42 protein-coding genes and 1 tRNA gene (1 of these 43 cut by a window edge) are annotated in these 41,916 nt (G+C 45.2%); 31 read left to right on the forward strand and 12 right to left on the reverse strand.

All coding sequences use genetic code 11. The features are described 5' to 3' along the window. Positions 1 to 628: the 5' portion of a thiamine-phosphate kinase gene (gene thiL / locus ACBZ72_01785; protein ID XES77619.1), read on the reverse strand. Its footprint begins 383 nt before the window's first position; 628 of the gene's 1,011 nt are visible here — the first part of the coding sequence; it begins with the start codon at positions 626 to 628; its stop codon lies beyond the left edge, outside the window. Positions 629 to 735: 107 nt separating this feature from the next. Between thiL and ACBZ72_01790 the strand changes: the two genes are divergently transcribed. Continuing rightward, positions 736 to 812, forward strand: a tRNA-Thr gene (locus tag ACBZ72_01790). Positions 813 to 1,315: 503 nt separating this feature from the next. Here the strand turns inward: ACBZ72_01790 and ACBZ72_01795 are convergent. After that, positions 1,316 to 1,642: a Rieske (2Fe-2S) protein gene (locus ACBZ72_01795; GenBank protein ID XES77620.1), complete on the reverse strand. Its 327-nt coding sequence runs from the start codon at positions 1,640 to 1,642 to the stop codon at positions 1,316 to 1,318. A gap of 142 nt (positions 1,643 to 1,784) precedes the next feature. Between ACBZ72_01795 and ACBZ72_01800 the strand changes: the two genes are divergently transcribed. Both ACBZ72_01800 and ACBZ72_01805 read left to right on the forward strand, forming a co-directional pair. Beyond that, a complete protein-coding gene (locus tag ACBZ72_01800; protein ID XES77621.1) occupies positions 1,785 to 2,756 on the forward strand; it encodes a TIGR03560 family F420-dependent LLM class oxidoreductase in 972 nt (323 codons plus the stop codon). A 64-nt stretch (positions 2,757 to 2,820) separates the two neighbouring features. Beyond that, positions 2,821 to 3,669, forward strand: coding sequence for a lysostaphin resistance A-like protein (locus ACBZ72_01805; GenBank protein ID XES77622.1), 849 nt, complete (start codon positions 2,821 to 2,823; stop codon positions 3,667 to 3,669). A 14-nt stretch (positions 3,670 to 3,683) separates the two neighbouring features. Here the strand turns inward: ACBZ72_01805 and ACBZ72_01810 are convergent, their stop codons facing one another. Beyond that, the gene (locus ACBZ72_01810; protein ID XES77623.1) at positions 3,684 to 4,499 is read right to left on the reverse strand and encodes a class I SAM-dependent methyltransferase; all 816 of its coding nucleotides are present in this window, start codon (positions 4,497 to 4,499) and stop codon (positions 3,684 to 3,686) included. A 212-nt stretch (positions 4,500 to 4,711) separates the two neighbouring features. On the opposite strand from ACBZ72_01810, the gene ACBZ72_01815 reads away from it, so the two are divergent. From ACBZ72_01815 to ACBZ72_01925, 23 genes are all read left to right on the forward strand, one after another. Continuing rightward, the gene (locus ACBZ72_01815; GenBank protein ID XES77624.1) at positions 4,712 to 7,315 is read left to right on the forward strand and encodes a PQQ-binding-like beta-propeller repeat protein; all 2,604 of its coding nucleotides are present in this window, start codon (positions 4,712 to 4,714) and stop codon (positions 7,313 to 7,315) included. Positions 7,316 to 8,022: 707 nt separating this feature from the next. Further along, on the forward strand, positions 8,023 to 8,490 hold the full coding sequence (locus tag ACBZ72_01820) for a hypothetical protein (GenBank protein ID XES77625.1): 468 nt from the start codon (positions 8,023 to 8,025) through the stop codon (positions 8,488 to 8,490). Beyond that, positions 8,487 to 9,470 carry a galactokinase gene (locus ACBZ72_01825; GenBank protein XES77626.1) on the forward strand — a complete coding sequence of 328 codons (984 nt, stop codon included), beginning with the start codon at positions 8,487 to 8,489 and terminating at the stop codon, positions 9,468 to 9,470. The genes ACBZ72_01820 and ACBZ72_01825 overlap by 4 nt, the downstream gene beginning before the upstream one ends. 8 nt (positions 9,471 to 9,478) lie before the next feature. Continuing rightward, complete coding sequence (locus ACBZ72_01830) at positions 9,479 to 10,081, forward strand: SIS domain-containing protein (GenBank protein ID XES77627.1); 603 nt, start codon at positions 9,479 to 9,481, stop codon at positions 10,079 to 10,081. Position 10,082: 1 nt separating this feature from the next. Beyond that, positions 10,083 to 10,226, forward strand: coding sequence for a hypothetical protein (locus ACBZ72_01835; GenBank protein XES77628.1), 144 nt, complete (start codon positions 10,083 to 10,085; stop codon positions 10,224 to 10,226). Continuing rightward, positions 10,223 to 10,846, forward strand: a complete 624-nt coding sequence (locus ACBZ72_01840) for a D-glycero-alpha-D-manno-heptose-1,7-bisphosphate 7-phosphatase (GenBank protein ID XES77629.1) — start codon at positions 10,223 to 10,225, stop codon at positions 10,844 to 10,846. The genes ACBZ72_01835 and ACBZ72_01840 overlap by 4 nt, the downstream gene beginning before the upstream one ends. Continuing rightward, entirely contained in the window at positions 10,816 to 11,502 is a 687-nt protein-coding gene (locus ACBZ72_01845; protein XES77630.1) for a transaldolase family protein, read from the forward strand. The genes ACBZ72_01840 and ACBZ72_01845 overlap by 31 nt, the downstream gene beginning before the upstream one ends. 6 nt (positions 11,503 to 11,508) lie before the next feature. Further along, positions 11,509 to 12,288 carry a nucleotidyltransferase family protein gene (locus ACBZ72_01850; protein XES77631.1) on the forward strand — a complete coding sequence of 260 codons (780 nt, stop codon included), beginning with the start codon at positions 11,509 to 11,511 and terminating at the stop codon, positions 12,286 to 12,288. Beyond that, positions 12,285 to 13,229: an NAD-dependent epimerase/dehydratase family protein gene (locus ACBZ72_01855; GenBank protein XES77632.1), complete on the forward strand. Its 945-nt coding sequence runs from the start codon at positions 12,285 to 12,287 to the stop codon at positions 13,227 to 13,229. Before ACBZ72_01850 ends, ACBZ72_01855 begins: the two co-directional genes overlap by 4 nt. Before the next feature lie 12 nt (positions 13,230 to 13,241). Next, positions 13,242 to 14,117, forward strand: a complete 876-nt coding sequence (locus tag ACBZ72_01860; GenBank protein XES77633.1) for an SDR family NAD(P)-dependent oxidoreductase — start codon at positions 13,242 to 13,244, stop codon at positions 14,115 to 14,117. A gap of 21 nt (positions 14,118 to 14,138) precedes the next feature. Beyond that, the gene (locus tag ACBZ72_01865) at positions 14,139 to 15,143 is read left to right on the forward strand and encodes a Gfo/Idh/MocA family protein (GenBank protein ID XES77634.1); all 1,005 of its coding nucleotides are present in this window, start codon (positions 14,139 to 14,141) and stop codon (positions 15,141 to 15,143) included. Further along, positions 15,136 to 16,185, forward strand: coding sequence for a Gfo/Idh/MocA family protein (locus ACBZ72_01870; protein XES77635.1), 1,050 nt, complete (start codon positions 15,136 to 15,138; stop codon positions 16,183 to 16,185). Before ACBZ72_01865 ends, ACBZ72_01870 begins: the two co-directional genes overlap by 8 nt. Positions 16,186 to 16,194: 9 nt before the next feature. Then, on the forward strand, positions 16,195 to 16,746 hold the full coding sequence (locus ACBZ72_01875; protein ID XES77636.1) for an acyltransferase: 552 nt from the start codon (positions 16,195 to 16,197) through the stop codon (positions 16,744 to 16,746). 2 nt (positions 16,747 to 16,748) lie between these two features. Beyond that, entirely contained in the window at positions 16,749 to 17,846 is a 1,098-nt protein-coding gene (locus ACBZ72_01880; protein XES77637.1) for a DegT/DnrJ/EryC1/StrS family aminotransferase, read from the forward strand. Then, positions 17,827 to 18,588, forward strand: a complete 762-nt coding sequence (locus ACBZ72_01885) for a glycosyltransferase family 2 protein (protein XES77638.1) — start codon at positions 17,827 to 17,829, stop codon at positions 18,586 to 18,588. The genes ACBZ72_01880 and ACBZ72_01885 overlap by 20 nt, the downstream gene beginning before the upstream one ends. 36 nt (positions 18,589 to 18,624) lie before the next feature. Next, positions 18,625 to 19,608: a glycosyltransferase family 2 protein gene (locus tag ACBZ72_01890; GenBank protein ID XES77639.1), complete on the forward strand. Its 984-nt coding sequence runs from the start codon at positions 18,625 to 18,627 to the stop codon at positions 19,606 to 19,608. Then, entirely contained in the window at positions 19,605 to 20,693 is a 1,089-nt protein-coding gene (locus ACBZ72_01895) for a Gfo/Idh/MocA family protein (protein ID XES77640.1), read from the forward strand. The genes ACBZ72_01890 and ACBZ72_01895 overlap by 4 nt, the downstream gene beginning before the upstream one ends. Next, positions 20,693 to 21,856, forward strand: coding sequence for a glycosyltransferase family 4 protein (locus tag ACBZ72_01900; protein XES77641.1), 1,164 nt, complete (start codon positions 20,693 to 20,695; stop codon positions 21,854 to 21,856). Before ACBZ72_01895 ends, ACBZ72_01900 begins: the two co-directional genes overlap by 1 nt. 128 nt (positions 21,857 to 21,984) lie before the next feature. Then, complete coding sequence (locus tag ACBZ72_01905) at positions 21,985 to 22,611, forward strand: class I SAM-dependent methyltransferase (GenBank protein XES77642.1); 627 nt, start codon at positions 21,985 to 21,987, stop codon at positions 22,609 to 22,611. Positions 22,612 to 22,621: 10 nt separating this feature from the next. Further along, positions 22,622 to 24,418, forward strand: a complete 1,797-nt coding sequence (locus ACBZ72_01910; protein ID XES77643.1) for a hypothetical protein — start codon at positions 22,622 to 22,624, stop codon at positions 24,416 to 24,418. Positions 24,419 to 24,531: 113 nt separating this feature from the next. Further along, entirely contained in the window at positions 24,532 to 25,785 is a 1,254-nt protein-coding gene (locus ACBZ72_01915) for a polysaccharide pyruvyl transferase family protein (protein ID XES77644.1), read from the forward strand. A gap of 49 nt (positions 25,786 to 25,834) precedes the next feature. Next, positions 25,835 to 27,418 carry an oligosaccharide flippase family protein gene (locus ACBZ72_01920; GenBank protein ID XES77645.1) on the forward strand — a complete coding sequence of 528 codons (1,584 nt, stop codon included), beginning with the start codon at positions 25,835 to 25,837 and terminating at the stop codon, positions 27,416 to 27,418. Positions 27,419 to 27,704: 286 nt separating this feature from the next. Beyond that, entirely contained in the window at positions 27,705 to 27,947 is a 243-nt protein-coding gene (locus ACBZ72_01925) for a class I SAM-dependent methyltransferase (protein XES77646.1), read from the forward strand. A 267-nt stretch (positions 27,948 to 28,214) separates the two neighbouring features. Here ACBZ72_01925 and ACBZ72_01930 read toward each other — a convergent pair whose 3' ends face one another. From ACBZ72_01930 to ACBZ72_01965, 8 genes are read right to left on the reverse strand one after another with little or no spacing between them, the layout of a single operon-like run. After that, a complete protein-coding gene (locus ACBZ72_01930) occupies positions 28,215 to 29,756 on the reverse strand; it encodes a DUF58 domain-containing protein (protein XES77647.1) in 1,542 nt (513 codons plus the stop codon). A 12-nt stretch (positions 29,757 to 29,768) separates the two neighbouring features. Further along, positions 29,769 to 30,713, reverse strand: coding sequence for an AAA family ATPase (locus ACBZ72_01935; protein ID XES77648.1), 945 nt, complete (start codon positions 30,711 to 30,713; stop codon positions 29,769 to 29,771). Continuing rightward, positions 30,697 to 31,602: a DUF4350 domain-containing protein gene (locus tag ACBZ72_01940; GenBank protein ID XES77649.1), complete on the reverse strand. Its 906-nt coding sequence runs from the start codon at positions 31,600 to 31,602 to the stop codon at positions 30,697 to 30,699. The genes ACBZ72_01935 and ACBZ72_01940 overlap by 17 nt, the downstream gene beginning before the upstream one ends. Continuing rightward, the gene (locus tag ACBZ72_01945) at positions 31,599 to 33,560 is read right to left on the reverse strand and encodes a hypothetical protein (GenBank protein ID XES77650.1); all 1,962 of its coding nucleotides are present in this window, start codon (positions 33,558 to 33,560) and stop codon (positions 31,599 to 31,601) included. The genes ACBZ72_01940 and ACBZ72_01945 overlap by 4 nt, the downstream gene beginning before the upstream one ends. Beyond that, positions 33,557 to 33,862, reverse strand: coding sequence for a hypothetical protein (locus tag ACBZ72_01950; protein XES77651.1), 306 nt, complete (start codon positions 33,860 to 33,862; stop codon positions 33,557 to 33,559). The genes ACBZ72_01945 and ACBZ72_01950 overlap by 4 nt, the downstream gene beginning before the upstream one ends. Further along, a complete protein-coding gene (locus tag ACBZ72_01955; protein XES77652.1) occupies positions 33,820 to 34,584 on the reverse strand; it encodes a hypothetical protein in 765 nt (254 codons plus the stop codon). Before ACBZ72_01955 ends, ACBZ72_01950 begins: the two co-directional genes overlap by 43 nt. Further along, positions 34,571 to 35,191, reverse strand: coding sequence for a metal-dependent hydrolase (locus ACBZ72_01960; protein ID XES77653.1), 621 nt, complete (start codon positions 35,189 to 35,191; stop codon positions 34,571 to 34,573). Before ACBZ72_01960 ends, ACBZ72_01955 begins: the two co-directional genes overlap by 14 nt. Then, the gene (locus ACBZ72_01965; protein XES77654.1) at positions 35,182 to 35,790 is read right to left on the reverse strand and encodes a DUF1616 domain-containing protein; all 609 of its coding nucleotides are present in this window, start codon (positions 35,788 to 35,790) and stop codon (positions 35,182 to 35,184) included. The genes ACBZ72_01960 and ACBZ72_01965 overlap by 10 nt, the downstream gene beginning before the upstream one ends. 89 nt (positions 35,791 to 35,879) lie before the next feature. Here ACBZ72_01965 and ACBZ72_01970 point away from each other — a divergent pair, with 89 nt between their 5' ends. The 5 genes from ACBZ72_01970 to ACBZ72_01990 are packed head-to-tail and all read left to right on the forward strand — an operon-like array spanning position 35,880 to position 41,488. Further along, positions 35,880 to 36,851, forward strand: coding sequence for a DUF1616 domain-containing protein (locus tag ACBZ72_01970; protein XES77655.1), 972 nt, complete (start codon positions 35,880 to 35,882; stop codon positions 36,849 to 36,851). A 36-nt stretch (positions 36,852 to 36,887) separates the two neighbouring features. Further along, positions 36,888 to 38,021 (forward strand): ABC transporter permease, encoded by a 1,134-nt coding sequence (locus tag ACBZ72_01975; GenBank protein XES77656.1) that lies wholly within the window; start codon positions 36,888 to 36,890, stop codon positions 38,019 to 38,021. Next, positions 38,018 to 39,199 carry an FtsX-like permease family protein gene (locus ACBZ72_01980; GenBank protein ID XES77657.1) on the forward strand — a complete coding sequence of 394 codons (1,182 nt, stop codon included), beginning with the start codon at positions 38,018 to 38,020 and terminating at the stop codon, positions 39,197 to 39,199. The genes ACBZ72_01975 and ACBZ72_01980 overlap by 4 nt, the downstream gene beginning before the upstream one ends. Beyond that, positions 39,196 to 40,836: a hypothetical protein gene (locus ACBZ72_01985; GenBank protein ID XES77658.1), complete on the forward strand. Its 1,641-nt coding sequence runs from the start codon at positions 39,196 to 39,198 to the stop codon at positions 40,834 to 40,836. Before ACBZ72_01980 ends, ACBZ72_01985 begins: the two co-directional genes overlap by 4 nt. Next, a complete protein-coding gene (locus ACBZ72_01990) occupies positions 40,829 to 41,488 on the forward strand; it encodes an ABC transporter ATP-binding protein (protein ID XES77659.1) in 660 nt (219 codons plus the stop codon). The genes ACBZ72_01985 and ACBZ72_01990 overlap by 8 nt, the downstream gene beginning before the upstream one ends. 54 nt (positions 41,489 to 41,542) lie before the next feature. On the opposite strand, the gene ACBZ72_01995 is transcribed toward ACBZ72_01990, so the two are convergent. Continuing rightward, positions 41,543 to 41,916, reverse strand: a 374-nt coding sequence (locus ACBZ72_01995) for a hypothetical protein (GenBank protein ID XES77660.1), incomplete at its 5' end; no start/stop codon positions are given.

A 41,916-nucleotide genomic window follows, 5' to 3' on the forward strand; every position in this document is an offset into this window, starting at 1 on the left:
CCCGCAGGCGTGCATGAGGCAAACAAACTGCGTCAACAAGCGCTTTCCGTGACTCTTCGGGAACCTTAACGCTTTTGCCTAAAAGCAGTTGTAGCCCAGCGGCGGAGCGCCCAAACTGCCCCGTCACCGCCAAAATGTCGCCTGCTTTTGCGCCGCGCCGCAGCATCAAGCCTTCCCGCTTGGAGGTGCCATAAACATGTACGCTAACGATAAGGTCACTGGTTTGGTTTGTGTCGCCGCCTACCACGTAAGCGCCGTATTCTCGTGCGCCTGCATTGAGCCCTTTTGCCAGCGCCTCCAAATCCGTTTGCCCCAAACCCGCAGGCAACCCCAACGAAACCATAACCGCCATAGGCTCGGCGCCTTTGGAGGCGAAGTCGCTTATGTTCATGACTACGGCTTTGCGGGTTGCTTGCCATAAACTCATGCCGCATGGGATATCTGTCTTGCCCACCAGCATGTCTGCCTTCAAAACCGCAACCTCACCTTTACCTAACGGTAAAGCAGAAACATCATCACCAAACGGAATCGCCACGTCAGGCATCGGCTCAAAGTGCTTTTGCATCAACTCAATTATGGCGTGCTCACCTAACAACGCAGCAGTTTTGGGGGATTCGTGTTTCTTCATGTTGTTCTCATCTTTGATTGGAAGCACAGGTTTTTAAGGTGATTTGTACGGTGCCGCGGTTACATTTAAAAAGTTCGTCACCATCACAATAAACGGCTGGCACAGATGCCTCGATAGCTCAGCCCAGCAGAGCGGCTGCCTCGTAAGCAGCAGGCCGCGGGAGCAAAGCCCGCTCGGGGCTCCATTTTACCCTTATTTTCATGTGTTTTTTCGTTGTACGTGTAGGCGGATAGGTTTATTGGGCATCGCGGTTGGCTGTTTTTTATGCTTTAATGGGAGAGGTTGCTTAGTTGCGTTTGTTTGGTGGGTTCGGGCTTTCTCGCAATACTCAGCTGCGTTGCCCATACAAGGGTTGCGAGCAAACCTTCGAGAAACCCACTGTGTTAACTGACCGCTCCAAGGTGCCCCGCGAATCCTACTATGCCTGCCCATTTCTGCATGAGCAAAATTGAAATCGTACCGAAGGCACCCGCGTCGTCGAAGTAAAACCCGTAGATTACCCTGCCAAAGTTTACGATTCACCAGCTAAATGCGCCCACTTTTCAGGGTTGCTTGGCTCTGTTGGCTTGAGTGGTCCTTTGCCGGACGAATGCTTAGTTTTTCCCAAAATTTTACAGTGCGAAGCCCGTAAACGGTAACTTTAGGTTTGGGCTGCGCTCCAAAGAATGTTACTTTCTTCTTTTCCCGTTAGAGTTGGACTAGTATGTCTTGGTTTTCGACTTTGACTTGGTAGGTTTGTTTGTCTTGGATTTTTGGGTGAAACGGTCCCACTTTTGGCGGCGAAACGACCTTGCCTGTGGTTACGTCGAATTGGGCTCCATGGTTTGGGCAAGTAACAACGTTACCTTCCAGAGTGCCCCTTGAGAGGTCGCCGTTTTTATGTGTGCATCGCGCTCCGAGCGCATAAAAGTTGCCCGCTACGTTTGCAACCAAAACCTCTTGCCCTTGAAGGGTGAACTTTTTCATTTCACCAACAGGAATTTCGGATGTTTTAGCGACAATAATTTGCTCCAATACCTTCACCAACTAATTCTCAACAAGTAGTATTTTATTTTGGTTTCTTAAAAACAGGTTGGTAATGGTGGTTTTGATAGTTTTCTGAACCTTGAGCTTGACCTTTGGGAAGAGCTATTATACTTGTGTGATAATTTGAGCCGTGAGCGTGAACGTTGCTTTGGGTTCGGCTACCTTTGGTGTGTTTCTTCCTGCATACGCTTTTCAAAACCAAAACTTGAAGCCGTCCCAAACGCTGTTTAGCCGAATACTGGATGTTGTTTTGGAGTGTGAACGGTTAGGCTACGATTCAGTTTGGCTTGACGACCACCTCATGTACCGCAACAACCCCCTGCTTGAATGCTGGACCACCCTCTCAGCGATAGCCGCCGCCACTAACCACCTCAGGCTGGGCACAATGGTTACCTGCAACGGCTTTCGCAACCCCGCTCTGCTAGCAAAGATGGCAGCAACCGTAGACGTAATCTCGGGCGGAAGGCTTGACTTCGGTGTCGGCGCAGGTGTCCAGCAGCAAGAACACGAAGCCTACGGGTTCGCCTTCCCTACGACACCTCAACGTGTGGAACGGCTCGCTGAAACGCTGGAAATAGTTAAAGCCTTGTGGACTAAACCCGAAGTTACATTCGTGGGCAAGCATTTTCAGGTTGCGAACGCTGTGTGTGAACCCAAACCCTTGCAAATGCCCCATCCCCGCATCATTGTAGGTGGAGGTGGAGAAAAATATACGCTCAAAGTCACTGCCAAGTATGCTGACCGCTTAGACTTCGGCTACCAGCCCCTTGACCTGTACAAACATAAACTGCACGTTTTGGAAGCTTACTGCCAAGCCTTAGGCAGAAGCTTTGTTTCCTTAGAGAAATCATGCTGGCCCACTGGTCAGATAATCCTTTGCTCAAACCAAACTGAGCTTGACCACAAACTCCAAAAACTAATGCCTGACGGTGTAAGTCGTAAGGCTTTTGAGAAATTCAGCTACGTTGGTACACCAGGTGGGGTTGGAGCTATGTTGCAGCCATACTTGGATTTGGGCGTAACGCATTTCATGTTGTTTTTCGGGGACTTGCCTGATTTGGGCAGTCTACGGCTTTTCGCGGAATCCGTTTCCGAAACTTAGCTTGTTTCCTCCGTATGGTCTATCCTTTTAAGCTTGAACAAGAACTACTTTCAGCGTGCCTGTGATGTTCTCGGCTGAAAAACCCCTTAACAAAGCTCTCTATATCTTTGGAGTAGCTGTGATTTTCGTGGCGGTTTATCTTCAATATTTTGTTCCATTGGGGCAAATCTCGGGTTACTTGGTAGTGTATGGCATACCCATTTTGGTTGTCAGTTTAATTTTTGGCAAACCGCTCCTGTCTAAAGCCGCCAAAAACAATCGGTTTGCCTTAAAAAACGGCTTGGGACTTTTTGGTGCCTTAACTTTGCTGGGATTTGTTTTCTCGGTTATTGCTATGACAATTATTATGCAGTTTAACCCCAATGCTCTTGACTTGCTTAGCAAACCTAACCCTGTGCTTGAAGTTACCCCCACTGAAGCTTGGGTTCTGATTGCAGTTTCCCTGCTCGTGGTGGGTCCAGCTGAGGAATACCTGTTTCGCGGCTTCATGTACGGCGGGCTTCTTAGCATCTTTAAGGGCAAACACTGGCTCCCTCTCGCAATCTTATCAAGCGTCATGTTTGCGGGTGTTCATGGTTATTACGCAGTCACCTACGAAGTTGCCAGTGTCATCCCCTTCATAACCCTCACCGCTTTCGGCGTTGCCATGGCGATAACTTATTACTGGTCAGGCGGAAACCTCTTGGCGCCTGCAATCATACACGGTTTATACGATGCTACAGGCTTCTTGGGCGCAGCAACAAGCACGGAAGTAGGCTTAGCCGCCCGTTTCGCACTAATAGCAGTGGGTGCCATATTTGCAATTAACTACCTTGTACTCAAGAAAATCCGCATTGACCCCAACAAGTTCAAAGATGTTCCCGCCGAGTCCCCGCAACCAGTTGAGCCACAGAACCTGCCTGCCAACCCCTAAAGTCGGAGCACATCCTATTTTTTGGCTATCCAGTAACTCATCTCTGGTCTGCAAACATGTTTATACACGGAAAAGACGGGGTTGTAAATCCATGAGCCCGTGAGGTAGTAGTCGGTTCTTTTGGCTGAGCTGAATTTTTCTTTTTTGAAGATTCCGGCGATTTTTTGGTGGTCCATCGAATGCTCTTTTTTGTGCCAGTAATCCGACAGTGTGTAGTCTAAGGTGGGTACTTTGAAGCCGACCATCTGGAAGTAGATGCTGTTAAGTATGGGATTGGAGTGGAAGTATACTGCTTTGATCAGTTCCGCCAGCATGGTGGGCTCCATCTTCCAGTAGTACGGGGATGCTTCATGGTCCAAGTATATGACGCCGCCCTGTTTCAAAAAGCCACAAAGCTGCCTTAGCGCCGCCTCGTAGTCAGGCAGATGATGCAGAACCGAGTAACACGTTACTAAATCAAATTTTCCTGCCTCAAAACTCACATCCTCAATAGGAGCGTTAACCACCGCCAACTTCGCTGCATCCAAGTAAGTTCGATGCTTCTTTTTGAGAAGCTCACACATCTCCGCAGAAATATCCACAGCCGTTACCTCGTAACCCATGGTGAGCAGTTTTTCCGTCAAATTGCCTGTTCCCGCTCCAAAATCCAGTGCCCTTTTACCGTTGTTGACTACGAGGCTGCCTGCTTTTTGGAGGGTTCCTGTTATCCTTTTTTGTTCGTGTTTGCTGTAGACTTCGGGGTGAAAGAGCTCGTAGTAGGAGACTTCAACTTTATGTACGGCTCTGTTGGCTTCATGTATTTGCTGGCGCAGCGTTTGCGTGTCCGTCACGTTTCTTTTACCTTCACGTTGCAGTTAGGTTCTCATCGTCTGGCAGACACATATAGGTTTTGTGTCCAACAAGCAATCCTCTTACGTTCAAAACAAGTAGCTTTTTTGGGTTTGGCTAACATTTTAACTTAACGTTAGTTCTATGGTATTAGGGGAAAGCTTCATTAACACTACCATACATCGTTCTGCACGCAAATTACGGAGAGAAAAGGATGAAACCTTTAACGAAAAGAACAGCGTTAGTTATACCTACGCTTCTGGCTTTGACACTCGTTTTCCCTATCGTTGCTTTTCCCATCGTCAACGCACATACACCTGCATGGCAAATCCCAACCTACGCCTACCTCACAGTGGCCCCTAACCCAATTGGGGTAGGTCAAACAACTGCAGTCATTTACTGGCTCGACGTACCTCCACCAACCGCAGGTGGCAGTGGAGGAGACCGATGGCGCGACATAACAATCGACGTAGTCAAACCAGACGGAACAACCACAACTCTAGGTCCATTCGTTTCTGACCCTGTTGGAAGCGGAGGAACCATATTCAACCCCGACCAAACTGGAGAATACACATTCACTGTGAACTTCCCCGGACAAACGCTTTCTCTGTATGGTCCCACAGGTGAAATTGGCACAGCAAGCGACTATGTTAACGACACCTACCTTGCAAGCAGCGCAACTGCAAAACTCACAGTGCAGCAAACTGAAGTTCCTGGACCCGCAAGTTATCCATTGCCGACTGGCTACTGGACACGCCCAATTGAAGGTCAAAACACCGCTTGGGCAGCCCTTGCCTCAAACTGGCTTGGCAGCCCACAAATCATGTTGCGTGTTCAACCCAACGGAGCAGCCCCCGAAACTAGCCACATAATGTGGAATGAACCCTTGATGTTCGGAGGCATCGTCGGCGGTAGCTACGAGGTGTCCGCTGAAAACAGTTACTACCCCGGACCACAATACGAGTCAAAATTCGCTAACCCCATAATCATCAACGGCTACGTTTACTACTCCATTCCCCTTAGTGACCAAGTAAACGGCGCCGGAGTTGCTTGTGTTGACATACGCACTGGCGAACAAATGTGGGTACGTGAAGACATCACTCGCGTTACTTGTGGTCAACTATACGACTATGAATCTCCTAACCAACACGGCATCATCGCAAACGGGTACCTGTGGGTAACTTCGGGAACCACCTGGTCCGCATACGACCCCTTAACTAACCTTTGGCTATTTGACCTCACAAATGTTCCTTCAGGCACACAAGTTTATGGTCCCAACGGCGAAATTCTAATTTACCAACTAAACTACGCCAAACGATGGCTTGCCCTGTGGAACAACACCGCTGCACCTGATGAATTAGGAGGCACAAGCGGAACCAACTTCTGGCAATGGCGACCAGTCGGCAAAACCATCAACGCTAGCACCGCTTACACTTGGAACGTCACCATACCCGACCTGCCTGGTTCAGGTTCACCAGCTATACTAAGCGTTATCCCTGACAACATGGTTATCGGTAAAAGCACAACCCTACAAGGCGCAGGCTCAACCTCCAGCGGACTTTTCGGCACAGCAGACCCCTACACCCTCTGGGCAATCAGCCTTAAGCCTGAAACTCGCGGTCAACTGCTCTGGCTCAAAGACTACCCCGCCCCAGAAGGTAACTACACCGTTCTGGTCGGACCGGTAGACCCAGACACAGGCATCTTAACCATTGAATACCGTGAAACTATGCAGTGGTTCGGCTACGACATAAATACGGGCAAAAAAGTTTGGGGCCCAACTGACCCTGAAAACGCGTGGAACTACTACAGCGGAACCAGTGGCGCCTTAACCTCAAACACCATCGCCTACGGTCACCTCTACACCTGTGGCTACGGTGGCGTACTTTACTGCTATGACACCGCAACAGGTAATCTGCTCTGGACCTACGGTAACGGCGGCGAAGGCAACAGCACAAACAGTGGCCTCAATACAGTATACGGCAACTATCCTCTGCTTATCGGTGCAGTTGCTGACGGCAAAATCTACCTCTTCACCAGCGAACACTCCCCCAACACACCCCTCTACGAAGGCGCGCTGGTACGCTGCGTTGACGCAAATGATGGCTCCGAAGTCTGGACACTGGACGGCTGGGGACATACAAACACGATGGCAGTTGCAGATGGATACCTAATTTTCTACAACCTATATGACAGTCAAATCTACTCCGTTGGCAAAGGACCTAGCGCCACAACCGTCTCTGCACCCCAAACCGTTGTACCCTTAGGCACATGCGTCATGATCACAGGCACAGTCACCGACCAATCCGAAGGAGCAAAAGGTACCCCCGCAATCTCTGATGCATGCATGAGCGATTGGATGGCATACCTCTACATGCAGAAGCCAAAACCCGACGCGGCTGGAGTAGAAGTCTACCTAACAGCCCTTGACTCAAACGGCAACACCCAAGAAATCGGCACTGCATGCAGTGACTCAAACGGCAACTACGGCTTAATGTGGACGCCCCCAATCGAAGGACAATACAAAATAATTGCCACATTCGAAGGAACCAACGCCTACGGAGGCTCAGACGCAACCACCTACATGGGCGTCGGACCTGCTGCAGCTCCCTCGGTTGTTACACCAACACCCGGCGCTACTGCCACACCAATTCAGACTGCAACACCCACAACAACCGCACCAACTTCCCCATCACCCTCCGTTGCTCCTCCACCAACCCAAAACCCAGCAACTGAAACCTATCTGACCTGCGTCGTTGTAGCGGTAATAGTCCTTGCAGTCGTCGCAGTGGCTTTGGTTATCCGCAGACGAAAATAAATCGAAAAATAAACCGAAGAAGCCCCTCTTCTTTTTTTATTTTTGTCCTACAAATTGTGACGTACCTGTTGTTTTAAGGCAAGTAGCAGCTGACGTCTATCAGCGTTTTTATTATATAACCCTCCTGTTTTTATGCAATGTTTTGTTTTCTTTGGGATATGTTCAAAAAGGTCGCTTTTTTTGGTGTTAACTGTTTGTTTTTCGAAAACCTTATTAGGTTACCTTCTCCATATGCCTTTCGCGAAAATTAGGAGAGGAATTTAAAGAATGAAACCCACTTTAAGAATTGGGGCTGATTTGTTGAGGCTTTTTTGGTTTTTAGGGTAAGCGTTTTTCTGGTAATATGTACCTGAGCAATCGCCAAAATCGCCCCATACTTCCTTTTTGGAAGCCTCTTTCGAATGTTCATTTACTTGAGTGGATTGTTTAGCCTAAAACATACAGTTTAAATGTGTTCGAATTCTGAGTGGTTTTCGGATTTTTCCTTTTACATATTGCCTTATTAGGTCTTTTAAGGAAACACGAAGGCATAGTTGCGGTTCCGCTACCGTCCGTTTGTGTTATGATCAAAATACTTCGGGTACCTATGTTACCTTTATTTGAAAGTGATGCGTTAAGTCCTAAATATTTTTTGTTTAGATTCTGAATAGTTGAGAAAGTTTTTATTATTATGCTGAAGTAGTGTGCTGAGGAAGGGGCAAGACAGCTTGTTAAACAAACGCACACTAAAAACTGCAAGCATAAACAGCAATCAACAAAACAACGCCACACACCCAAACACCCCAATCCAAAAAAACCAGTCTGGTATCCCCCAAACACTGTCTATCCCCAAACTAACACAAATCAAAAAACTCGCCCTTCGACGTGGCTTATGGTACCGAACCCTAAATCGTCTAGAGAGAGGCATAATTGACTTGACCGTTCAATTCGTCAGCAACATAAGAAGCGCAAAACTGGCCCAAGCATTGACGGCAGTAGTGAACAAACTAAAGCTATCAACCGAAAGCATCCTATCAAAAACAGTCAAAACCTACGGCTTCTCTCAAACCCAAAAAATAAGCACCATAGCTCAAAGTTGGGGAAACACCCATGCAATCCAGTGGCTTAATGACTTCAATTTTGCACGGTACCTCTCTATCATTCACTTAAATGGCGTTGGCGTCTACAAAACATGATTGTTAGCAAGACTCCTTTACGGCTCACTTTAGGTGGAGGAGGTACAGACCTCCCCTCATACAGCTCTAAATACGGCGGCTTTGTTGTCACCTCCGCTTTAGACAAATACATTTACTTAGTAGTAAACCGCAGATTTGAAAAACCAATCCGAGCCAGCTACTCCATAACCGAAATTGTTCACCCCATCGATAACATTCAACATCCCGTGATAAGGGAATCCTTACGGCTGCTCAATCTAACAAGCAACATCGAATTAATCTCCATTGCCGAGGTCCCATCAAAAACAGGTTTAGGCTCTTCAAGCTGCTTCACCGTTGGACTACTACACGCACTGCATACATACAAAGATGAGCAGATGCCTCGTCAAGCACTCGCCGAAGAAGCCTGCCGCGTTCAAATGGACATTCTCCAAGAACCCTGCGGCTACCAAGACACATTCATCGCAGCGTTCGGCGGGTTTGTTTGTCTGGACATCCAAAGGGATGGTCAAGTAAAAGTTACCAACCTAAAAATCCCAGACGAAGCAGTTCGCGAGCTTGAACATAACCTAGTTTTCTTCTACACCGGAATTGAACGAAGCTCCTTGTCGGTTCTGAATGACCAAGCTACAAACGTAAAACAAGATGGGTCCAAAGCCCTCGATGCCATGCACATTATCAAAGACATCGGCTACAAAGTTAAACACGCATTAGAAACGGGAAACTTAAACGAGTTTGGTAAACTACAAAACGAGCACTGGCAGGTAAAGAAGGCAACTTCCCCCATAATTTCAAACAAAACAATAGACCACTGGTACGAAGTTGGACTCAAAGCGGGTGCTCTAGGCGGCAAAATCATGGGTGCAGGCGGTGGAGGGTTTCTCATGTTCTACTGTGAAAATGGACGAACAAAACTGCGCAAAGCAATGGCAAAAGAAGGTTTGCGGGAAATAGCATTCGGTTTTGAACCCGATGGATCAAAAATCTCTCTTCATCTGTAGGCGAAAAAATGGATACCCCTTTCTTCATTAAAGAATACCTGCAAGAGCTCCAAACCGTAGTCCAAACCGTTTCCCAAGATGATATCCAACAAGCTGTGAAGCTGCTTTTTGATGCTTGGCAGGGCGACAAACAGGTCTTCGTGGCTGGTAACGGAGGTTCAGCTTCTTCAGCTACTCACCTCACTTGCGACTTAGCAAAGTTCACTGCGGTTGAAGGCAAAAAACGTTTTCGAACAGTTTGCCTAAACGATAACATCCCGCTGGTTTCCGCCCTCACCAACGATTTAGGCTGGGACAACGTATATGTCGAGCAGCTGAAGAACTTGATGAACAAAGGCGACGTTTTAATCGTCCTAAGTGTTCACGGGGGTTCTGGCTCGGACCAGGCAGGAATATGGTCACAGAACTTGCTGAAGGCAGCAAAATTTGTCCAGAGTAACGGCGGTAAAGTGCTTGGTTTAGCAGGTTTTGATGGTGGCGCGCTGAAACAAGTAGCTGACGCCTGCATTGTGGTGCCCGTGAATTCCACTCCTCAAGTTGAAGGTTTCCATGTTGTGCTGTCGCATTTGCTGTGTGCTGGTCTTCGTCAATCCATAACAGAAAGTGGATAACGTGAAGCGTATCATCGTTTGGATTGACAGCAAGGATGATGTTGTTGAGCAAGTTGGCAAATCGCTCAAGACTCTCCTCTCCAGTCTTGAACTCAAATACAAAATCGTTGACATCGGCGAAATCGTAGAGAAAGAAAGCGAATGACCAACGCCATATTCTTAGACCGCGACGGAGTAATAAACAAAATCGTATACTTTCCCGAACACGGCATCTTGGATTCTCCCCTTAATCCCTCACAATTCAAGCTTATGCGGGGCGCAGCAAAAGCAATTTCCATCTTCAACCGCTTGAGGCTAAAAGTCATAGTGATTTCAAACCAACCTGCCATCGCAAAAGGCAAACTAACCGAGGCAGGCTTCGAAAAAATCCAACTGAAAATGAAGGCATTGCTTGAAGAAAAAGGCGCTCACGTAGACGGCGAATACTACTGCTTCCACCACCCCAAAGCCAGAAAAAAAGAGTACCGAGTCAACTGTGATTGCAGAAAACCTAAACCTGGGTTACTTCTAAAAGCTGCCAAGGATCACTGCTTGGATTTATCAAAATGTTTCATGGTGGGCGATGGCGTAACCGACATAAAAGCTGCACGGGCAGTTGGATGTAAACCTATATTGTTGGGCGATTTGAAATGCGATTTGTGCCGGTTCATGAAGTATCTAGATGTAAAGCCCGACTATATTGCCTCAAGCCTTCTGGAAGCGTCCAAACTAATTGAAAAAGAAGTGAATGAATCATGGAAATATTCCTTGATACCGCAAACATAGACGAAATAAAAGAGCTTCTGCGGTGGGGCGTTATAAGCGGCGTCACCACAAACCAAAAAATCTTCTCCAACGAAAAAGGAATAAACTTCGAAACCCGCGTCAAAGAAATCCTCTCAACAATCGATGCCCCCGTCAGCATCGAAGTAACCAAAACAGGCGAAAGCGACGAGGTCTTAATTGCCGAAGCAAAAGAATACTCAAGTTGGAACCCAAAAAACATAGCCATAAAAATCCCGATGTTTGGCAACGGCAGAGGACTTGTTCTCGCCAACAAATTACACAAGGAAAAAATCAAAACCAACATCACCTGCCTTATTACCGCAAACCAAGTTCTGCTATCAGCGTTTACGGGAGCAACATATGCAAGCATCTTTTTCTGCAGAGTCCGCGACGCAGGTGGCGACCCCGTTAAAGTCATCCAAGACTCCAAACTCCTACTTGAAGAAAGCAACTTGCCAACCAAAATCATCGCTGGGAGCATACGCAAACCGGAAGATGTAGTTCAAGCAGCTGCAGCAGGCGCCCACATAGTTACAATCACCCCCAAAGTTTTACGGCAGATGCCGTTTCACCAGAAGACCGAGGACACTATCAAAGAGTTCGACCAAGCCTGGCTGGAATTCAAAACAACCCAAACAGCCACAAGTAACTCGTGACCTTACGTGTATGCGATTGTCCTTGCAGGTGGATATGCAAAACGGCTTTGGCCCCTAACCTTAGGTGTGCCTAAAGCTTTGCTGCCTGTTGCTGGTAAACCTATACTGGACTACATCGTCGAGAAACTGCGCGCCCTCAATCCTCCCCTAACACACATTGTTCTGTCCACAAACATGCTTTTCCAACCCCAATTCCAAGCATGGCTCGACACGAAATCCTACAGCAGCATCAAGCTTGTTCCGGACGCCTCATCAAACGAGAAACAAAAACCAGGTGCAATAAAAGCCATTGCCAATATCATAAAAAAAGAGCCTAAAGACGACGTGCTGGTCATTGCTGGCGACGGCGTGTTTACTGACAATCTATTGGGCTTTCTGGAAGCGTTCAACAAGAAAAACGGCTCGGTTGTTGCTCTGTATGAAGTAGCAAATCTGGAGGAAGCTAAACGTTGTGCAACAGTAACCGTGGATGGAGAAGGAAAACTTTTGGATTTTGTTGAAAAACCTGCAAAGCCCACGACCACGCTGGTTTGCGGAGCGGTTTATGCGTTCAAAAGAGGAGTAAACCGACGGTTTAGCAAGTATTTGGCGTTAAAGTTGCCTACTGACCAACCGGGCAGGTTTATTGAATGGCTTTGTAGGCAGGAAACCGTTTACGGTTACATGCTTAAAGACTACTTGTGGGATATTGGGACTCACCAAGCCTATCAGGCATGTAATATGTGTTTTAGCAACTCTGGAGCAATACCGCTTATTGAAAAACTGTCAGAGGTAAACCCTGCATGAAAGCAATTGTCACGGGCGGGGCAGGCTTTATTGGAAGTCACCTCGTCGACCGACTAATTGACGACGGATACGCAGTCACGGTAATCGACAACATGACCTGCGGAACCATGGAAAACCTGAAACAGCACAAAGATAACCCCAAACTCAAAGTTTACACCGTGGATATTCAAAACGCCCAAGAACTTACCAGAATTTTCGCTGGGCATGATGTTGTTTTTCATCTAGCTGCACATGCAAACATAAGAAACAGCCTCGCCAACCACAGAGCAGACCTCGAAAACAACCTGGTCGGAACCATAAACATTTTAGAAGCGATGGTTCACAACAAAATATCTGACCTTGTTTTTGCTTCAACTTCAGCAATATACGGAGCAGCAACAGTGCAGCCTACGCCTGAAGATTATATGCCAACTCAAACCTCTCTGTATGGGGCATCAAAACTCGCCTGCGAAGCATACGCCGAAGCATTCACAGAGTTTGCTCCAATCAAGTTTTGGGCTTACCGGTTCGCAAACATAATTGGCGAACGTTGCCGCAGAGGTGTAGTGTGGGACTTCGTTCATAAACTGCAGCGGAATCCCGCTTCCATTGAAATTCTTGGGGATGGAAACCAAAGCAAAGAATACTTGCACGTTGACGACTGTGTCAATGGAATGATGACGGGTTATCAGCAATCCACCGAGGAAGTTAACTTGTTCAATTTGGCAATTGAAGAAAACACCGCCGTTGACGAAGTTGCCGACATTGTGATCAAAGAAATGTCGCTTGTGCATGTGAAGCGCTATTACACGGGTGGGGCAAGAGGATGGATAGGTGATAATCCCGTAGTGCATCTCTCCATAAACAAAATCAAGTCGTTAGGTTGGGTTCCCGAGATTTCTGCAAAAGAAGCCCTTTCTATAACCGCTAAATGGACAATTGCTGAACTAAATCACGTTTAAATGGACAAAAACTTGAGCGCCCAACCACCAAAATTGAAAGACAAAACCGCACTTATTACAGGTGCTGGGCGGGGCATCGGTAAAGCTATTGCTCTGACTTTTGCCCATGAGGGCGCAAACGTTGTTGTCGTCTCCAGAACAGTTTCAGAAGTTGAGAAAACCGCTAGTCAAATACGCGCTTTAGGTGGAAATGCCTTAAGTCTTCAGGTTGATATTTCCAAAAAAACCGACGTAGACAAAATGGTGCATTCAACTCTTACCGAGTTTGGAACGATTGAAATTCTAGTTAACAATGCTGGCGTAATCGGTCCTATTGGTCCATTGGCTGAAAACCCTGTTGATTCATGGATAGATACGATAAACGTGAACTTAATTGGGACGGTTTTATGTTGTAAATCTGTTTTGCCGGAAATGATAAAGCGAAACAAAGGCAAAATTATTAACCTGTCTGGAGGTGGCGCTACTGGACCCAGACCCAATTTCTCCGCATACGCCGTCTCTAAAAGCGCCATAGTGGGCTTTACTGGCACTTTGGCACAGGAACTGACGCCATTCAATATTCAAGTAAACGCCATCGCTCCAGGTGCCATCTTTACTTATTTGCATGAGCAGGTATTGAATGCAGGTCCACGAGCAGGCAACAACGAGTTAGCCGTCTCAAACGGTGCCAAACAAGAAACTGCCCGTTCTTTAGAGTCAGCCGCAGGATTAGCTGTGTTTTTGGCATCCGACGAGTCAGACGGGCTTTCAGGGCGTCTAATAAGCGCGGTTTGGGATAATTGGTCGGCAATGACAAAGGAGAAAATCCATGTGATAATGTCTGGAGAACTGTATACCTTGCGGCGAATTGATGACGTTTTATTTGGTTCAAAAAAAGCCGTTGCTTAATAGAGTGCAGATGAACGCGAAATGAACGTTGGCATTATAGGTTGTGGCCTTCAAGGCTGGCGTAGGGCAAAAGCTGTACGGGAAAATGGCGACAAAATCATTGCAGTTGCAGACAGCGACCCGACAAAATCGAAAACTTTGGCTTTTGAATTTAATTGCTTTGTTGCAACTCGCTGGGAAGACATAGTAGCTAATCCTGAAGTGGAAATCGTTATAGTCTGTTCCCCAAATCATCTGCATGCCCCCATGAGCATCACCGCTTTAGAAAACGGAAAACACGTTCTGTGCGAGAAACCTTTAGCACGAAACCAAAAAGAAGCGCAGTCAATGTTGGACGCCTCCACAAAAACTGGCGTCATCCTTAAGTGTGGATTTAACCTCCGCCATCACCCTGCTATTGTCCAAGTTAAAGAGTGGTTTGACCAAGGTGCCCTTGGCGAATTATCTTTTTTACGTTGCAGATATGGAACATGCGGACGGTTGAGCTACGAAAAGGACTGGCGAGGTAATTCCAACTTGGCTGGCGGAGGAGAACTCTTGGATCAGGGAATTCATGTTCTGGACTTATTCCGCTGGTTTGGCGGTATTTTCAGTGAAGTTACAGGGTTTATAGCCACAAACTATTGGGCGGTCGCCCCACTGGAAGATAACGCATTCGCGCTTCTACGTACCCCTAACGGTCAAATTGCCGCCTTACATGTCAGTTGGACGCAATGGCGAAATCTTTTCTCTTTTGAAGTTTTTGGAAAAGATGGTTATGCTCTAGCAGAAGGTCTTGGAGGGAGTTACGGTCCTGAGAAAGCAATTCTGGGTAAACGGTCCTTTACCAAGCCTTTTACCGAAGAAATTATTGATTTTCGAGGGGAAGACCCTTCCTGGAGAGAAGAATGGCGGGAACTCGTAAACGCAATAAAAGAGAATCGCGAACCTCTCGGAAGTGGCCTGGATGGTCTAGAAGCCTTGAAACTGGTTGAGGCAATCTACAAATCCAATCGAAAAACAGAGGCAACAGCATTTCATGCATGAATCTTTTACGGTTGGTTTTCAAGAAGCAACTAACATTAGTGTTGCAATAATAGGTTTAGGCCATTGGGGCTTTAAGTGGATAAAAATCTTTGATGAATCTAAAGCATGCGTTAAGGCATGTTGCGATATGAATGAGGATATCCTAAAAAAAGTTCGAATCCAAAGCCCCAAAGTAACCCCCTATCTTCAATATGAGGAAATGCTTAGGGGCGATTGCGTTGACGCCGTTTATGTTGCAACTCCTCCTTCTACTCATTACAAAATTGCACGAGAGTGCCTTTTGGCGAAGAAACATGTTTTTGTCGAAAAACCTTTGACAACCAGTTTTGTTCAAGGTTTAGAACTTGTTAAACTTGCCAAAGATGTGAACCGCGTTCTCATGGTGGGAAACACGTACATCTACAATAAAGCAATCCAAGAACTCAAACGTTTAATCAATTTGGGCGAAATCGGCCCCTTACGGTACATCCATTCCTGGATGACAAACTCAATTGATATGTGGACAGGAAAAACCATAAGCAACTACGCTGATGTTTTGTGGGACCTAGGTCCTCATCAGATTTCAATCGTAAATTACCTCATGGCTGCTGAGCCAAAGGCTGTCTCGGCAACCTGCACCCGTTCTATACTAAACGGAAACGCTTCAGAACTACACGATTGTGTTATCCTAAACTTACATTTTGCAGATAACATCGTAGCCACCATCTACCTTAATTGGCTTGACTATACTAAAAATCGGCGCGTTTTTGTAGCTGGGCAACGGGGGATTCTAAACTGTGACGACATTTCAAACCATCATCAAACGAAAATAGTTGTCGGAAAATTCCCGCAATCAAAATTTGATTCAACGACAAATGCCTTCTCAGCATATGATATCGATTTAAGCAACACTCTGAAAAACGAATGTGAGCATTTTCTGTCTTGTGTGGCTTCAAATTCTACTCCAATCACTGATGGTGAAGATGGGGTATCTGTTGTTAGAGTTCTTGAAACGGCTCAAAAATCAATTGCTAATTATGGCTCACTTGAACCGCTCATTTGATGTCAAATGGTGAATTCCCTCAAAACCTTTAATGCGACTAAAAAAAACGGCTGGATCATACGTAGTGGAACATTTATTGAGCCATCAAGCAAGATTGGTAGAAACCTTGAAACTGGACATAACGTGGTCATAAGGGAAAATTGCAGTTTAGGAGATAACGTGAAAGTCTGGTCTAACACCGTTATTGACTACAGTTGTACAATAGGAAACGAAGTAAAAATCCACTGCAATTGCTACCTCTCCCAATTTACAACCATAGGCAATAACGTGTTTGTTGCACCAGGAGTTGTTATGTTAAACGATGTTCATCCTGGATGTGCATATTCGAGGCAATGTATGCGTGGTCCAACAATCGAAGATGGGGCACAGATCGGCGGGAACTCAACAATTCTTCCCTATATTCGAGTAGGAAAAGGTTCTCTAATAGGCGGCGGTTCTGTTGTGACAAAGAGCATTCCTCCGAATTCTGTTGCCTACGGCGTTCCTGCACATATTGCGGGTTCTGTATTTAATTTGCGTTGCAAAATTGGCTTGAACCATAAGCCCTATCGAGAACTGTAAGTATGATTCCTTTGATTGATTTAAATCGACAGGTTCAGTCTATCAAATCCGAAATAAAACGGGAAGTAAACCGAGTAATTGATGAAGGCTTTTTTGTACTGGATAAAAATCTGGAAAAATTTGAAAAAGAATTCGCCAAATATTGTGGAACAAAGTTTGCGTTAGGCGTAGCTAACGGAACTGACGCCCTAACCATTTCCCTTAAAGCCGCAAGCATCGGGGTTGGCGATGAAGTTTTGGTTCCCACGAACACTTTCATAGCCACAGCTGAAGCCGTAACACATGCAGGCGCAACCCCTGTCTTTATAGATGTAAACCCGAAAACCTACAACATTGACCTCGAAAACGTGAAGGTAACACCCAAAACCAAAGCTATCATCCCAGTTCATCTCTACGGTCAACCTGTAAACATGGACGAGGTAACAGAGTTAGCAACCAAATTCGATTTGAAAATAATTGAAGATGCCAGCCAAGCTCACGGAGCAATCTACAGAAAGAAAAAAGTGGGTTCGTTTGGAATTGCTGGTTGCTTCAGTTTCTTTCCAACAAAACCCTTAGGCGCCATCGGTGATGGGGGAATAATCACGACAAATGATGAAAATATTGCGTTAAGAGTCAAGCAGTTGCGTAACCACGGAAGAGCAGCATTAAATATTCACGTTGAGCCTGGTTACACATCGCGGCTGGACGAGATACAAGCGGCTGTTTTGTCGGTGAAATTAAAACATCTAGACCAGTGGAATGCAATGCGGAAAAAAATAGCCGACCAGTATACTCATCTTCTTGATAACCTGTCTACATTGCAACTACCTTGCTGCATTCCTGAGGCTGAATCTGTATATTATCTCTATGTTATTCAAACAGAACGAAGAGATGAATTACAGGTAGCGCTGCAGAAACAGGGCATGCAGGCTTTAATTCATTACCCAATCCCGATACATATGCAACAAGCTTACGGAATGTATGCGAAGCAGAAATTGGTTTGCGCGGAGAATTTATCTAAAAAGATTCTATCTCTACCAATGTTTGCTGAACTTACTGAAGACGAAATACTCCTGATAGCTGAAGTCACAAAAAGGTTTGTCACCACAAATAATTAAAGCAAATAATCCTACTCGACCCAGCGTTGTAACTATCTTACCCGTCCTTAACGAGGAAAAGCGAATTCACTCTCTAGTTTCGGGCATATACAAGTATGGTGCAGGATTTGTAGACTGTGTTTTGGTTGTGGTCGATGACGGCACAGTAGACCTGTCAAGAGAAATGGCGGCTTCAGCAGGTGCTATTGTATTAGATAACGGTCCAAAACGGGGGGTTGGAATAGCAATTAGACGTGGAATAGAATTTGCCCTCCAAAACAAAATCGATATCTGTGCAATAATGGCAGGAGATAGCCAAGATGACCCCAAAGAAATCCCAAAAGTTATTGGTCCCCTATTTAGAGGCGAATGTGATTTTGTTCAGGGTTCTCGATATTTAGGTGGGCAAAGAACAGTAAATATGCCTTTTTCACGAACATTTCTAACCCGTCTATACACGCTTGGTTTCAGGTTAGTAAGCGGGTTTCCTGCAACTGACGCCTCAAACGGGTTTAGGGCTTTTTATATAAAAATAATACGAGAAATCAATCTCTGGCAGCCATCCCTTGACAAATATGCATTAGAGAATTACTTATATGCCCAAGTAGTTAAAAATGGCTTCAAAATTAAAGAAGTTCCCGTCACAAAAAAATTTGACCGTGCTCTTGGTTACAGCCACATGATTGTGTGGAAAGATAACTCTTTTTGGGCAGTCATAAAAGGCAGAGTAACACCAAATAGCCAAGTTGAAAATCGGCACTAATTGGATTTTAAGCTGTAGCAATTGAGAGTATCCGTATTGTCAGATACGCCTACCTTATCCGTAATAATCCCCTCCTATACAATGGATAGATATGACCAGTTATGTCGACTGTTGAAATGTATAAAAAACCAGACTTTTGGTTCGATAGAAACAATAATTGTTGTGGAAAACTGCAGTTCCCTTTTTCAACATATCTGCAAATTCATTGAACAAGAACATCTGTCAGCCGTTAGAATTATACAAACGTACACCGAAATTGGTTCTTCATTTCAGGTTAACTTAGGTGTGAGTAAAGCAAAGGGTGACATAATTGCCTTCCTTCATGATGATACACTTGTTCCCGAATGTTGGGCGGAAAATTTGGTCGCTGATTACTCTGAAGACGACAACATCATCGGAGTAACTGGACCAATTGTTCCAAGTGGACGTATGCCTGAGTGGTTCCCTGAAGAATTCGATTGGATAATTGGCTGTAACCGTTATTTTGTCAGTATGATAAAAGAAAAAAAGGGCGTGCGAAGTATCAGTGGCTCGAATGCGTCTTTTAGAAAAAAACTTTTCCAAGCTGTAGGCGGTTTATCCATAACTTTGGGGCCTCTAAGTAAAATCAAAAGCCGTTGGTGTGAGATAGGTGAAGAAACTGAATTATGCCTGAGATTAAGCCGCCGTTTTGACGGATACATCCTTTATGACCCTGAGGTTGTGGTTTACCATGATATACCCCAAGAAAACCTGAAGTGTCGATTCATAGCACGAATGTCTTTTCAAGGCGGTCGCACTAAGGGCAGCCTAAAAAAGTTTTACTCTGCTAACAATAAATTGCTTGCGCCTGAAAAAGAGATCTTTACCAAGCTTTGGGTAACTGTAATACCCGAAATGAGCAAACAAATATTCACGGACCCCACAACAAACCTGCGTAAAACTTCGGTAATTTTTTTTTCTTTAAGTTTCATCGCTTTTGGTTACTTACTGGGTTATTTGGCTCCTTCATCCCTAATATCAAAAGATTGGTACTTATGAAAAACCAATTGCGAGTGTTAGTAGTTGGCTGCGGCTTTGTTTCTACAATGCTTCACCTCCCACTTTTGACCAACTTCAAGGACGTGAGTGTGGCGGGAATTTGTGAATTAGACGATGCAAAAGGAATAGACGCCTGCGCCAGGTTTCATGTGAAAAACCGGTACACTGATTTTAAGAAAGCAATTGCTGAAGTAAAACCTGATTTAGTTGACATCTGCACACCGCCAAAATCTCATGCACCGCTTGCTACGTTAGCTATTGAAAACCAGATTCCATGTGTTATAGAAAAACCTTTGACTTCTACATTGGAAGAAGCGGATGAACTAATTCGGCTTTCAAATAAAAATGATGTTCCCATTTTTCCAATGCACACTTACTCATATCTGCCTTGTTTTAGAAGAGCCAAGAAAATGTTTGAGGCAGGCACCGTAGGTGACCTTGTGTCGGTGGAAACAAAGTATTTGGTGAATTTTCGGAGAGAACGATACGTTCAATCCAATCACTGGGTTCATGGTTTGCCGGCGGGGATTCTGTTTAGCGAGATCACTCCACATTTGGTCATGATGTTACTGGACTATTTAGATAAACCTGAGAGTATAGAGTTTTCTATGAAGAAGCTGTCTGATGTTTCTTATGTAACCGCTGACGAACTTCATGCGATTTTAACGTCAGCTAACCGGATAGGTTTGTTGGGTTTGTCGTACAATTCACCTATTGCTAGCCATAGGTTGACAATTATTGGAAAGAAAGGCGTCATTGATGCGGAAAGTTGCACCCAAACCGTAGTTCTCCATAAAGCAGCTGACATGATTCTGGGACCTACTGCCCGAGCAAAATGGTTTGTAGCAGATAGTCTTCAGAGGTCAAGCAGCTTTGGGTCAGTGGCTTTTAATGCATTGGTGGGTAGATATAAAATGTTGTCTGAGGGTCACCGTTTTCTCCTGCGTGCTTGCATTAGCCACCTCAACGATAACGCCCCTTTTCCTGTAGAGCTTGAAAAATGCAAAGAAGTAGTCAGGATATTGGAGCTTCTGACAAGTTCTGCCCAGTCTACTACACAAAAAGCAGTAGCTATCCAACAGTGATGAAGAAACCTGACGTTTGTGTAGTTACTGTACCCACTTTAGCTTTTAACGAAAAGGTGGGACTCGACAATTTCATCCGCCTCTTGCTTCCCTCATGCAACGAGATTTTTGTTATAACTGGTGAAGGATTCCAAAATTTCTATGGTGAAAAAGTTGTCCTCACAAAACTTCCTGTATTTAAAGGTACATCTGCTCCATCAAAAGTAATGCATAAACTGGTTGATCAAATCTATGAAGCTGTCTGCTTAGTGAAGTTGTCAAAAAAGTTTTCCTTGGTCCTTTTTCATGCGGGTGTCATATTCAATCAGATACCTATCGTGGTTGCTAAATTGCTTCGAAAACGGGTTGTTGTCTATCAGTTTGGGGGTAATTATCTGCTTGAACAACGTTTATCCGCTATCAAACGTTGGGAACGAGTAGTTAAGCCGATGAGTGCCGCTTTGTCTCGCGTCAATTATCCTTTAGCAGATGTAATTATCTGTGAAGGTCGTACGAATTTAATGAAGTGGGACCAGCTTGAGCGTTATCAAGAGAAGATAGCTTGGCTTGTGGCACGAGATGTTGATTTTTCGCGTTATAGAATAATAATCCCTCCCAATGAACGTCTCAATTTGATAGGTTATTTTGGGCGTTTAGACCCTAAAAAGGGCATACTGAATTTTATTCGGGCAATGCCTTCTGTTTTGGAGAAAAAACCCGATGTTCAATTCGTAATAGCTGGCACTGGACCTATTCAACAAGCAGTTGAACGTGAGATTACAACTTTAAAGGTAAATCGTCATGTGCAATTGTTGGGTTTCGTTGCGGATGAAGATATCCCCAACTTACTTAACAAGCTTAAAGTGGTTGTTGTGCCGACTTACGATGACGGTATTCCAGAGGTTATGAAAGAAGCTATGGCCTGTGGAACAGTTGTAGTTGCCACTTCCGTGGGTGGAATCCCTGACATAGTGAAAGATGGCGTCAATGCTTTTTTGATCCGAGAAAACAGTGCTCATGGTGTGGCAATAGCTATTTTAAAAGCGATAAATTCACCTAAACTCTATGATGTTGCAATTCAAGGGCGTTACCTTATCCAGGAGATCTATGGGAACGAAAAAATGGTGCAGCGTTATAGCGCTATGATAGCAAAATCCTTCAAGTTTAACCTCTGTGATTCGTGATTGCTTTTCCAGATCAGCATTAGTAACAACCAATATCCTAAAGGTTGTAGAAAATGTTAGATTGGACAACAAAGTATGCACGCTCCCCTTGTAATGACCCGGAAAAATCCTTACGATTCATTAAGATCATGGAGTTGCTTCAAGGAACTCTCTGTACTGCTGAACCATTAAAGATACTTGACCTAAGTACAGGTCTTGGTATGCTGCCCGTTATGATTAGAAAACGTGCCAAAAACCACGTGATCACTGCCTGCGATGTTCAACTAAAAAACGACGTTAAACTGCAGTTGTCTTCACAAAACATTGAAGCCATTGAAGGTGTAAAGTTTACTCCTGATGCGCCTCTTCCATTTCAGGATTCCTTCTTTGATGTAGTCATATTCACCGACGCTCTTGAACACATAATTGACGACCCTGAGCATGTTTTTTCCGAAATTCACCGGATACTCAAGAATGGAGGTAGTTTAATTTTCACAACACCAAATTTTGCACATATAGTTTCTCGGTTTAAATGCATGTTTGGAAAACAAACACAAGATTTTTTGTCTGAGGATAAGCATTTTCGCATGTACACCATTGACGAGTTGTTGACCATCTTAAAAGACGGGTATATTGTGAAACATGCTAAATTCGTCAACACCGTTGAATCTTGGCGTTTTGTTGGCGTCTCCAAACTTGCTTATTACTTTTATTGGCTTACCCTGTTTAGGTCATCGTTTAAGTCTACACTAGTTATCTTGGCTCAGAAAACTTAACGTGGTCTTTTTGTATATCAACTTCGAAAAAACTGATGTAGCCTTCAGTCTTTTTGGTGTTTTTCTGTTCGCAGTTGCCTTAGTCACAGTCTCTATGATGTCTCTCGCTTCAGGCTATGAAATAGATCTTTATGCAGCCTTTCCTTTGTTCTTCTGGTTTGTTCTCGGAGCCGTTTACTTGTTTAGCTTACTTCTTGTTTTGCGTCGGGTCTTCTTTGATGTGAAAAACCGTTGTTGGGTTATTGGAGTGCTTTTGATTATTTGCGTAAATAGTCTCATCCTAATATTGCCAGTCCTGAGAGGTTATTATTTTTATGGAATAACAGATTCTGCACAATTCTTTGGTCTAACAAAAGATATTCAAACTTACAGTAACATTAGTTCCGATTTGTCATTACTGCCCCTTAACACATATGAGCCTTTTTCTAATCTTTACCCGGGTTTCTCAATCCTGTTTGTTTCTGTCGGTTACCTAACAAGTTTAGATATTCGTTTAATATCCATGTTTGCTCCCTGTTTCTTTTTTATGTTTTATCAACTTGGACTTTTCGTTTTAGCCCAAAGCGTCACAAACAGTTTCCGAAAAGCTTTGCTTACTCTTGCTTTTTCCTTTCCCCTTTTATTCCTTTATCTTCAATCGATGTGTACTCCAACTGTTCTTCTTTTTCTCTACTCCCCATTTGTTGTCTTTATTGTGTACCGGTTATTGACTGCCAAAAGTAACAGTTTCAGTTGGCTTCTTTTGATAGTTCCTGTTCTTTTGAGTCTTCCAATTGCGCATCCAGTTGATGTATTTTCAATTGCGATACTGTTATTAGGAATTACTTTAATTCAACACTTTTATGCTAACAAAATCGGGCATGCATGGTACATCTTTCTTATTTTGTCCATCGTCTGGTTTATATGGACTACCGTTGTCGGAGTCTTTTCACAAGGTGTCAATAGTCTTATCCAAAGAACATCCATCGGTGAATTATCTACATATATCGAGGTTGCAGAACAGGCAAATGCTGGTGCCTTTGATTTAGTTGAGCGGTTTTTGATAGGTTTTGGTCAAGAAGCAGAGTACATTGCCCTCTCAGGGGTTATAATAATCCTTGTTATAAGTTCACGCCGGAAAAAAATAAGTTTCGAGTACTTTTTTCCTATGTTGATTCTTATTGTTTTTCTTCTGCTGTTACCCGTCTTTGAGTTTATTCCGTCAATTGGTTCTTTTCGGCGAATGCTCTTTTATGCTGTCTTAGGGGCAACTTTGCTTAACGGCTTTTATTGTTACGATTGTTTTACTCGGGTACGTTTCAAAAAATTCTCCGTTCCATTCCTTACGATAGTTATCTTCGGGGCGCTATTGTTGGGGCTGTTCAATGTACACGCGTCTCCACTTACACGACAATACAATCAACAGATAACCTCAATGGATGTTGTAGGTTTTAGCTGGTTTACCACTTATAATAATGGTCAGAGCCAAATATGTCAAATTCGAGTCATGCAATATGCTCTCTCCTCAATCAGTACAGGTATCCGAGAAACACCTAGAAACATCAGGTGGGGCACAAATGATCAATATCAGGCTCCTGATCATTTCGGATATGGCACATACGATCAATATGGCAATAATTTTAGTGATGACACATACTTTTTAACTAACAAGTTGGACAGGCTTCTTTTACCAGTCGTGTTTGCAGATTATCAATCTTCATGGCGCTGGAACGATTTAGACTGGCAAAATCTGCTTGATGACCCAAGTGTTTTGCGAGTTTATGATAATTCTGAATTTACCGTTAGTTACGTGAAAGGTTCAGGTTAAAACAAATCAGACCAAATCTGAGATTACTCGTTGGCAAAAGTTATTCGTAAGCTGGTTTAATGCCGAAGAAGATTCTCTTCCTTAACGTAACCGGGTCATCTAACAAAGGCGACATGGCGGTTGTCATTGGTCACATTATGGGAATAAAGCATTATTTGCCCGATGCTGAAATTACTCTTCTAAGTGGAAACGTTGAAGTCGATAAATTTTATGAAACTTTTGGGGTCAAAGTATGTCCACATCCTTGGTACACTCGACAAAGGAAATTATGGAAAGACGGTTGGCGAAAACAGCTTCTAGAAACGAACAGTTTTCTTAGCGGGTTGCCCAAGTTTTTTAGTTTTTTACTCTCTTTGTCGAAACTATCATCCGCTTTATTGTATCCCCTGCGTAAAAAAGAGTCTCCTTTTCAAGATTTTGATGTCGTGTTGGATACGATACCTGATCGATTAAACGAATCTTTTCATGGTTTTGTTGAATGTGGTGCTGTTCTGTTCGTGATTTTCATGGCTGAAAAAACCATAAAGAAACCCATACTGGTGGGGCCTTCCTCTATAGGTTCAATTAACTCTCCTGTGCTCAAGTTTTTAACACGCTTGGTTTTGAATAATGTTTATGTAGTTGCAACTCGAGATCAAAGAAGTTTTTGTTACGTTAAAAACTTGGGTATCAATAAGCCAAAAGTGTTATCTTTGAGTGATATGGCTTTTCTGTTGCCCTCTGCTTCTGAGGAAAAAATAATTTCGGTAGCTCAGGAAATTGGGCTTGATGTTAGAAACCATGCTTTTGTTGGTGTTGTGCCGCGGGTTTATGTTTGGCAAACGGTTACTCAGTATTATGATTTAGTGGCGCAGTTTATTGATTGGCTTGTCAGTCAATTTGGTGTTTACGTATGTTTGATACCTATGGAAACAGGTTTCGGTGTATACTGGAATGATGAAATAACGAATAAAGAAATCTACCAGCGGGTTCATCAAAAAAATGCTGTTCACATAATCCCCGGCAAATGTGACCCCACGGTAATTAAAGGGTTGATTGGTAACTTTGAATTTGTTGTCAGTTGGAAATTTCATGGTGCTCTGTTGCCTTCATCAGCTTTGGTTCCGACACTCGCGCTCTCCTATGGTGAAAAATACAATGAACTTTTCAGAAACCAACTTTGTCTGCCTGACCTTTTAATTGATGTTAGAGGCTATGGCCCAGACGCTCTGCTTTCTTTGCTGAAACGAAATTTCGAGAAAGCTTGGTTTAATAAAGAAGAGATTAAGCGTCGCCTGTCTTCAAGAGTTGAATGTTCTAAGGCTCTATCCTTATCCTATAGTAAAGTTGTTTGCGACATAGTAGAAAAATCTGAGAATAGACGCTGATTCTTCTTTTGTTTGCAGTTGGTGCGTTGCTGGAGATATAGTGTAATTTTTGGCAAAGCTGTCAAAGATAACTGAAGAGTCAGCGCGGGGTGGTTTTTTCTTGTTTTCGGGGACTGCCCTTTCTTCGATAATTTTGGCTGTTTCTGTGATTTTTTTAGGTCGATTTATGGGTCCAGAATTGTATGGGCAATTTAGTTTGGTTATAGTGGTTCCCACCTTTTTAATGCTTTTAACTGATTTAGGAATTAGTGCTGGTGTGACTAAATTTACTGCCAGTTTTCGTGAAGAAGGAAAAACGGCTGAGGTCGCAACAATAATTCGTCGCGGGATGCTTCTTAGGTTAGCAATAGGTGTGGCTCTTGCACTTCTAACGGTTATTTTTGCAGACTATTTTGCCTTGCTGATAAACAGGCCTGAACTCAGCGTTTACATACAGTTGGTTGCGTTCTCTGTGGTTTTTCATGTGGTGTACAGCACTGCTAATTCGGCATTTGTAGGTTTAGATAGGTCGGAGTATTCTGCGTTAATCACGAATGTGCAGGCGTTGTCTAGGGCGTCTCTTCAGATTGGCTTAGTTCTGTTTGGCTTTAGTATAACAGGGGCACTGATTGGTTATGTCGGCGGTTTGCTGGTTGCATCAGTCCTCGGGGTTTTCCTGTTGGTTAGGTTTTTCAAACATGTTGGGCGGGGGACAACTGTGGGGCAGCACCGTTTTTCTGAGACGTTCAAGAAACTGTTTCGTTTTGGTATGCCTGTTTATGCTTCCGTTGTTTTGGTTGGTTTGTTTCCCCTTTTTCAGCAAGTTGTTCTCGCTTTTTTTTCTTCCGATGCGGCTATCGGTAACTTTAGAGCAGCCTATAATTTTGCGTCACTGTTACTGATTATACTCACCTCAATTTCCACCGCTCTTCTGCCTGCTTTTTCCAAATTGGAATCATCTCCCGAATTAGTCAACATGTTCTTCAAAAGAGTAACAAAATATACTTGCCTCATAATAGTCCCTTCTATAATCTTCTTAATTTTATTTTCAACCCCGATTGTGGAGTTAATCTATGGAACTGAGTATCATTCTGCTCCTTTCTTTTTGTCTTTGAGTTGCTTGCCCTATCTTCTTGTTGGTATAGGTTATCTAACTTTGAATAGTCTCTTCACTGGGTTAGGTAAAACAACTTGGCTTTTGAAAGTGACTCTGCTCAATTTCATTTTTCTTCTTTGTTTATCTCCCATTCTCGCTCAAGCCTTTGATGTAACTGGCGTCATAATTGCAAATTTAATATCCAGTATAGTTGCCTCAATATATTCGTTGCATGTTGGATTGCGTTATCTTAAAATAAGCTTTGATGTGAGAATGCTCCTAAAAATCTATACAGTTGCTACTTTTTCTACTTTTCCTGTGCTTACTTTCAATTTCTTTTTCCCCTTAAGCTCGTTATTTGCATTGGTTTTTGGACTGTTAATTTATTTCGCAGTTTTTGTTAGCCTCATGCCTTTGACTAGGATTGTAAATAGAAGTGAACTTGCAGAAATGTCGCGGATAATTGGAGATTTGCCTTTGATTAGTTTTATTGCCAAGAAACTTTTTGGTTATCAAAAGAGGTTATTGGTTTGGGCTGAATTTCACCTCCATGATTAATGCATGTACTTTGTAGAATGCTGAGTTGATTTGTATGTGGCGTGTGCTGAAGTGGAAGCTGATTCCAACCGCAACTATTATTTTAGTTAACTCTTGAACTGCTAATATGCATTTGATCCTCTGTGGCGGTAGAACATTATGCTCGAGACATGGGTTCCCTCTTCCCTACACTACGACATCTGCCATTTTGTTCGCAACCATAACGTTAGTCTAATGCCGTAAAAGTTCAAACCCGCCAGCTAGAGGTCTACGGTACCGATGCCTCTGAAAAGCTTTTGGAGCACACTTGCCCAGCAACATAACTGGAATAAAGGCTAACCTGAACCGTGACCAACTTCCTTTTGATGATTGCTTCTTTGATTTTGTGTCCGCTACGGAGGTTATTGAACATTTATGGAATACTGACCAGTTCATCAAAGAATGTTATCGGGTTCTAAAACCAAGAGGGTATTTTCTTATATCTACTCCTAATTTAGCAAGCTGGATCAATGGCTTCTATTGTTTGCAGGTTTTCAGCCCCTTACACTGAACCTTCTGGTTCGATTTAACCTTGGTTTGCCATCTAAGCAAAAATATAGAGCTAAATATAGTGGGCACATTAATCTGTTTACGGTTCGTGCATTGATAGACATATTATCTTTCTACAATTTCAAAATCTTGGACAAGGCTGGTAGCCACATTAAATACAACGTTTCAGTAATGACGCTCTTTGATAGATTGTTTTACAAAAATGTAGACCTTTCCTCTGCCATTCTAATTCTCTGTCAAAAATAGTATTTAGCTGTTTTTTAGTCAGTTACACCGTTACGGCTGTGTAACCTTTCTTTTCTAATTTCTCCAGAACCATTGCTAACCCTTCAGCATCCTGACCTGAAGAAGGCACAACGGTGATTATTGCGGGTGGTGGGATGTGTTCTGTAACTTTTGATAATGCTCTAATAGCCGGGTTATTTGCTGTTTCTTGCTGGTGCGCTTGATATTCCAACTGCAGCATACCCAACAGCCGCTGAGACGCTTCTACATCTGCTTGCCCCAGTTGGCTCATAGTTCTTTTTAGTCTCCAAGCCTCAGTTGATTGTAAAAACCTCTCCGCTGGTTCCATATGCGTTATTTTTTCTGAAAGCTTTAACGTTTTTTTAAGTGCTTCTCGTGGGTTAACATGTCGCGATACTGCAAAAACTTCTTTATAATTATAGACGGCCAAAGCAGTTGTCAAGGACTCGTTAGCTAACGTTAATGCAGTCATCACAAAATTAGACACCAACACATCCGCTTCCTCCGCGTCTTTCACCGTTAAATTCGCGGCGATTATTGCGGGTTGCCCTTGAAAGTCTGCAAACTCTTTTGATACCAACTCGTTAAGCCTAACCGAATGCTTCCAATCCACATCCCTCAGTTTATCTCCAGCTTGGAACATCCTGCTGCCTTGATACTCTCCTCCTCTTTTAGCCGCCCTCAGCACTTTGTCGGGAAAAACGACGGTTGTGAGTGAAATTCCTGATGCTGTTTGTTCAAGGAATTTTTTTGCCAGCCACTGGGCATATTTAGCCTTCGGAATAATGTGGAGTTCAACGGGCTGCAGTTTTTGGTTTGTCTTGGTTAATCCCCATGGATCCATGGTTGTTGCCTGTATCTGAAGGGTGGATGGTCCTGCAAGCGGTGGGGTGAACCTTAATCTGATGTTCGTTTTGCCTTTTTTTTGCAATTCAAAGTTTGTGGGCTCAACCTGAACCCATGGCTCCTGTGGGTTAAGGAAAACTGTCAATGGTGCACCTGCTTTTCCATGCAGTGTTATGAGTTGGTTTTGGGTGTCGCCGACTAAACTTCTGCTAAACGTTTTGGCTTCTGTTAGCGGTGCTTTGGGCACCTTGATGGTGATGTAGCTTAAAATGGCGGTGATGTACACCATTAAAATGGCTGTAGTTAATGCCAAAGTCTGATTCCATAGCAGAAATGACGCTGCCGACAAGACAATTAACGCTGTTGTTAGAGCCGTTAGGGTTAGGGTGGCTTTTTTTCCTGTTTTTTGGGGGGGGCTAAACACGTGTGTTTTTGTGTTTTCTTTTAGGTTTTGGTCCAGCAGGTAAAGGGCTGGAATAATAACCAGCGGAGAGAGGTTTCCAGCTAAAGGTTCCAGTATTAGTGGCGTGAAGACGAGGGTGCTTATGGTTGATGGTAGCGTTAGGGTTATTCTTGGCGGTTTGTATACGGTGTAGAGTTGGAGGACAAATAGAATCAGCGCTATGTACAACTGTGGGGGCGGAGAAAAAAGAATCGCCAACAAAAAAACTGCCAGCAAGTACGCATTGACGAAATTTTTGGTTGTGAGCAGTGCCATTTAGCTTCACTGTTAGTCTATTTTTGGGACTGGAACCTCTTTTAGCAGCCTTTCAATAATGATTTTGGGGGTTATGTCTTCCATTTCTGCCTCAGGTTTTATTCGTATTCGATGAGTGAGCACTGAAGGCACCAATTTTTTCACGTCGTCGGGTATGACGTAGTCTCTTGTTTGTAGAAACGCCAACGTTCTGGAACCTTTGAACAAGGCTATACTTGCTCTGGTGCTGGGGCCTGTTATGACGTCGGGGTCTTGGCGGGCTTGCCTGACAAGCGAACTTATGTAGTCGTTGACTTTCGGGGCGACATAAACCTTCTTTACTTCTCGTTGTAGCTGCAAAATCTCGTCAAGGGTAACAACGGCTTTCAAGTCGGGGTCTTCAATGTAATCCAGATTTGCCACAACTTGCTTCTCTTCCTCTTTGCTTAGGTAATCGCTCCAGACTCTGAACATGAATCTGTCTACTTGGACCTCTGCTAAGGGATATGTTCCTTCGGATCCGTGGGGGAGTTGGCTAGCAATAACCATGAATGGTTTTGGAAGTGGGTGGGTTTTTCCTTCAATGGTTACTTGTTTTTCTTGCATGGCTTCAACGAGGGCTGCTTGGGTTCTGGGTGTGGTTCGGTTGAGTTCGTCGGTCAATACAATGTTGGCAAATAATGGTCCAGAGACGAAGCGTGACCCGCCGTTGAGAGCGTAGAGGTAGAATCCTGTTACGTCGGCAGGTAGCATGTCTGGCGTGAATTGTATGCGTTTGAATTCTCCGTTTATGACTTGGGCAAATGTTTTTGCCAGCAGAGTTTTTGCTGTTCCAGGCAGTCCTTCGATTAGGATGTGTCCTTCGCTGATGAGTGCTACCAGCAGCATTTCTTTCATTTCGTCCTTGCCTATAACGACCTTTGATACTTCATTTAAAATTCTGTCTGGAACATTTAGTGTTTCAAAGTTTTCTCCCAAGTTTTTCCTTCCTCCACCAAATTGGTCTTAACGCTATTGCTAATGCAACCGCTATTAAGGTTAATGTCGCCAACGGATTCGAAACTGCGCCGTAAACCTCACTCAGGCTTTTTTTCGCTTCCTCCAAAGCGGTTTTTGGTAAATGAGTTTGGTCAACAAAAACCTGCGGTTTTTCATCTTGAAACGAGGCAACGTTTTGGATGAATTGGCTGTTGTCTCCCATTTTTATCATGCCGTTAGTTAACATACTAGGGTCAGCTACCGCGATTACTACGCCTTGGTTTATTCTCTGGTAGGCGACAACGGGTAATGGTCCGTTGCTTTCGTTTGTGTTCCACTCTTCGTTGCCGTTGGTACCTGAGAAGCTGAAAGTGGAAGAGTATGCTACCACGATGGCGTCTGCAGTGTTATTTAGGCTGGTTGCATGATTGAGAATTATGTTGCTGACGTTGTTTGTCATTGGGCTTTGGGTGAAGTCTGTTATCTTCGGAAACCACTTATTTTGGTAATCAAACAATGGGTCCAAAAGGGGTTCTCCCGTGAACTTCATGTTTACACCTAAGTCGCCCAGAACCTGATTTCCATAGCCATAGTCATCCATTACTACTAACGTCCCACCATCATTGACGTAACTTTTCAGCTGCCTAAGTTCAGCCTCCGAAAACGGTTCATACGGAACCAAAAACAGGGTGGTTCCAAGTGGATTTACGGGTAACTCGTTAAATGCCTTTAGCGGAGTGGTGTTTTCTTGGCTCTCGACCGTGGTTAGTCCGTTCCAGAAAGGGTTTTCAACTCCAAAGTCGCCGTTTGGTGGAAAACCCCAAATTAAAACAAGCATAGCCAAACCAATAACTACCGTGGTGGTGAGTAAACATAAGCTCGTTTTCATTTCTGCAGCACCTTTATGATGTTGGAAACGTGCAGTTGGGCTTTGGCAACGTCTTTATCGTTTGGCATATGTGGAGCGTACAAGGTTTTCTCCGCTAACCCCGTTAACTGTGCAAATGAATCCGCGGCGTCGCCAATTTTTGACTGTGTCTGCTGCAGAAACTCCCGCAGCGTCATCTGTGTTTCCAGTTTGTTTCCAGTTGCTGCTTCTACTGTGCCTAAAGCTTTGAGGTATGCGTCTATAATTTTGCCTTTTGTTCCTTTTGGCTTGAATTCAGGTTTGAGAACAGGGCTTTGGGGTGCTACGGTTGGGGCTGTAGGTGTGTTGGTTGTTGCCTCTTCAGGAGGTTTGGGTTTGTTAGCTTTGAAATTGGGTTTAGCCACTCTTGTGTATAGTAGTGCTCCAAGGGCAATGCATGCGGTTGATGCAACCCCTACATTTGCGGAGCTGACGACGAAAATTTTAACGGTTTCTTGGGTTGAGGAGCACCATGGTTCTGCGGGGTTGACGGTTATGCTTAGATCTTGAACCCCCACAAGTACCGTGTTCAATGGGATGTTTATTGTTGCGTTAAAGCTTCCGTCTGGGGCTGTTTTCACTGTGACGTAGGTGGCTGCGACGGCGAGGTTAACTTCCGCGTTCTGAAGGGGTATGGTTGCTGATGCTGCTTTGCCCTCAACGAAAAGTTCTGTTGGTAACAGCACAAAAGTGGGTGCTTGAACCTGTATTTTTGTGGCGATTTTTTCCACGGTTAGGGTAGCTGTTTGGGTGGTTCCTTGGTAGATGTCTAGAGCTTCAACCGTTAAGGTTATTTGGTGTTTTCCTGTGGGCGTTAGGGAACTTATGGTGGGTTGCATTTCAAAGAAGCCGTTTTTGTCGGTTTTCCCTTGTGTCAATAAAATGTTATCCAGAAGAACTTTTATGGTTCTTTGCGGTGCAGTTTTTCCGTCTCCGGTTGTGACGTTGCCGTTTATGTTTGTCGGCAGTCCTGGGTAGGCTTTGTCCGCAACATTGAGGTGCAAGGCTGTTTGGTAATAAAAGATGATGAGCGTTACGGTGGGGCTTAAAGCAGCTAAGTAACATTCGCGGTCGTCACTGGTTGGCGTGTAGACAACTCTGAGGGTCATGTTGTGAATGTACCTGTAAGGTATCTGCACGACGGCTTGGTATTTCCCTTCGGGGTCGGTTTTTGCTGTTGCCGCCTGTTGGTCATTCAAAAAAAGCGTTACTTCTCTGTTTGGGAGATTCTGGCTGGGTGCTTTGAGCGTTCCTGATGCCATAATTTGTTCACCGACAAAGACTATTGTTGCGTTAACGTTGAGGGTTAACTGTGTGGGTAGCAGGTTGGTGTCGATTTGTTGCATTTCGCTGTTAAGGGTCGTCAAAAGTTCGTGGTATCTTTGCAGAAGTTTCGTTAGTTGCTGGAGGATGGTTTGGAGCCGGCTGTAGGCTTCTCTGATTTTGTTCTGTGTTGGTTCAGCAAATACGCCTATTTTTTTGCTCAGTGTGACGGTGGCTTCTTGGATGTCGTCTAAAAGAATCTGGGCTTTGGCGGCAAGGATGCCTGCTTCTTTGAGTGTTTGGTTTGCCTCGGAGAGTTGATTCTGATTTAGCAGGGTTTGGGCTTGGTTTAGCTGTACTTCAAGGCTGTTGAGGGTGCTGGTTAATTGTTGCGTGAGGTTGTTGAACCGGTTAATTATGTACTGTGCGTCTTCGGGTATTGAGAGGTAATTGAGTTTGTCGATAAGACTGCTTGCATTTTGGTAATCTTTTGATGCGACAAGCGCCAGTATATCCGCGTAGTTTGTGAGGAAAGCATATCCGTCAAGAGTGTTTTCGGCGGTGCTGGGGTCTTCATGAGGCACATATGCACCTTTGCCTTGCGCTGTCATGGGAAGGGTGACTGTGGCTAAAATAAGGGTCAGAAGTACCAAGGTAGCTGCTGTGAATGTTTTCAAAAGAAGGTGACCTCCCAAGTTATCTCCAGAACCTTCAACATAAAGATGACCAAAAAGACCGCAAAGAGGGCGTAGCTGAGGAGGTTTAAGGTTTTTTGGGTTTTAGGCTGTAGGGGCGAATGCAGTAACGTTAGTGTAAAATATTCCAATATGTACAGGGCGACGTAAAGGTCAAGGTTGTTGACGCTTAAAAACGAAAGGGCAACCGTGGTGAACGTGTAAGTAACGGCTAATGAGGCGAGGTATCTTTCGAGTTTTCTCAGAAGCTTTGCCCCGCCACAATTTTTAATTCCACCACACATTTACCTCTGAGATGCTGTTCGCTGTTCACCAAAACGGGTTTGTTTAGAACTTCAGCCGTCACCGAAGCCACAATCGACGCCAACGGGGTGCCTAAACTCTCGTACACCCACATCTTGCGGTGCTCCAAACGTGGATTACCCACTTCAACCAAAATCTTTTCACCCTCCATGGCGACGCATGTGCTGTCTGCCAAGTTGATGGTGCCTGCAAGAACGGTTGTGAGGGCGGCTTCCACGTCTCCTGCGTTTGCTGCGGAGTGGGGTTTTGGAGGGGTTGTTTTTGCGGCTTCTGAGCCGGGTGTGGTGACTAGTAAGCCTACGTCTTCGGGGTTTGGACCATGTTTGACGATGAGGCGGTTGGGCAGGACGGTTTTTTCCAGTTTGGGTGGGTGGGGGTTTGAGTGGAGGGGGATGAGGGCTTGGGGTTTGCCGCTTGTCATGGTGGAGGGTAAGTAGATGGCTTTGGACTTTAGGCCTATTTCTTCGATGAGGGCTGCTATGTTTTCGATTCCAGCCTGCATGAGTAGGGCGGTGGCTTCAGGTGGGATTTTTGGTTGTCCTCTTCCTATGGTGTATGCTATGCTTGCGAGTATGATTGTGGAGATGCCTAGCGCGGTTAAGGGGGTGGATTGTAGGATGAGGTGTGCGGTGGCGGCGAGGAGGGTGCCTGTTATAGCTAAGCCTGCTCCAAGCATAGTGTAGTAGCTTTTAATTGTCTTCACTGCATACACCATTAGTTTTGTTCTGAGTCAGATTTATGTTTGTTCTGGTTAATTTCAATGATTCATCAGTGTGGTTATCTTCCTTTTTAACACTTGTTCGAATTCCGAACTTTGAAAAAACTAACGCCACAAAAAGCATAATCACCACCGCTACACTTTGCGTTGACGCTGCCGCAACATCGATTATGGCGTTAGGGTAAGATATCTCCTGTTGGATGAATTGAACTTTAACTGTTGATATGGGCACTATGCCTTGCTGTGTAACATTTAGGCCGACATTTACTCCGTAGCCCATGTTTGTTAATGGCCACAAAATGCCCACTGGGCCGCCAAAGAAATCCAGCATAAGATGACTCAAATAAAACAGCGATGCTAAAAACAAGATTTCCCCGTACGGTTTCCAGCCGCGTTTTCGAGTGCAAACCCACGCCACCACCATGATGGCTATGGGGATGAAGATTGTGTGCAGGTACAGGCGGTGGGCATTAAATGCAGTGTCCAAATCGGGAATGACCGCTATTGGCGCAAGCAGCAGGGCTTTTTTTACGCTTACCCCTGCAATTATCGCCAGCATTGCCGGAATAACCATATGAAAAACTATGTCCAATCGGTTCCCTTCAGGCTCAGTTGGTGGTAGCGGAACCTTCGTACAAGTGCCGCAAAGCCCAAGCCTTCAATTAACACTGCCAAGACAACCGTTATCGGCGGCAAAGTGATGCCCCACGGCGTATAGTTCAAAGCTAACCCCACAAGCGGCGCGATGGCCAGGCTTAAACCAATAGCTAAAGCAAACCTAACCAATCCGTCCATATCTTCGCTTTTGGGGTACAATGCTGTCACTAGCATGGCACCTGGCAAAAACAAGACGAAGATGCCCCCAAGAACATACCTCACATACAAAAGAGGTGCAGCGTTAACTGTGAAAACGAAAACGAACGTAACTGCAACCAGTGCGGTTAAGAACCAAAACCATGCGTTCTCCAAATTGAACATGTACCGTGTTAACGTGGATGGTGGGTTGGCTTCAGAGAGGTTTAACGACCCTTGCTTCCACATCGTGTAGACGGCTTTGGTTGCGTCTTTAGGTTTCATTTTTTTGTCGGTTACGAGGGTGTCAACAAGTTCCCCAAGCGTTGGGTTGTCCAAAGAGTCCGCTGCATCCTTAACTAGCTTCTCTAACTGTGCTACAGCGGCGTTGCTTTTCACTTCATCCTTTCTCCCATGGTATTCCATTTCGTATAGAATTTTTATATATGCGTTATGTTAACATTCGACCTCGAAGAGGCGGAAAGGGCATGAAGGTTACAAAAAAGCAGCTTGCATTGTTTCTGATGCTAACTGCTTTGGCGCCAGCAGTTGTCTTTGTCTATGGGCAGTCTTCTGCTGTAGACGACGCATCCACCTCTGTGCACGACGCCTACAAAGTCCTCCTTAAAGCCGACAATCAAGGCGCCAACACAACTAACCTCGCCGAGCAGCTTAATCTTGCCTTAAACTTAACTTCTCAAGCTCAAACGCTAAGCTTGACCAATCCGCAAGAAGCTCAACAGCTTGCTTTGCACGCTCAAGTCCTCGCACAAAACGTAACAGAACAAGCCTTAACATTAAAGGCTGAAGGTTTACTTCAACAGCCCGTAGCAGTTGTGGCAATTGTGGTCAGCTTGCTGTCAGTGGGCGTTGCAGTGTATTTTTGGGGTCCACCTTTTTTTTGGAAAACTTGGCTGCGCCTCAGAAAAAACTACCATGTGCAAACCAAGACTGCTTCCTCGCAGTCTACGAAGCTTATCGTGACGGGCGAACAAACCTGCGCCGCAATTTTGGCTTTAACCATCCTCCTCGCGTTTTTTGCTGTTCTGCCTTTTTTTCTGCCTAAACAAATGGGCGAGCAGTTTTCTGAACTTGGGGTTCTGGGACCAAACCTGAAACTGGCGGATTATCCTTCTAATGTGGTTGCAGGTGACCCCTTCAAACTTAACGTTTATGTTGGGAACCAGATGGGCAAGCCCATGTACTACGAAGTACAAGTTAAGCTTGGGGACAATGCCACCGTCGTGGATCCTGCATCCACTGAGCCAATTATGCAGTTTAACAAAGTGGTGCCAAACAATGGCACTTGGCTTTTCCCTATTGACTTGACCTTGACTCAGCCAGGCCAAAACCAACCGGTCCTGTTTGAGCTCTGGATTTACAATGAAACTACAAACCAAAACCAGTACCATGACCGATGGTGCCAAATCAGGTTTAACGTAACTTCCCCCGCAGTTTAGCCGTGGAGCAACCTTTGAGACTTGGAGAAAAGGAACATGCAGTCAATAGCCATCAAAATGCTTTTTCGCCGAAAAGGAACTGGGACAAACATCTTAGCAATTGCACTTTTAATTGCGTTAGTTGCCGCTGTGACTTCGCTGGTTAACAACGTCAACTCCCAAACCACTGCCCTCACCCAAATTGCCAACAAAGGAAAAACGTACATAGCTATGGATGCAACCGCTGATTCAGTAATAGACAGCAAAGTAGACCCTGCTGTTGTTGCCTTGCTACAGAGCCGCACCGACATTAAGGCGGTCACTGCACAAACGTTTCTACAAGCAACTCTTCACACATCCTCAGGTGCCCACTCTGTTATCCTGTGCGGTGTCCAAAGCCCTGAGACTTTCCTCAAAACCCTAAATGCCAACATAAACGGCACCTACGCTGCAAATCAAACCCAAATCAATGTTGGCGAAATAGTGGCTAACCTTTACAACTGTAGTTTAGGCGAAGAAATCAGCTTAGCTGTAGACAACCGAGTCGTTGACGTGACTATTGCAGGGGTTGTTCGAACTTGTACACAGGTTGACTCCGAAATAGTCCTTCCCTCTTCCGTTTTTGATGCGCTTTCAGCCAGAAACTGCTCCGTTTCAATCGTCGGGTTTGCCCCCAAAAATGCGGATGACGCCGATGCCTTAATCGCAAGTTTAGGTAGCGTTTTGCCTGCCAACGTGGAAGTTGTGGAGGTTCAGCAACTGGCCGCCTTTGCTGTTGATGTGAATAGCCAGATTCTTTCCTTCCTCAACTTGTGGTCGGTAGTTGTCTACGTTGTTGTGGTTGCTGCCTCATACATAGTTGCCAGCAGGCTAATTGCTGAGGCAAGCTACGAGTTAGCGATGATTAAAACTTTAGGCGGCAAACGCCACTTTCTCTTCCAGATTGTTCTAACCCACACGGTTGTAGTGGCTTTGTTTGGTTCAATTTTGGGGTTGGCAATAGGTTTAGCCGGAGCCCAAGTGGTCTCTACGGGGGTGCGGTGGGTTTGGTCGAACATGCAGGTGACGCCGTTTCTGGAGGCTTCTCAAAGCCTGCAGATAATATCTATTGCTTTTGTCGCTTCCATCGTGGGTTGCTTTTATCCTGCCCTCAAAGCCACCCACACAACGCCCATGGAGAGTCCCCTATGAGCCTGCTTGGGTTTAGATACCTCAACAGCCATCGGGTTTTGACTTTGGTTTTGATATTAGCGTTAACCTCAACGCTTTTTCTGGTCACGGCTCAGAGCTTTATGGGCATCTACAATGGTTTCTCAGCTTACTTGGGTGAAGACAAAGACACAATCGCCGTTTACAGCAATGCGGGGCGGACGCCTTTTACAGGTGTGCTTCCTGCTTGTCTTGCCGACACGGTGGGTTCCCTTAATGGCGTTTTGGTTTGTAGTCCTGAAGCAATTGCCCCCTGTGTTGTCAACGGTAAATCCGTCTTTATTCGAGGTGTAGTGTCTGAAGAGTTTACGAAAATAAACCCCCTAACGATGCTTGAGGGTAACCTATTGGATGTTGCTTGTGTTGATGGGGTGATTGTGGGTAAGGGTTTTGCGCAACGGTTGAATTTGAGTGTGGGTGACCGTTTTCTTGCGTTTGGGGTTTTGTCTTCGCAGTTTGTGGAACTTCACGTAGTTGGCATCTATGTGTCAGGTTCCGTTATGGATGATGAAGCTTTGGTTCCGCTTTACGTTGGGCAATGGCTCAGAGGTTCAAGCTACAACTATGTTAGCCTTATCCGCGTCAAAACTGACCCCAGCAAGTTAAGCGCCGCAGGACTTTATGGCGCCCTCGCAAGCCATGCATCACCTGACTCAACCCCCAGCACGAACACTCAAACAATCTTAAGCGACCTTATTCCTTCTCTAAGTCAGATCGGTTATCAAATTGATGACTTAGGTGTTGAAGACACTCAAACCTTTATGCAACGTTACCTCAACAACTACGGCGTAACCCAGGACACTTTTCTTATTCTGTCCGTGATGGTGTTGGGTTTAGCAGGAGGAACCGCCATGTGCGCCTTAACGCTGTTTCTGGACCAACACAAACGTGAAATCACCGTTATGCGAACTGTGGGCGCCTCTCAAAGAAAAATCAAAACAGACCTCCTCATCAAACTCCTCTTCCTGTCGTTAGCTGCCTCCCTGTTAGGTGCAAGTTTGGCAACGGGCATCTTGACAGTTTTAGGCAATGGCGGCTATCTGCAGGTTTTGTCGCATGGCATCTGCTTCACGTTTAACCCCTCCGTTTTCGTCGCCAACTTTATCCTCATCGGGTTGCTGGTCGCTGTAGGCGTAACACGTTGGAGCGGGAAGCCATGAAGAAGACCCTGCTTCTGCTTTTGGTGGTTACGTTGGTCGCCGTTTGTATGCGGCTTTACCCAACCCTTCTCAGCGGCGAACCCTACTCAACCGATGCATGGGCGCCAATCAAAAACGCGCAAATCCTCTCAGAAAACACTCCCATCCCGTTAAACAGCCCGCTTTTTGACCAATACAACAATTACTGGCCCGCCAACAGCCTTTTCGGGGTCGCTTTCGGCGCGGTTTTGGGGATACCTGCTTTTGACGCGACCGCTTGGGGTGTTCCTTTGGCGGCTGCATTAACGGTGATTGTCTTTTTCGCCTTAGTCTATGTCCTCACCAAAAACTCCACAACTGCCTTTTTTGGCGCCCTAATCTTAGCAACGATATATCCGTATTCGGTTTTTGTTTCAGGCGTAACCAAAGAAGCCTACGCCGCCCCCCTCTTTATGTTGTGCCTGCTTTTGTTTTGTATACGGCGGGGCGGAGCCAAATGGGGAACTGCGTTGCTTTTCGCGGTTGCCTGTGTTGGGCTGGTGATGTCCCATCATTTAACCAATGCGGTTGCCCTCGTCGTTTTGGCTACACTTGCAGTTGGGGTTCAGGCACGCCGCATCAGGCAAGGCTTAAGTTTAGATAAGTACCGTTTGGGGCTTGTTTTGATTTTGGCGGCGGTTACAGCGCTGTATATGGGAGTTTTTGCCCATGCAGGACTGAACTACAGCCTTGCAACCAGCGATTACCTTTCTGCCGCATCCTATCTGGTTCTTGCGTTTACCTTCTCCCTATTCTTTTCCCTCAGAATCTACAAGCCCTCCCTCACAGGCACTGTCTTAACGTGCTCTACAGCTGCCGCCATCGTTGTGCTTTTGGTCTTGTTGGGTTTGAATCGGTCCATCGTCGCAGGCGTCCCCCCAATACCCCCCCACTACTTGGTGTATGCTTCTCCGTTTTTTGTTACAGTGCCCTTGGCAATATTAGGCGCCGAAACTCTCCTTAACAAAAAAACCGCGTTGAGTGAGGTACCGCTTTTTTGGTTGGGCGCGGTTTTGGCTTTGTGTGGGTTTGCAGTTTTCGCTGGGTCAGCGTGGTCAATTTTGTTTTTTAGGCTTTTGAATTTTCTCTGTTTACCGTTGGCGTTGTTATGTGCCGTGGGTTTCTCGGTGCTTTGGCGTTCTGCCGAGACTCAGCGGCGCCTGCGGCGAGGGTTTGTTCGTTCAGCCGTGGCTGTGGCGCTTGTTGCCGTCGTCGGGTTGGGCGCGTTTTGCGCTTACGGGTCAGTTTCGCTTCAGGAACGCTACTTGCAGCATTATTGGCTTTATCGGGGCTCCGATTTTAAAGCGGCTTCATGGGTTGCCACAGCAACTGCGGGAGCTAACTTGACGGTTTGGGGCGACGCCAAAACCTGTTTGCTTTTGCAAGACTACTTCGGGGTGCACGTGGATTCCCTTAAGGGTTTTCAGTACTTGAATGCTGAAGGGGATTTGGCGCCTCAGGTACTGGTGGTTTATGGGCAGATGGCTAAGTCGGGGTACGTTTTCAATTTGGGCTACGGCGTGGAGCTGCCAAAAAACTGGACCGCCCAGACCGACGCGTTAAATCTTGTATACTCCAACGGGGAAGTGCAGGTTAATTGTGGTGGCGGGCATGATTGATTTGACCCGTGTTTCCAAACGGTTTGCAGGGCGAGACGTGCTTGAAGAGGTTTCCCTGTCCGTGAAAAGAGGCGAGTTCATATCCATACGAGGCAAGTCAGGCACCGGTAAAACCACCCTGCTCAAAATCATGGGGCTGCTTGAGCAACCTGACGAGGGTGAAGTCGCGTTGCTGGGCAAAAACGTCCGGGGCTGGGGAGATGGGGAGTTGTCGCGGCTGCGGCTGGAAGATGTGGGGTTTGTTTTCCAGTTTTTCAACCTTATCCCGTCGTTGACGGTTATGGAAAACATCGAGCTTCCACTTGCCTTGGCTGGTGTGGCTAAGTCGAAACGTAAAGAACGCGTCATGGAGCTTCTGAGTTATTTTGGGTTAACGAGCTTGGCGGCGCGGTTTCCCGAGAATTTGAGCGGCGGCGAGAAGCAGCGGGTTGGGTTGATGCGGGCACTCTCAAATGACCCCCAAATTGTTTTGGCTGATGAGCCCACTTCCAGCTTGGACGACGAGAACTCGGCGTTGCTGGTGGATTTGTTCTGTAAAATCAGTTCAGAAAAAAACGTGTCGGTGGTTATGACTTCAACCGATTTGTACGAGAAGCTGCCCACCTCCAAAGATTACCTTCTTAAAGAGGGGCGTCTGCGGCAAATACGTTAAGTTTGTGTTGGGGAAAAAGAAAAAGGGGATGGGTGATGGCTGTGTTATTTTGTGCTACTTTGCTGCTAAGCCCGTTGCTGAGTCAGGCAGTCCTGAAACGTCGGTTACTTGGTGTAAGCCGCCGTCGGGGAACACTTCAAAGCCGGTTATGCTGTCGCCGTTAAGAACGTAGAGGTACATGTTGCCTTCGCTTAAAGCCATATCCAACGCTGGAGTTTGGGTTTTGGCTGCGATTGCGCTTAAGAGGTTAAGGCCGCCGGTGTCGGAAATCATGAATGTGGATATGGTTCCACTTGCGGCGTTGGTTGTGTAAGCGTACATGTCGTCTTCCGTGATGACTAGCCAGCAGGGGGCTTCTCCAAAGGTTGGCATGGCTCCGCTAATGATTCGCAGGGTCATTGTCGCGTTAGGGCTGGTTGCGTTTGGCG

This window comes from Candidatus Bathyarchaeia archaeon (assembly GCA_041447175.1).
In the GTDB taxonomy this organism is placed as follows: domain Archaea; phylum Thermoproteota; class Bathyarchaeia; order Bathyarchaeales; family Bathycorpusculaceae; genus JADGNF01.

Excerpts from the sequence above, each read along its gene's own strand:
- ACBZ72_01805 (XES77622.1), top strand. The coding sequence starts at position 2,821 with ATGTTCTCGGCTGAAAAACCCCTTAACAAAGCTCTCTATATCTTTGGA.
- ACBZ72_01990 (XES77659.1), top strand. The coding sequence starts at position 40,829 with ATGATTGATTTGACCCGTGTTTCCAAACGGTTTGCAGGGCGAGACGTG.
- ACBZ72_01900 (XES77641.1), top strand. The coding sequence starts at position 20,693 with ATGAAGAAACCTGACGTTTGTGTAGTTACTGTACCCACTTTAGCTTTT.
- ACBZ72_01870 (XES77635.1), top strand. The coding sequence starts at position 15,136 with ATGCATGAATCTTTTACGGTTGGTTTTCAAGAAGCAACTAACATTAGT.
- ACBZ72_01895 (XES77640.1), top strand. The coding sequence starts at position 19,605 with ATGAAAAACCAATTGCGAGTGTTAGTAGTTGGCTGCGGCTTTGTTTCT.
- ACBZ72_01915 (XES77644.1), top strand. The coding sequence starts at position 24,532 with ATGGCGGTTGTCATTGGTCACATTATGGGAATAAAGCATTATTTGCCC.
- ACBZ72_01975 (XES77656.1), top strand. The coding sequence starts at position 36,888 with ATGCAGTCAATAGCCATCAAAATGCTTTTTCGCCGAAAAGGAACTGGG.
- ACBZ72_01815 (XES77624.1), top strand. The coding sequence starts at position 4,712 with ATGAAACCTTTAACGAAAAGAACAGCGTTAGTTATACCTACGCTTCTG.
- ACBZ72_01970 (XES77655.1), top strand. The coding sequence starts at position 35,880 with ATGAAGGTTACAAAAAAGCAGCTTGCATTGTTTCTGATGCTAACTGCT.
- ACBZ72_01825 (XES77626.1), top strand. The coding sequence starts at position 8,487 with ATGATTGTTAGCAAGACTCCTTTACGGCTCACTTTAGGTGGAGGAGGT.
- ACBZ72_01980 (XES77657.1), top strand. The coding sequence starts at position 38,018 with ATGAGCCTGCTTGGGTTTAGATACCTCAACAGCCATCGGGTTTTGACT.
- ACBZ72_01865 (XES77634.1), top strand. The coding sequence starts at position 14,139 with ATGAACGTTGGCATTATAGGTTGTGGCCTTCAAGGCTGGCGTAGGGCA.
- ACBZ72_01985 (XES77658.1), top strand. The coding sequence starts at position 39,196 with ATGAAGAAGACCCTGCTTCTGCTTTTGGTGGTTACGTTGGTCGCCGTT.
- ACBZ72_01940 (XES77649.1), bottom strand. The coding sequence starts at position 31,602 with ATGAAAACGAGCTTATGTTTACTCACCACCACGGTAGTTATTGGTTTG.
- ACBZ72_01840 (XES77629.1), top strand. The coding sequence starts at position 10,223 with ATGACCAACGCCATATTCTTAGACCGCGACGGAGTAATAAACAAAATC.
- ACBZ72_01855 (XES77632.1), top strand. The coding sequence starts at position 12,285 with ATGAAAGCAATTGTCACGGGCGGGGCAGGCTTTATTGGAAGTCACCTC.
- ACBZ72_01930 (XES77647.1), bottom strand. The coding sequence starts at position 29,756 with ATGGCACTGCTCACAACCAAAAATTTCGTCAATGCGTACTTGCTGGCA.
- ACBZ72_01830 (XES77627.1), top strand. The coding sequence starts at position 9,479 with ATGGATACCCCTTTCTTCATTAAAGAATACCTGCAAGAGCTCCAAACC.
- ACBZ72_01880 (XES77637.1), top strand. The coding sequence starts at position 16,749 with ATGATTCCTTTGATTGATTTAAATCGACAGGTTCAGTCTATCAAATCC.
- ACBZ72_01950 (XES77651.1), bottom strand. The coding sequence starts at position 33,862 with ATGTGTGGTGGAATTAAAAATTGTGGCGGGGCAAAGCTTCTGAGAAAA.
- ACBZ72_01845 (XES77630.1), top strand. The coding sequence starts at position 10,816 with ATGGAAATATTCCTTGATACCGCAAACATAGACGAAATAAAAGAGCTT.
- ACBZ72_01905 (XES77642.1), top strand. The coding sequence starts at position 21,985 with ATGGAGTTGCTTCAAGGAACTCTCTGTACTGCTGAACCATTAAAGATA.